This window comes from Nocardioides sp. YIM 152315, from assembly GCF_029210375.1.
GTDB lineage: Bacteria > Actinomycetota > Actinomycetes > Propionibacteriales > Nocardioidaceae > Nocardioides.
The window spans coordinates 340,432-398,102 of sequence record NZ_JARGER010000043.1 but is presented as its reverse complement, the minus strand read 5'-3'; the positions used below and the strand labels follow the sequence as shown (position 1 = coordinate 398,102).

Genomic DNA, 57,671 nt, shown 5'->3' with positions numbered 1-57,671 from the left:
GGTCGACTACAACACCGGGTCCGACAGGTGTGATCTCGGATGACCCAGCCGACGCAGGGCCGGAAGCCGACCTCCTTCCGCGAGCGCAACCCGGTGGTGATCGGGGCGGTCAGCCTCGCCGTCGTCGCCCTCCTGGTGCTGGCGGCGTTCCGGGCGCAGGACCTGCCGGTGATCGGCGGGGGAGACACCTACTACGCCGCGTTCGCCGAGTCGGGTGGCCTGAAGCCGAACGACGAGGTGCGGATCGCGGGCGTGCGGGTCGGCAAGGTCGAGTCCGTCGAGCTCGACGGCGACCACGTGCAGGTGCAGTTCCGCGTCGACACCGACTCGGGCTTCGGTCCCGACACGCGCGCCGCGATCAAGGTGAAGACCCTGCTGGGTGCGATGTACCTCGCGCTCGAGCCCGCCGGGTCCGGACAGCTCGACACCGGGAGCGAGATCCCGGTCGAGCACACCACCTCGCCGTACGACGTGGTCGACGCGTTCTCGGGCCTGGCGTCCACCTCGGAGCGCATCGACACCGACCAGCTCGCGAAGTCGCTCACGACGCTGGCCGACCTGACCCGCAACACCCCCGAGGAGTTCCGGCGGGCGCTCGACGGCGTCTCCGCGCTCTCGTCCAACATCGCCGCGCGGGACCAGCAGATCAACACCCTGCTGAAGAACCTCGACCGCGTCTCCGGCGTGCTCGACGAGCGAGACCAGGACATCGTCGGGCTGATGAAGGACTCCGACGTCCTCTTCCGCGCGCTGGTCGCGCGGCGCAACGCCGTCCACGACCTGCTGGTCTCGACGGCCAGCCTCTCGAAGGAGCTCACCACGCTGGTCCGGCAGAGCCGCGAGGACCTGAAGCCGGCGCTCGACCACCTGGAGAACGTCGTCGCCGTCCTGAACAAGAACGAGGACAACCTCGACAACAGCCTGCGCCTGATGAAGCCCTTCTACCGGGTCTTCGCCAGCACGCTCGGCAACGGCCCGTGGTTCGACACCTACATCCAGAACCTCCCTCCGGTCCCGCAGGTGGGTGGCTGACATGGCGATGCTGAAGCGGGTGGTCGTCCCGGCCGTGCTGGTGCTCCTCCTCCTGGTGGCGGCCCTCACGATGTTCCGCAGCGACGACACCAAGACGCTGACCGCGCACTTCCCGCGCACGATCTCGATCTACGAGGGCAGTGACGTGCGCGTGCTCGGTGTGCCCGTCGGGAAGATCGACTCGGTGACGCCGTCGGGCACCGACGTCGTGGTCACCATGCACTACGACGCCGACGTCCAGGTGCCGGCCGACGCCAAGGCGGCGATCGTCGCACCCTCGATCGTGGGCGACCGGTTCGTCCAGCTGACCCCCGTCTACACGGGCGGACAGGAGCTGGCGGACGGTGCGACGCTCGACGAGGACCGCACGGCCGTCCCCCTCGAGCTCGACCAGATCTACACGAGCATCGACGACCTGACCGTCGCGCTCGGCCCCAACGGGGCCAACAAGGAGGGCGCACTCACCGACCTGCTCGAGACGACGGCGAAGAACTTCGGCGGCCAGGGAGAGAGGTTCCACCAGACCATCAAGGACTTCGGCCGGCTCAGCACGACCCTCGACGACAACAAGGAGGAGCTCTTCGGCTCGGCCCGCAAGCTCGAGGGCTTCCTCGGCACGCTCGCCGACAACGACAAGACCCTACGCCGGTTCAACGACTCCCTCGCCGACGTCTCGTCGATGCTGTCGGGCGAGCGCCAGGAGCTCTCGGAGGCGCTGGAGAACCTGTCGACCGCCCTCGGGCAGGTCACGACCTTCGTCAAGGACAACCGCGACGCCCTGGGCACGAACATCATCGGTCTCAACCGCGTCTCGAAGGTGCTGGTCAAGCGCCGGGCGGAGCTCGACAGCATCCTCGACTCCGCCCCGCTCGCCCTCAACAACCTCGCGCTGACCTACAACCCCGAGGCCGGCACGCTCGACACCAACGCCAATCTCGGCGAGCTCGTCAACCAGATCACCGGGGACCCGAGCACCTTCCTGTGCGGGATCGTGGGCCAGGCCGACAAGTCGGGTGCGTTGTGCGGCCTCGTCAAGCAGGCGCTGGGTCGCGCCGCGCCCGGCGGTCGCTCGTCCGCCGACAGGTTCGACCCGACCCTCGGCGGACTCGTGGAGGAGGAGAAGTGAGCCACCACCACCCCACCAAGTTGCGCGCTCCGCTCGCTGTGCTCGCTCCGCGCACAACTTGTCGGGGACCCCGGATGAGCAGCCCCGCGACGATCCTGCGCACCCTGGCCGGCGTGCTCGCCGGTGCGCTCCTGCTCACCGGCTGCGACTTCGACGTCTACGAGCTGCCCCTGCCCGGTGGCGCCGACGTCGGCGACGACGCCATCACGGTCACCGCCGACTTCCGCGACGTTCTCGACCTGGTGCCGAAGTCGACGGTGAAGGTCAACGACGTCAGCGTCGGCAAGGTGACCGACATCGACCTCGAGGGCGACCACGCCGTGGTGACCATGCAGCTGCCGCGTGACACCGACCTGCCCGCCAACGCGATCGCCGAGATCCGGCAGACCAGCCTGCTCGGCGAGAAGTTCGTGTCGCTGGCCCCACCGACCGGCGAGGAGGCCGAGGGCAGCCTCGGCGACGGGGCGGAGATCCCGCTCGAGCAGACCGGCCGCAACCCCGAGGTCGAGGAGGTGCTCGGCGCGCTGAGCCTGGTGCTCAACGGCGGCGGCGTCGCCCAGCTGAAGACCATCGCGACCGAGATCAACCACGCCCTCGACGGACGCGAGGGCGCCGCGCGCTCCGTGCTCGGACAGATCCGGCAGTTCATGTCGCAGCTCGACGAGAACAAGGACGACATCGTCACCGCGATCGACTCGGTCAACCACCTCGCGAAGGAGGTCCGCGAGCAGGAGGGCTCCATCGACGCCGCGCTCGAGGAGCTCCCGAGCGCCCTGACGTCGCTCGACAAGCAGCGCGGTGACCTGGTGAAGATGCTGCGGGCGCTCGACGACCTCAGCTCGGTCGGCGTCCAGGTCATCCGGGCCTCCAAGGAGGGCACGATCGACGCCCTCGAGCAGCTCACGCCGGTGGTCGAGGAGCTCGCGAACTCCGGTGACGCGTTCGTGAAGTCCTTCAACGTGTTCCTGACCTACCCCTTCGTCGACGAGGTCGTCGGTCGCGATCCGCAGGTCGCCCGCAACCTGCACATGGGCGACTACACCAACCTCTCCATCGAGCTGGACGTCGACCTCTCCGGTGGCATCACCGGCGTCCCGACGCAGCTGCCCACGCTCCTGCCCGGTGACCTGGAGCCGACCCGCCTGGTCCCGCTGCTCACGCAGTGCCTGACGAGCGGCGCGTTGACCAGCGCGTCCTGCCAGCAGCTGATGAGCACGGTCCAGGGCCTCAACCGCCTCAAGTCGGCGTGCCTCGAGCCGGAGAACGCGAACGTCGTGCTCTGCACCGCTCTCAAGCAGCTGCCCGGCCTGCCGCACCTGCCCGGCACCGAGAACCTCCCGTCGGTCCCGGTGCTGGGCGACCTGCTCGGCCTCGGCAGGGCCCCCGCCGGGCCGACGGCACGGGCGACGAAACGGGGACCGACGATGGGCCAGCTCAGCAAGGCCTTCGATCCGGCGCTGGTCCGGCTCCTCGTCCCGGGGATGGTGAGCGCGCGATGATCACCCGCCGCACCCGCATCCAGCTGCTCGTCTTCGTGGCGATCACCCTGCTCGGCGTCAGCTACGTCGGCGCCCGCTACGCCCAGCTCGACCGGGCCTTCTTCGACGACGACTACACCGTGGTCGCCCACTTCGAGCGCTCCGGCGGCATCTACGAGGGCGCCGAGGTCTCCTACCGCGGCGTCCGGATCGGCAAGGTCGGCGACATGACGCTCACCGACGGCGGCGTCGACGTCCATCTCGACATCGACAACGGTGTCGACGACATCCCGGCCGACACGCTCGCCGTGGTCGGCAACCGGTCGGCCGTGGGTGAGCAGTACGTCGAGCTGCAGCCGCGCAGGAACGACTCGCCGTACCTCGAGGACGGCTCCGAGATCGCGAGGGCGGACACCCAGACCCCGATCGCGACCGAGAAGTTCCTGGCCGACATCTCCGAGACCGTGCAGTCGGTCGACCGGGACGCCCTCGCGACGACGGTCGACGAGCTCGGCCGCGCGTTCGCGGGCACCGGCAAGGACCTCCAGCGGATCATCGACACCGGCAACTCCTTCATCGAGGAGGCCGACGCCAACTTCGACCTGACCACGGCGCTGATCCGCGACAGCAACACGGTGCTGCAGACCCAGGCGGACAAGGCGAGCGCGATCCGCACGTTCGCCGACCAGCTGAGCCTGTTCAGCGGCACGCTCGCGGGGTCAGACAAGGCGCTGCGCCAGGTGATCGACAGCGGCTCGGCGACGGCCGACCAGCTGCGCACCTTCCTCGAGGAGTACGGCGTCGACCTGGGCGAGCTCATCAACAACCTGGTGACCACCGGCGAGGTGATCGTCGAGCACCTCCCCGGCATCCGGCAGATCCTCGTCATCTACCCGTACGTCGTGGAGGGCGGCTTCACCGTCGTGTCCAAGTCGCCCGACACCGGCCTCTACGACGCCCACTTCGGCCTGATCCTGACGACCAACCCGGTGTGTCATGCCGGCTACGAGGGCACCGACACCCGTCCGCCGCAGGACGGCGGCAACCGCCCGGTGAACGAGCAGGCGGGCTGCACCGAGCCCGCGTCGAAGAGCAACGCCCGCGGCGTGCAGAACCTGCAGCGGGCGGCGCCGCACTACCGGGCACCGGTCGTCGCGTCGTACGACCCCGAGACCGAGCGGCTGCGCTGGAGCGACCGGGTCGACGGCGCCGACGCCCAGCCCGGGACCGCTGCCCCGACGAGCTTCGGAGAGGAGAGTTGGAAGTGGCTGTTTCTCCAGCCCTTGACCAGGAGCCCGAGGTGAGCGCGACCGAGCCGACCCCCGACCGGCAGGACCGGCGCCCCCACGGCACGGCCCGACTCGTCGTGCTCGGGGTGCTCGTGCTCGCGCTGCTCGCGTCGGCCGGCTGCCTCGTGTGGCTGCTCGCCGAGCGCCGCGGTGCCGCCGACAGCGCCCAGTCGGAGCGCGAGGCCGTGCTGCGCCAGACCGAGCAGTTCGTGCTGCGGCTCAACACCTACGGCCCCGACCAGCTCGACGACCAGGGCCGCCTGCCGGACTACCTGCAGCAGGTCAGCGAGGTGATCACGCCGAAGTTCGCGGCCGACTTCGAGAAGTCCGGGCTGCCGATCGCCGAGAAGACCGTCGCCCAGGCCGGCTACGGGCGGACGGCGGAGGTCTACGGCACCGGCGTCGAGTCGATCGGCGAGGACGACGCCAGCGTCGTCGTGGCCGCCGGCATCACCGGCAGCTACCCCGACCCGCAGCACCCCGACGACGACGCCAAGCGGGTCGAGGCCGACCCCGACGTGCTGCGCTGGGAGGTCGACCTGGTCCGCTCCGACGGTGAGTGGCTGGTCGACGACTACTCGACGGTGAGCGCCGAGGGGAGCGGGCAGTGAGCACCCCGAGCTGGTATGACCTCCTCGGCGTCGAGGCCGGCGCGAGCGAGGACGAGATCCGGGTCGCGTGGCGCGCCGCGATCGCCGACCTCGACCCGACCGACCGCCGGTTCGGGTCGCTCAACCGCGCCGCCGAGGTGCTGCTCGACGCCGACCGGCGCGCGGCGTACGACGCCGAGCTCGCCGCGCAGGCCCCCGGACCGGAGCCTGAGCCCGAGCCCGAGCCCGCACCGGCGCCGGCAGCGCCGACGGGCCGCCGGGTGGTGCCGGGCTGGCTGCTGGTCGGCGTGGCGGTCGTGACGCTGCTGGTCGCCGGCGCCGCGGCGGTGGTCGCGGCCACGGTGCCCTCCGACCGCGCGGTCGAGGACGCCTCCGCCGAGGCCCGGGCCGCGGCCGAGCGAGCGATCGTCCCGATCCTGTCCTACGACGCCAGGCACCTCGACGAGTCGCGGGCGGCCGCGCAGGCACACCTCACCGGCGACTACCGCGAGGAGTACGACAAGCTCTTCGACGGCGTGATCCAGCAGAACGCGCCGTCGACCGGCACGGTCGTGGAGGCCGAGCTGGTGCGGTCGGGCCTGGTGCGCGCCGACGACGACCGGGCGCAGGTCTTCCTGCTGGTCGACCAGACCCGCACCAACAAGGCCGAGAAGAGGCCGGTCGTCTACAAAAACTGGGTCACGGTGACCATGGAGAAGGTGGACGGCGACTGGCTGGTCGCGGGACTGGACACCTGAGCCCGGACGGCCGCGCTGCTTGACCTGGCCGCCCCGGGCGTTCATGATCGTCGCCAACGCCGCACCCGGCGCTCAGTCCGGGGTTTGTGGCGCGTGTCCGCGTGCGGTAGGCTTTTCCTTTGCGTCTGCCCTCAAATGCTCTCCAGCCTGCCCGGTGGTTGGTTCTGTGGTGGGCCGACGCCGATCTCACAGCGTTTCGTCGAAGGACACCTCTTGGCCGCGCGCACCACTTCTGCCCCCGCCAATTCGAATGGCTCCCGCCGCATCTCGTTCGCGAAGATCACCGAACCCCTCGAAGTACCGCAGCTCCTCTCCCTCCAGACCGACAGCTTCGACTGGCTGATCGGCAACGATGCCTGGCAGGCCGTCGTGCAGCGCCGGCTCGAGGCCGGGGAGGACGTCTCCCAGAAGTCCGGACTCACCGAGATCTTCGAGGAGATCTCGCCGATCGAGGACTTCTCCGAGACGATGTCGCTCTCGTTCGAGAACCCGGTCTTCTACGACCCGAAGTACTCCGTCGACGAGTGCAAGGAGAAGGACTTCACCTACTCCGCGCCGCTCTACGTGTCGGCCGAGTTCACCAACAACGACACCGGCGAGATCAAGGGCCAGACGGTCTTCATGGGCGACTTCCCGCTCATGACCGACAAGGGCACCTTCATCATCAACGGCACCGAGCGCGTCGTCGTCTCGCAGCTCGTCCGGTCCCCGGGTGTCTACTTCGAGCGCACCGCCGACAAGACGTCCGACAAGGACATCTACACGGCCAAGCTGATCCCCTCGCGCGGTGCCTGGCTCGAGTTCGAGATCGACAAGCGCGACCTGGTCGGCGTCCGGCTCGACCGCAAGCGCAAGCAGAACGTCACCGTCCTGCTCAAGGCGCTCGGCATGTCCGTCGAGGACATCCGCCGCGAGTTCGCCGACCCCAACAGCACCCCTGATCCCGAGACGGGGGAGCGCCGCGCCTACGAGTCGATCGAGCTCACCCTCGAGAAGGACCACACCCTGGGCGAGGACGACGCGCTCCTCGACATCTACCGCAAGCTCCGTCCGGGCGAGCCGCCGACGCGCGAGGCGGCCCAGACGCTGCTGAACAACTACTACTTCAACCCCAAGCGCTACGACCTCGCGAAGGTCGGCCGCTACAAGATCAACAAGAAGCTGGGCCTGGTCGAGGCCTTCGACCAGCAGACGCTGACCGTGAGCGACATCGTCAACGCGATCAAGTACATCGTCGCGCTGCACGACGGCCAGACCGAGGTCGAGTCGCCCCAAGGCGCCCTCGAGATCACCGCCGACGACATCGACCACTTCGGCAACCGCCGCATGCGGACCGTCGGCGAGCTGATCCAGAACCAGCTGCGCACCGGCCTCGCCCGCATGGAGCGCGTGGTCCGGGAGCGGATGACGACCCAGGACGTCGAGGCCATCACGCCGCAGTCCCTGATCAACATCCGCCCGGTCGTCGCGGCGCTGAAGGAGTTCTTCGGCACCTCGCAGCTGTCGCAGTTCATGGACCAGACCAACCCGATCGCCGGCCTGACGCACAAGCGTCGCCTCTCGGCGCTCGGCCCCGGCGGTCTCTCGCGTGACCGCGCCGGCATGGAGGTCCGCGACGTCCACCCGTCGCACTACGGCCGCATGTGCCCGATCGAGACCCCGGAAGGCCCGAACATCGGCCTGATCGGCTCGCTCGCGTCGTACGGACGGATCAACCCGTTCGGCTTCGTGGAGACGCCCTACCGGAAGGTCGAGAAGGGCAAGGTCACCGACAAGGTCGACTACCTCACCGCGGACGACGAGGACCGCTACGTCATCGCGCAGGCGAACGCCGTGCTCGACGACAAGGGTCGCTTCGTCGAGGAGCGCGTGCTCGTGCGTCAGCGCGACGGCGAGGTCTCCGAGATCCTGGCCGACGAGGTCGACTACATGGACGTCTCGCCGCGCCAGATGGTGTCGGTCGCGACCGCGCTGATCCCGTTCCTCGAGCACGACGACGCCAACCGCGCGCTCATGGGCGCCAACATGCAGCGCCAGGCCGTGCCGCTCATCCGCAGCGACGCGCCGCTGGTCGGCACCGGCATCGAGTACCGCGCCGCGGTCGACGCCGGTGACGTCGTCACCGCCACGGCCGCCGGTGTGGTCAAGGAGGTCTCCGCCGAGGTCGTCGAGACCATGAACGACGACGGGACCTACTCGACCTACAAGCTGTCGAAGTTCCGGCGCTCCAACCAGGGCACCTGCATCAACCAGCGGCCCCTGGTCTCCGAGGGTGACCGGGTCGAGGTCGGCTCGCCGATCGCGGACGGCCCGTGCACCGACGACGCGGAGATGGCGCTCGGCACCAACCTGCTGGTGGCGTTCATGCCGTGGCAGGGCCACAACTACGAGGACGCCATCATCCTCAGCCAGCGGCTGGTGCAGGAGGACATCCTCACCTCGATCCACATCGAGGAGCACGAGGTCGACGCCCGCGACACCAAGCTGGGCCCCGAGGAGATCACCCGGGACATCCCCAACGTCTCCGAGGAGATGCTGGCCGACCTCGACGAGCGCGGCATCATCCGCATCGGCGCCGAGGTGTCGACCGGTGACGTCCTGGTCGGCAAGGTCACCCCGAAGGGCGAGACCGAGCTGACCCCCGAGGAGCGCCTGCTCCGCGCGATCTTCGGTGAGAAGGCGCGCGAGGTCCGCGACACCTCGATGAAGGTGCCGCACGGTGAGTCCGGCACGGTCATCGGCGTCCGGGTCTTCGACCGCGAGGAGGGCGACGAGCTCCCGCCGGGCGTCAACCAGCTGGTCCGCGTCTACGTGGCGCAGAAGCGCAAGATCTCCGTCGGTGACAAGCTCGCCGGCCGCCACGGCAACAAGGGCGTCATCGCGAAGATCCTGCCGGTCGAGGACATGCCGTTCATGGAGGACGGCACCCCGGTCGATGTGATCCTCAACCCGCTGGGTGTCCCGCGTCGGATGAACATCGGCCAGATCCTCGAGCTCCACCTGGGGTGGCTGGCCAAGCAGGGCTGGGACCTCAACCTGTCCGACGACGCCAAGGACTCGGACTGGAAGCAGCGCCTGATCAAGATCCACGCGGACAAGGCCGACCCGAACACCCGGGTCGCGACCCCGGTCTTCGACGGCGCCCGCGAGGACGAGATCACCGGCCTGCTCGGTGCGACGATCCCCAACCGCGACGGCGTGCGGATGATCGACGAGACCGGCAAGGCGGACCTGTTCGACGGTCGCTCCGGCGAGCCGTTCCCGGACCCGGTCTCTGTCGGCTACATGTACATCCTCAAGCTGCACCACCTCGTGGACGACAAGATCCACGCCCGCAGCACCGGCCCCTACTCGATGATCACGCAGCAGCCGCTGGGCGGTAAGGCCCAGTTCGGTGGCCAGCGGTTCGGCGAGATGGAGGTCTGGGCGATGGAGGCGTACGGCGCCGCCTACGCCCTCCAGGAGCTGCTGACGATCAAGTCCGACGACGTGCCCGGTCGCGTCAAGGTCTACGAGGCCATCGTGAAGGGCGAGAACATCCCCGACTCCGGCATCCCGGAGTCGTTCAAGGTGCTCGTCAAGGAGATGCAGTCGCTCTGCCTCAACGTGGAGGTGCTGAGCCAAGACGGCACGGCCATCGAGATGCGCGACGCGGAGGAGGACGTCTTCCGCGCCGCCGAGGAGCTCGGCATCGACCTGTCCCGTCGCGAGCCCAGCTCGGTCGAAGAGGTGTGAGATGCGGCCCGGCGGTGGTGTCGAGACAGGACTTCGTCCTTCCTCAACCACCGCCGGGGCCCGCCTCCGCCCCCACTACTTCATCTTTCCTAGAACTACCGAAGGGTTGCAGCCACAGTGCTCGACGTGAACTTCTTCGACCAGCTTCGGATCGGCCTGGCCACCGCGGACGACATCCGCGCCTGGAGCCACGGCGAGGTCAAGAAGCCGGAGACCATCAACTACCGCACGCTCAAGCCCGAGCGTGACGGCCTCTTCTGCGAGAAGATCTTCGGTCCCACCCGGGACTGGGAGTGCTACTGCGGCAAGTACAAGCGCGTGCGCTTCAAGGGCATCATCTGCGAGCGATGCGGCGTCGAGGTCACCCGCTCCAAGGTCCGCCGCGAGCGGATGGGCCACATCGAGCTCGCCGCGCCGGTGACGCACATCTGGTACTTCAAGGGCGTCCCGAGCCGCCTGGGCTACCTGCTCGACCTGGCGCCGAAGGACCTCGAGAAGGTCATCTACTTCGCGGCGTACATGATCACCTCCGTCGACGAGGACGCGCGGCACCGCGACCTGGCCTCGCTCGAGGGCAAGATCGGCCTCGAGCGCGAGCGCCTCGAGAGCCGCATGGAGAACGCGCTGTCCGACCGGGCCAAGAAGCTCGAGGAGGACCTCGCCGCCCTCGAGGCCGAGGGTGCCAAGGCCGACCAGCGCCGCAAGGTCAAGGACGGCGCGGAGCGCGAGATGGCCCAGATCCGCAAGCGCGGTGAGGCCGAGGTCGCGCGCCTCACCGAGGTCTGGGACACCTTCAAGAACCTCAAGGTCCAGGACCTCATGGGCGACGAGATGCTGTACCGGGAGATGAAGAACTGGTTCGGCAAGTACTTCGAGGGCCACATGGGCGCCACGGCGATCCAGAAGCGCCTCGAGAACTTCGACGTCGAGGCGGAGGTGGAGTCGCTGCGCGACACCATCGCCAACGGCAAGGGCCAGCGCAAGGTCCGCGCCCTCAAGCGCCTCAAGGTCGTCGACGCCTTCCGCAAGACCGGCAACAAGCCGCAGGGCATGGTGCTCGACGCCGTCCCGGTCATCCCGCCGGACCTGCGGCCGATGGTGCAGCTCGACGGTGGCCGCTTCGCGACCTCCGACCTCAACGACCTGTACCGCCGCGTCATCAACCGCAACAACCGCCTCAAGCGACTGCTCGACCTCGGTGCGCCCGAGATCATCGTCAACAACGAGAAGCGGATGCTGCAGGAGGCCGTCGACTCGCTGTTCGACAACGGCCGCCGTGGCCGCCCCGTCACGGGGCCGGGCAACCGCCCGCTGAAGTCGCTGTCCGACATGCTCAAGGGCAAGCAGGGCCGGTTCCGCCAGAACCTGCTCGGCAAGCGCGTCGACTACTCGGGCCGTTCGGTCATCGTGTCGGGTCCCCAGCTGAAGCTGCACCAGTGCGGCCTGCCCAAGCAGATGGCGCTGGAGCTCTTCAAGCCGTTCGTGATGAAGCGCCTCGTCGACCTGTCGCACGCGCAGAACATCAAGTCCGCCAAGCGGATGGTCGAGCGGGCCACCTCCGGCGCGCGGTACGCCGTGGTGTGGGACGTCCTCGAGGAGGTCATCACCGAGCACCCCGTGCTGCTCAACCGTGCGCCTACGCTGCACCGCCTCGGCATCCAGGCCTTCGAGCCGCAGCTGATCGAGGGCAAGGCGATCCAGATCCACCCGCTCGTCTGCTCGGCGTTCAACGCCGACTTCGACGGCGACCAGATGGCGGTGCACCTGCCGCTGTCCGCCGAGGCCCAGGCCGAGGCGCGGATCCTGATGCTGTCGACCAACAACATCCTCAAGCCGTCGGACGGCCGTCCGGTGACCATGCCGACCCAGGACATGATCATCGGCCTGTTCTTCCTGACGACCGAGCGGCCGAGCCAGCCCGGCGAGGGCCGGGCGTTCGCGAGCCAGGCCGAGGCGATCATGGCCTTCGACCATGGCGAGATCACCCTGCAGAGCCCGATCAAGATCCGGTTCACCGACGTCGTGCCGCCGCTCGAGGCGGGTGCCGACGAGGCGGAGCCGGGTCAGACGATCACGCTCGAGACCACGCTGGGTCGCGCGATCTTCAACGAGACCCTGCCGGCCGACTACCCGTACGTGAACTACGAGGTCGGCAAGAAGGCCCTCGGCGCGATCGTCAACGACCTCGCCGAGCGCTACACCAAGGTCGAGGTCGCCGCCTCGCTCGACGCGCTCAAGGACACCGGCTTCCACTGGGCCACCCGCTCCGGCGTCACCGTCTCCATCGACGACGTGACGACCCCGGGCCAGAAGGTCGAGATCCTCTCGGGCTACGAGGCGCAGGCCGCCAAGGTCCAGAAGCAGTTCGAGCGTGGTCTGGTCACCGACGAGGAGCGCCGCCAGGAGCTCATCGAGATCTGGACCCAGGCGGCCAACGAGGTCGGCAAGGCGATGGAGACGACGTTCGACCGCGCCAACCCGATCTTCATGATGGTCGAGTCGGGTGCCTCCGGAAACATGAACCAGATCCGGCAGGTGGCCGCCATGCGTGGCCTGGTGGCCAACCCGAAGGGCGAGATCATCCCGCGCCCGATCAAGTCGAACTTCCGTGAGGGCCTGACCGTCCTCGAGTACTTCATCGCGACGCACGGCGCCCGCAAGGGCCTGGCGGACACCGCGCTGCGGACCGCCGACTCGGGCTACCTGACCCGTCGCCTGGTGGACGTCTCGCAGGACGTCATCATCCGCGAGGACGACTGCGGCACCGAGCGTGGTCTGCCGAAGCGGATCGGTGAGCGTCGCGAGGACGGAAGCGTGGTCAAGGCCGAGAACGCCGAGACCGCGGCGTACGCCCGCTCGGCCGCCACCGAGGTCGTCCACCCGGAGACCGGCGAGGTCCTCGCCGGCGCCGGTGAGGACCTCGGCGACGTCAAGATCGGCGAGCTCGTGGCCGCCGGCATCGAGGAGGTCAAGGTCCGCTCCGTGCTGACCTGTGACGCCAAGACCGGTACCTGCGCCAAGTGCTACGGCCGCTCGCTCGCGACCGGCAAGCTCGTGGACATCGGCGAGGCCGTCGGCATCATCGCGGCCCAGTCGATCGGCGAGCCCGGCACGCAGCTGACGATGCGTACCTTCCACACCGGTGGTGTGGCGTCGGCCGACGACATCACGCAGGGCCTCCCGCGTGTGGTCGAGCTCTTCGAGGCGCGCTCCCCGAAGGGCCGCTCCCCGATCGCCGAGGCCACCGGCCGCGTGGAGATCGAGGAGACCGACAAGGCCCGCAAGGTCCTCATCACGCCGGACGACGGCTCCGAGGTCCAGGAGTACCCCGTCTCGAAGCGCTCGCGTCTGCTCGTCGCGGACGGCGACAACGTCGAGGTCGGCCAGATGCTCACCGTCGGTACGCCGGACCCGCAGGACGTGCTGCGAATCCTCGGTGTGCGTCGGGCGCAGGAGCACCTGGTGGACGAGGTCCAGGCCGTGTACCGCTCGCAGGGTGTGTCGATCCACGACAAGCACATCGAGATCATCGTCCGGCAGATGCTGCGCCGGATCACGGTGATCGAGTCCGGTGACACCCACCTGCTCCCGTCGGACCTGGTCGACCGGGTGCGGTTCGAGGAGGAGAACCGGCGCGTGGTCTCCGAGGGCGGCAAGCCGGCCTCGGGTCGTCCGGTCCTCATGGGCATCACCAAGGCCTCGCTGGCGACCGAGTCGTGGCTCTCGGCGGCCTCCTTCCAGGAGACCACCCGCGTGCTCACCGACGCGGCGATCCACGGTCGCTCGGACTCGCTGCGCGGTCTGAAGGAGAACGTGATCATCGGCAAGCTGATCCCGGCGGGCACCGGCCTCGAGCGGTACCGCAACATCCGGGTGGAGCCCACCGAGGAGGCCCGCGCCGCGGCGTACTCCGTCACCGGCTACGACTCCTACGACTACGAGTTCGGTGGCGGCCAGGCCGTCGCCCTGGACGACTTCGACTTCGGGTCGTACCAGAACTGAGCGCCCCTGCCCGGAGCTTGCTCCGGGCAGGACCAGGCGCGAAGGTTGAGGAGCGTCGACACGGACCGCGCGTCAGCGCGGGACGTGTGACGCGTCTCGAAACCCAGTCCGTCGCACAGAGGCCCCATCGCCCGGTCGGGTGGTGGGGCCTCTGTCATCTCCGGGACGCCGATTCGGCGCACGCGCGGCTCGGGCCGGGCGCCTGATCGACCCGGACTTCTCGGGCGCTTCCCGCGCTTCTCGGGTGTTGCAGTGGCCGAGAGGTCCAGGAATACCCGGTGCACCGGGTATTCCCGCGACAAACGTGACCGATGACGCGCGACCCGAGATGACGGGGCGGCCGCCGGATGCAGGAGAGGGCCGCGTCGGGGCAACCGGCGGCCCCGTGTCGGCGTCCCACTGGCATGACCAAGCGACTGATCGCATCCCTGGTCCTCGGCCTCCTCGCCGCGGGCCTGACAATTCTGACCGCGCACGCGGCCGGCCCGCCGGAGTGCACCAACGCCCACCTGAAGGCGTCCTACCGCGGCGGTGACGCGGGGATGAGCCACCGCTACGGGTGGATCGTGCTCCGCAACGTCTCCGACCGCGCGTGCCGGATCGAGGGGTACGGCGGGCTGTCGTACGTCGGCGGCGGCGACGGCACGCAGGTCGGGGCGGCCGCGACCCGCGCGAAGGGGCGGACGCCGAGCACCGTGGTGCGGCCGGGACACCGGGTGAGCAGCCCGGTCGCCGAGACGCTGGCCGCGCCGTACCCGAAGCGCAGGTGCCGCCCGGCGCATGTCGACGGGCTCCGGGTCTACCTGCCGGACGAGACCCGGTCGCAGTTCGTCCGACACCCCGGCACGGGGTGCCGCAACGAGCGGGTGCACCTCCTCGAGCACGGCCCCTACCGCGCCCGGCGCTGACCACTAGCATCGGCGGGTGACTCGGGTCCTCCTCGTCGCCCTCGTGATCGCCGGTCTGGTCGGCCTCACCCCTGCCTCGCACGCCGACGGCGTGCGGCCGGTGGCGGTGCCCCCGGCGGGGCGGGCCGCGGACACCTCGCACCCGGACCACGTGATCGGTCGCGGGACCCCGGCGAGCTGCACGTCCGCGGCCGTGGTGCGGGCGGTGCGCCGGGGCGGCGTGATCAGGTTCGACTGCGGACCGGAGCCGGTGACGATCCGGATGCGCCGGACGGCGAAGGTCGTCAACGACTCCCGTCGCGTGGTCATCGACGGCGGCGGGCTGGTCACCCTCGACGGCGGTGGCGAGCGCCGGATCCTCTACCAGAACACCTGCGACCCGAAGCAGCACTGGACGACGTCGCACTGCAACGACCAGGCGTCGCCGCGACTCACCGTGCAGCACCTCACCCTCGCGCACGGGAGCTCGGTCGGCGAGACCTACGACGGTGGCGGCGGCGGCGCGATCTTCGTGCGGGGTGGCCGACTGCGGATCGTCGACTCGACGTTCGTCGGCAACCGCTGCGAGCGCAGGGGGCCGGACCTGGGTGGCGCGGCGGTGCGGGTGCTCGATCAGCACCGCGACCGGCCGGTGTACGTCGTGGGCAGCACGTTCCGCGGCGGGCGGTGCAGCAACGGTGGCGCGCTGAGCAGCATCGGCGTCTCCTGGCGGGTGCTGAACAGCACGTTCGTCGGCAATCGGGCCGTGGGCCACGGCGCCAACCCGGCCCGCGCCGGGACGCCGGGCGGCGGCAGTGGAGGGGCGATCTACCTCGACGGCAACCGGTTCACCCTCGACCTCGGCGGCACCCTGGTCCGGGACAACGTCGCGCGGGAGGGCGGCGGCGCGGTCTTCTTCGTGAGCAACGACCGCACCGGCACGATGCGGATCCGGCACTCGACGCTCGCGCGGAACCCCAGTCGCGGGTTCGAGACGCGGGGACTGCCCGGCATCTTCTTCCTCGGCGCGCGGCGCCCCGGAATCACGGATTCGACGCTGCGCTGAGACAATCGGAGCGTGAGCATACCGACCCAGACCGACGTCCTCGTCGTGGGCGCCGGCCCCGCGGGGTCGGCGGCCGCCGCGTGGGCGGCCCGGTCGGGGGCCGAGGTGGTGCTCGCCGACGCGGCGGTCTTCCCCCGTGACAAGACCTGCGGCGACGGGCTGACCCCACGCGCGATCGGCGAGCTCGAGCGGCTCGGGCTCGGGGACTGGCTGCGCGCCCACACGGTCAACCGGGGGCTGCGCGCCCACGGCTTCGGGCAGACCCTGCTGCTGCCCTGGCCCGGCGGCACTCTCCCCGACTGGGGGTCGGCGGTGGCGCGCACCGAGCTCGACGACCACCTGCGCACGACGGCGATCAAGGCGGGCGCGACCGCGGTCGACGGGCACCGCGCGGTCGACGTACGTCGCGACCGGGGCCGGGTGACCGCGGTCGTCTTCCGGACCGACGCCGGACCGGTCGAGATCGCCTGCCGCCGCCTGGTCGTGGCCGACGGGGTGCGCTCCCCGCTGGGCAAGGTCCTCGGCCGGGAGTGGCACCGCGAGACCGTCTACGGCGTCGCCGGTCGGTCCTACGTCGCCTCCGGCATGTCCGACGACCCGTGGATCAGCTCCCACCTCGAGCTGCGCGGCGAGGACGGCGCCGTGCTCTCCGGCTACGGCTGGATCTTCCCGCTCGGCACCGGCGAGGTGAACCTCGGCGTCGGCACGCTCGCCACCGCCAAGCGTCCCGCCGACCTGGCGATCAAGCCGCTGATGGCGCACTACGCCGCCCAGCGGCGCGACGACTTCCAGCTCACCGGCGAGCTGCGGATGCCGACCTCGGCGCTGCTGCCGATGGGCGGCGCGGTGTCCAACGTGGCCGGTCCCAACTGGGCGCTGATCGGCGACGCCGCCGGGTGCGTGAACCCGCTGAACGGCGAGGGCATCGACTACGGGCTCGAGACCGGCCGCCTGGTCGCGGAGATCCTGGCGGAGACGGCGTCGTCGGACCGGGGCGACCTCGGCACCGTCTGGCCGGCGCTGCTGCGCGACCACTACGGCGAGGCGTTCTCGATCGCCCGCCGGCTCGCCGGCCTCGTGACCGTGCCGCGCCTGCTGCCGGCGCTCGGCCCGGTCGGGATGCGCTCGGACTGGCTGATGACCCTGGCCCTGCGCTGGATGGGCAACCTGGTCACCGACGACGACCGCGACCGCGCCGCCCGCGTCTGGCGCTGGGCCGGCCGGCGCTCGCTGACCCGCGACCACCGGCCGCCGTTCAGCTGAGACGGGTCACCAGGATGAGCGGGCTCCCGAAGCGACAGCGAGTGGCGGCGTACGCCGTCATCCTGCGTGGCGGCAGCATCCTGCTCAGCCGGCTGTCGCCGTCGGTGACGGCCGAGGAGCTCTGGACGCTGCCCGGCGGCGGCCTCGACCACGGCGAGGACCCGCGGGACGCGGTGGTCCGCGAGGTCCTCGAGGAGACCGGCCTGCACGCAACGGTCGGGGAGACCGCACGCGTCTACTCCGCCCACCTCCCGGGAGTCTGGCGCGAGGGCCGGCGCGTCGACGCGCACGCACTGCGGATCGTCTACGAGGGCTGGGTGCCGACCGACTCACCGGACCCCCACGTCGTCGAGGTCGGCGGGTCCACGATGGCCGCCGCCTGGCACCCGGTCGGGTCCGTGCTCGACGGCACGGTGCCGGCCGTGCCGATGGTGCTCGAGGCGCTCGCCGACCACCGGCCGTTCCGGCACCAGCGCCTGGGTGCCTACGCCCTGGTCCGCCGCGACGACACGGTCCTGCTCGTCCGGATCTCCGCCCGCGGCTTCCACACCGGCTCGTGGACGCTGCCCGGCGGCGGCGTCGACCACGGCGAGTCGCCGCGCGCCGCCGTCCTGCGAGAGCTGCGCGAGGAGTGCGGCGTCGACGGCAGCGTGGGGGAGCTGGTCGCCATCCACGACGAGCACTTCAGCGGCACGGCGCCCTCGGGCCGCTACGAGGACTTCCACGCGGTCGCGCTGGCCTTCGAGGCGACCGTCGCCGACGGGGCCGAGCCGGCGGTCGCCGAGACCGACGGCACCACCGACGCCGTCGCCTGGGTGCCGCTCGCGGACATCGAGTCGGGCGCGGTGCCCGTGCTCGACCTGGTGCGGGAGGCGCTGGCATGAACGAGACCGTCTTCACCTACGCAGCGCCCGCCCTGAAGTTCGGGCCCGGCGCCTCCGACGAGGTCGGGCACGACCTCGCGCAGCGCGGAGTGCGGCGGGCCCTGCTGGTCACCGACCCGGGCGTCGCCGCGACCGGCCATCCCGCGCGGATCGCCGAGCACATGTCGGCCTACGGCCTCAGCGTCACCACGTACGACGCGGCGCACGTCGAGCCGACCGACGAGTCGCTCCGGGAGGCGATCGACTTCGCCCGCGACGCCGGCCCGTTCGACGCGATCGTCGCGGTCGGCGGCGGGTCCGCGATCGACACGGCCAAGGCCGTCAACCTGCTGACGACCAACCCCGGCGAGCTCATGGACTACGTCAACGCCCCGGTCGGGAGGGCGCTGGCGCCGTCGCGACCGCTGCTCCCGCTGGTCGCGGTGCCGACCACGACCGGCACCGGCTCGGAGAGCACCACGATCTGCGTCCTCGACGTGCTCTCGCTGCACGTGAAGACCGGGATCAGCCACCCGGCGCTGCGCCCGACGCTGGCCGTCGTCGACCCCCGGCTCACGATGAGCCAGCCCGCGATGGTCACCGCGGCCGCCGGCATGGACATCCTCTGCCACGCGCTGGAGAGCTGGACGGCCCGCTGGTACGCCGCCTTCGACGCCAAGCGCCCCGAGGAGCGGGTGCCCTACTGCGGCGCCAACCCGATCGCGGACCTGTGGTCGGAGAAGGCGATGACCCTGCTCGCGGGGTCCTTCCGCGACGCCGTGCGCGACGGGCACGACGAGTCCGCGCGGGAGCAGATGGCGCTGGCCGCGACGTTCGCCGGCCTCGGGTTCGGCAACGCCGGCGTCCACATCCCGCACGCCAACGCCTACCCGATCGCCGGCCGCGTCCGCGACTACTCGCCCGCGGGCTATCCCGACGAGCCGATCGTGCCGCACGGCATGGCGGTGGCGCTGACCGCGCCCGAGGCCTTCCGCTTCACCTACGACGCCGCCCCCGAGCGGCACGACCGGGCGGCGCGGCTGCTCGACCCGGGTGCCGGGGAGGGACCGGACGCCCTGCCGGCCGTGCTCGCGACGCTGATACGCGACGTCGGCATCCCCAACGGGCTCGCCGCCGTCGGGTACGACGAGGGCGACGTCGACGACCTCGTCGAGGGCGCGCTGCGGCAGCAGAGACTGCTCGCGACCGCGCCGAAGAGTCCCACGGACGCGGACCTCGCCGGGATCATCCGGCGGTCGATGGAACACTGGTGACGTGACGAACCCCGCCCCGGACCTGGTCGCTGCGCTGCGCCGCCGGGGCGTCTCCGACGTCGACGACTCGACGCTGACCCGGGCTCTCTACTCCTCCGACGCCTCGCTGTACCGGGTGGTGCCGCAGGCCGTCGTCCGCCCGCGGCACCCCGACGAGCTGCACGCGGTCCTCGACGTCGCGCGCGAGACCGGGGCGCCCGTCACGATGCGCGGCGCCGGCACCTCGATCGCCGGCAACGCGGTCGGCAGCGGCATCGTCGTCGACACCCTCAAGCACCTCAACCAGGTCGTCTCCATCGACCGCGAGGCCCGCACCGCGGTCGTGCAGCCCGGCGTCGTCCACGCCGACCTGCAGCGCGCGGCCGCGCCCCACGGGCTGCGCTTCGGCCCGGACCCGTCGACCCACACCCGCTGCACGATCGGCGGGATGATCGGCAACAACGCCTGCGGCTCGCGTGCCCTCGGCTACGGCCGCACCGTCGACAACGTCGTGGACCTCGACGTCGCCTGGGCGCCCGGGGCGACCGACGTCCCGGCGCGGCTCGGCGCGCTCGTCGACCAGCACCTGGGGCACGTGCGCACGTCGTTCGGCAGGTTCTCGCGCCAGGTCAGCGGCTACTCGCTCGAGCACCTGCTGCCGGAGAACGGCCGCTCCCTCGAGCGCTTCCTGGTCGGCTCCGAGGGCACGCTCGGCGTGGTCACCGGGGCGACGGTGCGGCTGGTGGAGGAGGAGCAGCAGCGCCGCCTGGTCGTGCTCGGCTACCCGTCGATGATCGACGCTGCCGACGCCGTCCCCGCCCTGGTCGCGGCCACCGGCGGCCGGATGATCGCCTGCGAGGGACTCGACGCCCGGATCGTCGACCTGGTCCGGGCCCGCGGCGGCGCCGTGCCCGAGCTGCCGACGGGCGCCGGCTGGCTCTTCGTCGAGGTCGTCGACCCCGACCTGGTGACGCCGGTCGTCGGCGCGGCCGGCGCGCTCGGCCACCGCGTCGTGCCCGACGCCGCCCAGGCCGCGGCGCTGTGGCGGATCCGCGAGGACGGCGCCGGGCTGGCGGCGCAGAGCCTGTCGCGGCCGGCCTACTCCGGCTGGGAGGACGCCGCGGTCCCGCCCGAGCGGCTCGGCGCGTGGCTGCGCGACTTCGACCGGCTGCTGCGCGACCACGACCTCGACGGCGTGCCCTACGGCCACTTCGGCGACGGCTGCGTGCACGTGCGGATCGACTTCCCCTTCAGCGACGGCGCGAAGGTCTTCCGCGACTTCCTCACCGCCTGCGCGCTGGAGCTCCGCGACCACGGCGGCTCGCTGTCGGGCGAGCACGGCGACGGGCGGGCGCGCTCGGAGCTGCTGCCGCTGATGTACGACGCCGAGTCGCTGCGCCTCTTCTCCGCGGTCAAGGCCATCTGCGACCCGCAGAACCTGCTCAACCCGGGCAACATCGTCGACCCGGCGCCTCTCGACGCCGACCTGCGTCCCACGCGTCCCCGCGTCGACCTAGGGCTGGCCGACCAGGTGCACCGCTGCACCGGCGTGGGCAAGTGCGTGGCGCCGAAGACCGCGGGTGTGATGTGCCCGTCCTACCTCGCCACCCGCGACGAGAAGGACTCCACCCGCGGCCGCTCGCGCGTGCTGCAGGAGGCGGTCGACGGCTCGATGGTGCGGGGCTTCGCCGACCCCGCGGTGCACGACGCCCTCGACCTCTGCCTGGCCTGCAAGGGCTGCGCATCCGACTGCCCGACCGGCGTCGACATGGCGACGTACAAGGCCGAGGCCCTGCACCAGAAGCACGACGTGCTGGGCATCCGGCGGCCGCGCAGCCACCTCCTCCTCGGGCAGCTGCCGAGGTGGGCCGCCCTGACCGCGCCGGTGGCGCCGCTCGCCAACCGGATGCTGCGGCTGAAGCCGGTGCAACGGATCGCGAAGGCGACCGCGGGCATCGACCAGCGCCGGTCCGTCCCGCGCTTCGCCGAGCGCACGCTGCGACGCTCCGCGCCGCGAGACGCCGCGACCCCGGACGTGTGGATCTGGGCCGACTCCTTCAGCGACCACTTCTTCCCCGGCAACGGCCACGCCGCGATCGCGTGGCTGGCGTCCGTGGGCGTCACCGCACGAGTCATCGGCGACGACGCCTGCTGCGCGCTGACCTGGGTGACGACCGGGCAGCTCGACAAGGCCAGGGCGATCATGGAGCGGACGGTCCGCACGCTCACGCCGTACGTCGAGTCGGGCGTGCCGGTGGTCGGCCTCGAGCCGTCGTGCCTGGCGACCCTGCGCAGCGACGTGCCGGAGCTCACCGGCGAGCACCTGGAGGTGCTGAGCGTCGCCGAGCTCGTCGAGCGGCTCGACCTGCCGCTGCCCTCGCTGGAGGGTCTCACCGTCGTGGCGCAGCCGCACTGCCACCACGCCTCGATCCTCGGCTGGGCTGCCGACAGGCGACTGCTGGAGAAGGCCGGCGCGACCGTCACGCAGGTGGCCGGGTGCTGCGGACTGGCCGGCAACTTCGGGATGGAGAAGGGGCACTACGACGTGTCCGTGGCCGTCGCCGAGACCCACCTGCTGCCGGCCGTGCGGGCCAACCCGGACGCGGTCGTGCTCGCCGACGGGATGTCCTGCCGGGTGCAGCTCGACGACCTCGCGGGCACCCCCACGATGCACCTGGCCGAGCTGCTCGCTTCCAAGGTGCCCTGACCGGTCCGGCGCCTGCGGGTCGCCGCCCATGACGCACGCTGGCGGCGTTGTCGGCGACTCGCCGGGACTCCGTCCCGCCTTCGCGCCTCCGCCTTGCCATCGCACGCCTTGGACGACGCCCCTCGACGACGCCGGCCCGATCAGCACACCTCTAGACTCGAGACGTGAATCCCCGCCACCGCCGTCTCGTGATCCCGATCGCGCTGGTGGCGCTGCTCGTCATCGTCGTGGTCGCGGCGGTGATCTAGCCGTGGCCGAGCCGCTGCTGCGCGAGCTCAACCGGCTCCGCGGGCTGGTCCTCGACCCCGAGGTGCTGGTCAAGGCCGTCGCGTCGGGACACCAGAGGGGCGAGGAGCCGAGCTGGCGGCGCGCCGAGCTGCGCTACGTCGACCTCAAGGCCGGGCGGCACCTGCAGGTCACGACGTACGACCGGACGCAGGCGTTCACCCGCAACCACTCGGTCGGCGACGACGCACGCGACGCGGTCGACGCCCTGCTCGACGAGCCGTTCGGCAGCTGGCACGTCGACACCACGACGCAGAGCCACCAGCTGCGGGTCACCAAGAAGCTCGAGGCGGTCGTGCACACCACCGATCGGGCGGAGCCGGTCGAGGCGGAGCGCGAGCACGACCGCGACAAGCAGCGGCTGCTGCCCGAGGACGACCCGGTCTTCGTCGCGCTCGGCATCTCCGACGCGGAGGGCCGGCTCAAGCCGAGCCGCCAGGCGAAGTACCGCCAGGTCGAGGAGTTCCTGCGGCTGCTCGACTCCTCGATCACCGACGCGCTCGAGAAGGGCCACCTCCGTCGACCCACCGACGACGACCCGCTGCGCATCGTCGACCTCGGCTGCGGCAACGCCTACCTGACGTTCGCCGCCGAGCGCTACCTCACCGGCGTCCGCGGCCTGCCCGTCCGGCTGACCGGTGTCGACGTCAAGGAGCAGTCGCGCGAGCACAACGCGCAGGTCGCGGGCGAGCTCGGTGTCTCGGCCGGCCAGAACACGCACTTCGTCGTCGGCACCATCGGCGGCGTCGCGCTCGACCCGGCCCCCGAGGTCGTGCTCGCCCTGCACGCCTGCGACACGGCCACCGACGAGGCGCTCGCCCAGGCGGTCGGTTGGGACGCCCAGCTCGTGCTCGCCGCACCGTGCTGCCACCACGACATCGCCGCCCAGCTGCGCAAGGCGCCCACGCCCGCGCCGTACGCCGTGCTCACCCGCCACGGCATCCTCCGGGAGCGGCTCGCGGACACGCTCACCGACGGGCTGCGCGCGTCGCTGATGCGGCAGCAGGGCTACCGCGTCGACGTCGTGCAGTTCGTCGAGAGCCAGCACACCCCGCGCAACACGATGCTGCGCGCCGTGCGCACCGGCGGTCCGGTGAAGGGTGGCTCGGTGCGCAAGGAGTACGACGAGCTCGTGACGACGTGGGGGATCCGGCCGAGGCTCGCCGAGCTGCTCGACCGGGCCTGATGCTCGACCGCGTCCTGGGCCTGGCCTCCGCCCTGTCGATCGCGGTCGGCGCGGTCTCGGCGCCGGCCGGCCCGTCCGGACACGTCGAGCTGACCTTCCAGGACCCCGACATCGTCGAGTCGAGCGGCCTGGTCGCCACGGACGACGGGCTCTTCCTCACCACCAACGACTCCGGCGACGGCGGTCGGGTGTTCGTCGTCGACCGCACCGGCGCGACCGTCGGCACCACGTCGTGGTCGCCGGACCCCGTGGACGTGGAGTCGCTCGCGCCCGCCGGGCCCGGCGAGGTCTGGGTGGGCGACACCGGCGACAACCCCAGGTCGCGGGACTCCATCACCGTGCTGCGGGTGCCCTACGGGCGCACGGACCGGGTGGTCGACCCCACGGCGTACGAGCTGGTCTACCCGGACCGCGCCCACGACGCCGAGACGCTGCTGGCCGACCCGGGGACCGGCCGGCTCTTCGTCGTGTCCAAGGACGTCTTCGGCGGTCGGGTGTACGCCGCGCCGAGGAGGCTGTCGGCCGATCATCCCAACCGGCTCGAGGACGTGGCCCCGGGGTTCAGCTTCGCGACCGACGGGTCGTTCTTCCCCGACGGACGCCACTACGTCGTCCGCGGCTACACCGGCGCCGCGGTCTACACGTTCCCCGGCCACGAGCGGATCGGCTCGTTCCCGCTCCCGGCGCAGCAGCAGGGCGAGGGCATCTCGGTGGGCGCCGACGCAGAGCTCTACCTGAGCACCGAGGGACAGCACACCGATCTGCTGCGGATCCAGGTCCCGCGGCAGGTCGCGCGGGCGATGGCGCCCGCATCCGACGCGACGGTCGCGGAGCCGGTCGAGTTGTCCACCGAGTCCGGGACGTCGTGGGCGTGGTTCGCCGGGGGCGGCCTGGTGGTCGCGTTTGTGGCGGTGGTCGGATGGCTACTCCTGCGACGTGGTCAGGCTCCGTAGAACGGCTCCCGACCAGCCAGGTTGGACACGCCGGCGGGCTGGTCGCGGCTTCGTCTACCTCGACCAGGAGGGCGCGCGGCTCCCGGACGAGGACGCACAGCGCGTCCGCGACCTGGTGATCCCGCCGGCGTGGACCGACGTCTGGGTCACGCCGTACGACAACGGCCACCTGCAGGCGGTCGGCACGGACGACGCGGGCCGGCGGCAGTACCTCTACCACCCCGACTGGCGCGCCCGGCGGGACGCGGCGAAGTTCGACCGGGTCCTCGACTTCGGCAAGGCGCTCACCAAGGCCCGCGACCTCGTCGTCGTCGACCTCGGGCGCGAGGGAATGCCGCTCGAGCGGGCGTGCGCCGTCGCCGTGCGGCTGCTCGACCTGGGCTACTTCCGGATCGGCAACGACGTGTACGCCGACGCGCACGGCAGCTACGGACTGACCACGCTCGAGCGTCGGCACGTGCGTCGGCGCCAGGACCGGCTCGTGTTCACGTTCGTCGGGAAGTCCGGCGTCGAGCACCGGATCGAGATCGACGACGCCGACGTCATCGCGGCCCTCGACGTGATGCGGCGCCGGCGTGGTGAGGACGCGCGGCTGCTCGCCTACAAGGACGGTCGGTCGTGGCGGTCGGTGCTTCCCGAGCTCGTCAACGAGTACGTCCGCTCGAGCACCGGCATCGAGGCGACCGCGAAGGACTTCCGCACTGGCACGCGACCGTGCTCGCCGCCGCGGCCCTCGCCGAGACACCGGAACCCGGCGAGACGAAGGCCTCGCGCAAGCGGGCGATCTCCGCCGCGATGAACGAGGTCGCGTCGTTCCTCGGCAACACCGCGACGCTGGCGCGCTCGTCGTACGTCGACCCGCGTGTGATCGACGCCTACGAGGAGGGCCGCACGATCGCGGGGGCGACGTCGAAGGGGTACGAGACCGTCGACGAGCGGCAGGCCGCGCTGGAGCGTGCGACGCTGAGGCTGATCAGGGAGGCCTCGTGAAGATCACGGCCGTGCACGGCGACATCACCCGGCAACAGGTCGATGCGATCGTCAATGCCGCCAACAACGCGATGCGTGGCGGTGGCGGCGTCGACGGCGCGATCCACGCCGGCGGCGGGCCGGCGATCCTCGCCGACTGCGTGCGACGCTTCCCCGACGGTCTGGCCACCGGCGACGCCGGCTGGACGACCGCGGGGGAGCTGCCCGCCCGCTGGGTGATCCACGTCGTCGGCCCCAACCGCCGCGCGGGGCAGACCGATCGCGGCCTGTTGCTCTCCTGCTACTCGCGCGCGCTGGAGGTCGCCGACGAGCTCGGCGCCAGCACCGTCGCCTTCCCGCTCGTGTCCGCCGGCGTCTACGGCTGGCCGAAGGACGACGCGATCGCGGCGCCGCTCGAGGTCCTCCGCTCGGCGTCGACGGAGGTCGAGGAGGCCCGACTGGTGGCGTACGACGCCGCGACCTACGACCTCATCCGCGGGGCTCTCTAGTGATCATCGACGGAACCAACGGAGATGGCCACCAGTGAGGCTTCGCTAGCCGAGGGCGCCACGCCTCGCGGCGTAGTCCGCCAGCGCCAGGTCGAGGTCGCCCTCGGTGAACGCCGGCCACATCCGCGGGCTGACGTGGATCTCCGCGTGCTGCGCCTGCCACGGGAAGAACCCCGAGATCCGCTGCTCACCGCTCGTCCTGATCACGAGGTCGATCTCCTTGACCGGGCCGCCCGGGAGGCCCTCGGTGATCGCCGCCACCAGGCGGTCGCCGTCGACGTCCTCGGCGCCGGACGCCAGGGCGGCCCGGACCCCGGCGACGATGTCGCCGCGCGGGTCGTAGCCGATCGCCAGCGTGAGGTGGCGCGGCCGGTCGGCGGTCGCCGCGACCGCGCTGTCCAGGGCCGCGCGCGCCGGCACCGGCAGCAGCCGGCGGTCGCCGCTCACGTGCAACCGCCAGCAGCCGGCCTCCCGCACCTGCTGCGGCAGGACGGTCTCGACGAGGTGGAAGAGGTGGTCGATCTCGGCGCCCGCGCGCTTGCGGATGTTGTCGGCCGACAGCACGTAGACGGTCGCGTGCTCGATCGCACGCGCCTCCAGCCAGCCGAGGAACTCGCCAAGGTGCTCCGCGCCCGCGCGGTGACCGCGCAGCACGTCGTACCCCGCCGCGCGCGCCCAGCGGCGGTTGCCGTCCATGATCAGGCCGAGATGGCGCGGGCGGCGGTCGTCGAGCACCCGTCGATTCTGGCACTCGCCGGACCGGTGGTGCGATGCGGTGTCGATCGGGCCGGATGTGCAAGCGGACGGACAGGACAGCGGCGATGATGGAGCGATGACGACCTATTCGGGCACGAAGGAGTTCGAAGGCGCGACCTTCGTCGAGGCGAGCTTCAAGGGCGCCACCGTGCGATTCTCCGATGTCAGGGGCGTGACGATGCGCAGCGTCGACGTGGACGGACTCGACATCGACAGCCATGACCTCTTCCTCGGCAGCCTCGTCGTCAACGGTGTCGACGTGGTGCCCCTCGTGGACGCCGAGCTCGACCGGCAGTTCCCCGGCCGCGAGCTGCAGAGGGCCCGGACGCCTGAGGGCCTGCGCGAGGGTTGGGTCGCCGCGCAGGCCGCGTGGCAGGAGACGGTGGCCGGCACCCCGCGGGACCTGGTGGACGTCCACGTCGAGGACGAATGGTCCCTGGCCCAGACCCTGCGGCACCTCATCCTGGCGACCGACGCCTGGCTCCGCGGCGGCATCCTGCGAGTGCAGCAGCCGTTCCACGAGATCGGCCAGATCTTCACCGGTGCCGACGAGATGGGCTTCGACATGTCGATCTTCCGTGTCGACCCGCCGGACTACGACGAGATCCTCGAGGTGCGAGCCGACCGACAGCGACAGGTGAGCGACTTCCTCGCCACGACGACGGCGGTGCTGCTCGTGGAGGAGCGCGAGGACCCGTGGGGCGGAGGCGACTGGCGTCCGACCGTCGGCGACTGCATGCGTGTGATCCTGGAGGAGGAGTGGGCGCACCTGCGCTACATCAGGCGGGATCTCGCGCGCTTGCGCTGACCCGGACCGAGCCAGGAAGGAGCGGGTCGGGCTAGCGTGTGGCACGTGTCAGCATCCGGCTCGCCTTCGACCAAAGACCGAGCCGTGCCCGACCGGCCTGAGATCGTCTGCATCTGTGGCTCTGCCCGGTTCGTGGACGAGTTGCGCGCGGCGAACCGTGATCTGACCCTCGCGGGCGTCATCGTCGTCGCACCGGGCGAAGCGGACGAGCCGATCACCGACGAGCAGAAGATCGCGCTGGACGCCCTCCACCTGCGCAAGATCGACCTGGCCGACCGGGTTCTGGTCGTGAACCCTGGCGGGTATGTCGGCGAGTCCACGAGCAGGGATATCGCACATGCCCACGCCACCGGCAAGCCGATCTCCTTCACCGATCCCGTCTGAGGACGCGCCCCGGCGGGGTCAGCCGGCCGGCGGCGGACACCAGACCATCGTCTGCTGATGAACTGACTGCCGCTGAAACCGGACTCCCGGCACCAGCGGTGTCGAACCGTGAACGACGAATCCACACCTCTCGAAGAACCGCGTGGCACGGGTGTTCGTGTAGGTCCTGATCACGCTGCGCCCAGTGCGGGCAGAGGTCTGGATCCGGGGGCCTTCGGGCCCCGACCACCGTGAGCCCGGCGGGGGACCACGTACCTACGGCCTCTCCCCACAATCGGGTAAACGGCAGATCCTGGTGATCGACGGTCCCGCTACCGGGGTACGTCTGTGCGCGGGGGGCAAATCATGGGACCACGTCGACTCTGCTTGACCGTCGTTTCGGCCGTCGTGCTCGTCGCTCTGCCCGCCGTCGTGTCGACCGCGAGCAGCCCGCCGTCAGCTCCGGGGCGGCTGGTCGTCGTGCAGGCGGTGCCCGGAGCGTCGTACGACGTGTTGGTCGACGGCGACGTCAAGCAGCGCGACGTCGAAGTCGGCTCCGTGCTCGGCCCGTTCGTCCTGGACCCGGGGAAGCACGACGTCGCGTTTGCCGCCGACGGTGGTGAGCCGGTCACCGCCAGCGTGGAGGTGCGAGCGGGTGTCGACAGCGACCTCGTGCTGCATCTCCCGGCGCAGGCCGGTGGCGAGCCGGTCGCCGACGTCTACCGCGTGCCGGAGGGACCGCTTTCGCCAGGGATGGCCCGGGTGCTGATCGCGCACACGGCCACCGTGCCGCCGGCCGACGTGCGCGTGGATGGGCAGACGGTCTTCGAGGACGTCGCCAACGGCGAGTTCGCCGTCGCGGACCTCCCCGCGGGCCCACACACCGCCGAGATCCTTCCGGCCGGATCGACCCGCGACCCGATTCTCGGTCCCGTGAAGGTCGACCTCGCTGCGGGCACCGTCACGATGGTCTACGCGGTCGGCACCCCGACCGACGGCTCGATGAACGTGATCACCCACGTGGAGTCCGTGCCGACGACCCGAGAGCCGCGGCCCGGGCGCATCCCCACGGGGTCCGCGGGTCTGCTCCGCCAAGCCATCGTCGTCGACTTCGGCCCGTCCTGAGTCGGCCCCGTGGCGACGCGCGCGACTCGGACGCGGACCTTGCTGGCGGGAGCAACGGGGCTCGTCGCGGCCGCAGCCTGCGGTTGCGTGAGCGTCGACCAGGGCGGAGCGACGGCGAACCCCGAGGAGGTCGGGCGATCGCTCGAGGCAGGACCGGCCCGACGTGTGGGTCCGCCAGACGCCCAAGCGCCGCGGCAGCTGGTGCTGCCGAGCGGCCGTTCGGTACGTGTCCGGCCGGCGTCGACGCTGAAGCGCGGCGTGCTCGACGTGCCCGACGACGTCGGCGAGGCAGGGTGGTGGCGAGGGAGCGCGCGCCTCGGCGACGCCTTCGGGTCGACGCTCGTCGCCGGTCACGTGGACGGGATCGACGTCGGCCTCGGGGCCTTCGCCGAACTGCTGGAAGTCCGACCTGGACAGCGGGTCAGGCTCCGGTCGAGGACCCTCGAGCAGCCGTTCCTGATCCGCTCCCGCAGGCTCCTGCCCCGCGAGGCCACCAGCGGGGCGACGTACCTCTACTCCGTCCGCGGGCCGCGCCGGCTCACCCTGGTGACCTGTGCCCCGCCGTACCTGCCCGACCGTGGGGGGTACCAGAGGCTCGCCGTCGTGACCGCAGTTCCGGATGGTCCCCCCGACACCGAGGGGCGCTCGTGAAGCCGACGTCTCGTGCGACCCCGGCCGGCCCCAGGCCGCGCATCGTCGGCCCGGTCGCCGACCGGGCCGGACGCAGGCGCCCGCGGCGCAGGCCGCCCCAGCGACTTGCCACGAGGGCGCCCGACGAGCTCGCCACCGAGGTTGAGACGCCGGACGGGTCGGCAACCGCGTCGGCAACCGGGTCGGCCCCCGGGTCGCCGGACACCCGTGATCATCGACGGCGGCGCAGGCGCGTGCTGACCTGGTCCTTCGCCTTCGCTGCTGCCGCGGCGCTGCTGGTCGAAGGCGTCCTCCTGGTCGGTGCGGTCCGATCGGGCGACGAGACCGGTCCCGCTGAGCTACGAGGGGATGGCCTCCTGCCCCCGAGCGCCCTCCCGAGCCAGGGCATGCTGGTGGTCGGCCAGATCCGCGCTGACGGCAGCGTCGAGGTGACCCAGTGGATCCGTAGCTTCGACGCGATCACCGGCCTGCGGTTGTCCGAGTGGTCCGCTCCCGGCGCGCCACGCCCCACCGACCTGCGGCTGGTGGCCGCCGACGGCACGATCCTCGCCGACGAGGGCAGCGGCGAGGTCGAGCCGCGAGGGGTCCGGCTCGACCGCCCGACATCGCTCGTGCGCGCCACCTACGTGCTCAACGGGACGACCGACGAGAGCAGCACGAAACCCGGTCGTCGGCTGGTCCCGGCCGTGTCCGTCGGGCTCGAGTCGACTCCTCAGGCCGGACCGACGTTCGTCCAGGTGCGCGCACCGGTCGGCGGTGAGGTGCTCAGCCTGGCCTGCGATGACGCCCGCTCGCCCGTGGACCTGCTCCGACCCTGCGGGCAGCCCGTCGGCACCGGGTGGCAGGTCCGGCTGTCCGCCGACGCCCGCGCGGACCGGGTTGCGGCGCTGGTCGACCTCCCCTGACCACTCGAGAAATTTCCCGGCGGGTGTCGATCCGGCGCTCCCGCCGTTCGTCTGTCGGGTGAGAGGGTCGGAGGGCGACCCCACCGAGAAGGGCAGAGCGATGAAGTACATGCTGATCATGCGGGCCACCGACGAGGCGTTCGCCGAGTTCGCGAACATCGAGTTCGACGAGATCCTCGAGACGATGGGCCGCTTCAACGACGAGCTGATCAACGCGGGGGTCCTGGTCGCCGCGGAGGGCCTCGACGAGGCCGCGCAGGGCGTCATCGTCGACTTCTCGTCGACGCCGCCGGTGGTGACCGACGGGCCGTACGGCGAGACCAAGGAGCTGTTCGGCGGCTACTACATCCTCGACGTGGCGTCGCAGGAGGAGGCGGTCGAGTGGGCCAAGCGCGCACCGATGACCGGCCCCGGCATGAAGACCGAGATCCGCCGGGTGACGAGCATCGACGAGTTCCCGCAGGACAACCCGTGGATCCAGAAGGAGCGGGCATGGCGGGAGGCGACCGGCCAGCTGTGAGCGGGTCCGGGGCGACGCGGTCAGCGGTCGAGGCGGTGTGGCGGATGGAGTCCGCCCACATCGTCGGCACGCTGGCCCGCTACACCGGCGACTTCACGCTCGCGGAGGACGTAGCGCAGGAGGCGCTCGCCGTCGCGTTGGTCACCTGGCCCCGCGACGGCGTGCCCGCCAACCCCGCAGGGTGGCTGCTGACGACCGCCCGCCGGCGCGCGATCGACGCGTTCCGGCGGCGGTCGGCCCTCGACGAGAGGTACGCCGCGATCGCGCACGAGACCACGGAGGCCGAGGAGCCGGACTGGGATCCCGACCGCATCGAGGACGACGTGCTCGCGCTGATCTTCATCTCGTGCCACCCGGCGCTGTCCAGGGAGGCGCAGGTCGCGCTGACCCTGCGGGTGCTCGGCGGTCTGACGAGCGACGAGATCGCCCGCGCCTTCCTGGTCCCCACGGCGACGGTGCAGGCGCGGATCACCCGGGCGAAGAAGACGCTCGCGGCGGCCCGGGTGCCGTTCGAGGTGCCTGCGCCCGACGAGCGCCGCGAGCGGCTGCCGTCGGTGCTCAGCGTGGTCTACCTGATCTTCACCGAGGGCTCGACCGCGTCGGCCGGAGCAGCCCTCATCCGCGTCGACCTGGCGCGCGAGGCCGTCAGGCTGGCCCGGATGCTCGCCCGTCTCGTCCCCGACGACGCGGAGACCCACGGGCTCCTGGCGCTGCTGGAGCTGACCGCGTCACGGTTCCCGGCCCGGCTGGACGGCGAGGGAGAGCCGGTGCTGCTCGAGGACCAGGACCGCCGCCGCTGGGACCGCTCGGCCGTACGCCGCGGACGGGCCGCGCTCGCGGTCGCGGGCCGCACCGGCGGCGGCCTCGGCGCGTACGGCGTACAGGCGGCCATCGCGGAGTGCCACGCGGTGGCGCCGTCGGTCGCGGACACCGCCTGGGCGAAGATCGTCGTGCTCTACGACGCCCTAGGCCGGCTCGCGCCGTCGCCGATCGTCTCGCTCAACCACGCCGTCGCGGTATCGATGGCCGACGGCCCCGCCGCCGCCCTGTCGCTCGTCGACGCGCTCGTCGCCGAGGGGTCGCTGGCCGGCACGCACCTGCTGCCGACCGTCCGGGGCGAGGTGCTGACCCGGCTCGGTCGCACCGACGAGGCGCGCGAGGAGCTCGCCGCCGCGCTGGCCCTGTGTCGCAACGACGGCGAGCGCCGGGTGCTCCAGCGGAAGATCGTCGCGTCGGGCCCGGCCGAGGACATCCACTAGCAGACTCTCAGGTTCGCCGCGGAGCGGCCGATCAACCTACGTGCCGTTCTCATCGTGGTGGCGACGTCGGCGGTGGCCCTCGTGGCTGCCGCGCGGTGGCTCGCTGCCCGATGCGGCCTGGCAGGCCCGGCACCGCGCGGTGATGGTGCTGTTGTGGGGACACGTCGTCGCGATCCCGATCTACGCGGTCTACAAGGGCAACTCGCTGGGGCACGCCTGGGTGGAGACGGCACCGGTCCTGATGGCGGCGCTGCTCGCCGGCTACGTGCGGATGAGTCGGGCCCTGCAGGCCTCGATCGCCGCCGGCGGCCTGATGATCTGCTCGGGTGTGATGGTGCACCTGTCCGAGGGCCTGATCGAGGCTCACTTCCACTTCTTCGTGATGATCCCGGTGATCGCGCTCTACGAGGCGTGGGCGCCGTTCACCCTCGGTGTGGTCTACGTGCTGGTCCACCACGGGGTGATGGGCACCGCGGCACCGCGGGAGGTCTACAACCACCCGGCCGCCTGGGAACGACCGTGGCTCTTCGCGGCGGTGCACGCGGGCTTCTTCGCCTGCGCGTCCATCGCCTGCGTCGTCAACTGGTGGCTGCACGAGCGTGCGCGCGGCGCCGCGCTGGCGCAGACACAGCTGCTCGGCACCATCGTGGACTCGCTGCGGGAGGGCCTGGTGGTCCTCGACCCGCAGGGAGGGATCCGGCTGCGCAACCCCGCCGCCGTCGCCCTGATGGGCGGGGCCGACAACGAGGCGCGCGGCCTGGGACCGGACGACGGGTTCGGCCTGTTCCACCCCGACGGCACGGCCGTGGCCGTGCACGAGCTGCCCCACGTCCAGGCCCTGGCCGGCGACCGCACGAGCGACGTCGACCTGGTGGTCCGCAACGCTGCTGTCCCGGAGGGGAGGGTGCTCAACTTCTCGGCTGTCCCGCTGCCGTCGCCCGACGGCGGCGGGACGCGCGAGGTCGTGGTCGTCTATCGCGACGTCACCGAGCAGCACCAGACCGAGCAGGCGCTGACGGCCGCCCTGGCCACCGAGCAGGAGGCGGTCGAACGCCTGCGGGAGCTCGAGCGGGTCAAGTCCGACTTCGTCTCGACGGTCAGCCACGAGCTGCGTACGCCGCTCACCAGCATCATCGGCTACCTCGAGGTGCTGGAGGACGGCGCGGTCGGCGACCTCGGCAAGGCGCAGGTGACGCTGGTGGACCGCGTCAACCGCAACAGCCGCCGGCTGCTGGTCCTGGTCGAGGACCTCCTCACGCTCTCGCAGATCGAGTCGTCCAGGCTCACCATCAACGCCGTCCCCACCGACCTGCGCGACGTCGTCTCGACCGCCTTCGACGCGGTTGCCTGGACGCTCGAGAACCGATCGCTGGAGGTCGTCGTCGACGTGCCGGACGACCCGGTCCGCCAGGAGGTGGACCCGGCAGAGCTGGAGCGGATGCTGGTCAACCTGCTCACCAACGCCGTGAAGTTCACCCCGGACGGCGGTCGGATCGCGCTGCGCCTGGCCGGCGACGACCTGGGGTCGACGCTGGTCGTGACCGACACCGGACTGGGGATCCCGGACGCCGAGCAGGGTCAGCTGTTCACCCGCTTCTTCCGGTCCTCGATCGCCACCGAGCGGGCGGTCCAGGGGACCGGGCTGGGTCTCACGATCGTCCAGGCCATCGTCGCGCTGCACGGTGGGTCCATCGACGTCGAGTCCAGCACCGATCGTGGGACCACGGTCACCGTGCGCCTGCCCCGCCGTGCCCACGGTGCGGACCTCGCTGAGGCGCCGGTCGCAGACCGCGAGGTCTCTCTCGCCGGCAGCTGATCCTCAGCGAGGCCCTCTCGCGGGGTGGGAGGGTGCCCCGGGGGCGCGGGAACCTCCGGCGGCGGATCCCTCGGACTCGTCGACGCCGATGCGACCCAGCACGAAGATGCCCATCAGCACGACGCCGAGCCCCACGCACTCCAGCGCCAGCGACAGCGGCGAGCCGCTCGGGCGCTCGGCGAACACGGCGATGCCGAAGGTCAGCGCCACCAGCGGGTTCACCAGGTTCAGCATCGGCAACGACTCGGTCACCCTGGTCCGGTTGTAGATGTGCTGGTTGAGCAGGAAGCCGCTCAGGCCGACGCACACCATCACGTAGAGCGGCCACGACGTGAAGAGATCGCCCGTGCTCCAGGCGCTCGTCGTGGACTTGATCGCGCCCGCCATCAGACCGAACACGATGCCGCCGGCCGTCCCCAGCAGCAGGCCCGCGTGCCTCGGGAACCGCCCCGACGCGCGCAGCGCCACCAGCACGCCGAGCACGCCGAGCCCGGTGAGCCACGCCGCGGCCCGGCCGTCCGGCGCGTCGTCGCCGCCGGTCGGCCCGGCGGCAGTGAGGAACAGTCCCAGGCCGACGGCCGTGATGGCGCCCCAGGCGACGGTCCGCGGCGGGGGTGGCCGGTGGTCGAGCAGGTCGCGGAACACCATCGAGAAGAACAGCGCCGTGACCGCCAGCGGCTGGACGATGGTCAACGAGCCCAGGTGCAGGGCGGTGGCGTGGAGGGCCAGACCCACCAGCGAGGCCACCACACCGAGCCGCCACCGCCACTCGGACAGCACGTGCCGTGCCAGCTCGGCCGCGCCCACGCCATGACCGGCGCTCGACGCGCCGTAGTGCATCAGCGCGGTCGACCACCCCGCGGCCACCGCCGACGCCAGGGCGATCGCTGCTGCCATCCAGCTCACTCGGGCACTCCCGTCAGAGCCGCTCGACGACCCAGTCGATGCAGTGGGTGAGGGCCTCGATGTCGGTGGGGTCGACGGCCGGGTACATCGCGATGCGGAGCTGGTTGCGACCGAGCTTGCGGTAGGGCTCGGTGTCGACGACGCCGTTGGCGCGGAGCACGGCGGCGATGCGGGCGGCGTCGATGCCCTCCTCGAAGTCGATCGTGCCGATCACCAGAGACCGGTGCGCGGGGTCGGCGACGTACGGGAAGGCGTGCGGCGACTTCTCGGCCCAGGTGTAGAGGATCTCCGACGACTCGGTGGTGCGCGCGACCATGCCGGGCAGCCCGCCCGAGCCGTTCATCCAGTCCAGCTGCTCGGCCATCAGGAAGAGCGTCGCGACCGCGGGCGTGTTGTAGGTCTGGTTCTTCAGCGAGTTGTCGATCGCCGTCGGCAGGTCGAAGAACGCCGGGACGTGCCGGTCGGTGGCCGCGATCGAGGCGGCGCGCTCGAGGGCCGCGGGGGAGAAGAGTGCGAGCCAGAGGCCCCCGTCGGAGGCGAAGGACTTCTGCGGGGCGAAGTAGTAGACGTCGGTCTCGCGTACGTCGACGGGCAGACCCCCCGCGCCGGAGGTCGCGTCGACGAGCACCAGCGCGTCTGCCGCGACGCCGTCGGGCCGGACGACCGGGGCCATCACCGCGGTCGAGGTCTCGTTGTGCGCCCAGGCGTAGACGTCGACGTCGTGCTCGGCGACCGGGTCGGGCAGCGAGCCGGGCTCCGACACGCGGACCGAGGGCGCCGAGAGCCACGGCGCTGCCGAGGCCGCTGCGGCGAACTTCGACGTGAACTCGCCGAACGACAGGTGCTGCGACTTCTCCCGGATCAGCCCGAAGGTCGCGACGTCCCAGAACGCCGTCGCGCCGCCGTTGCCCAGCACGACCTCGTAGCCGTCGGGCAGCGAGAACAGCTCGGACAGACCGGCGCGGACCCGACCGACGAGCGAGCGCACCGGCGCCTGGCGGTGCGACGTACCCATCAGCGACGAGCCGGTCGCCGCGAGCGCTTCGACGTGGGACGTCTGGATCTTCGACGGACCGGCCCCGAACCGGCCGTCGGCGGGGAGGAGGTCACGGGGGATCTGCAGGGCGTCGCTCACGCTTCCCTATTCTGTCAGCCGTACCGGCGAGCCCACGGGGGATGACAGATCATGAACAACCGCACCCTGCTCCAGACCCTGCTGCTGTTGGTCGGCGGGGTGGTCCTCCTCGGCGGACTGGTGTGCGTCGTGTCCGGCTTCGCCGGCTTCGCGAGCTCCGACCCCGGCTCCGACGGCGACTCCTCGATGATGCTCTTCGCCGCGGGGGGATTCGCCGCCGTCATCGGGTTCGGCCTGATCGCCTTCACCCGCGCCGCGATCCTGACCCGCAACGGCGCCTACGCCCGCGTGACGATCGAGCAGGCGACGGCCCCGCGAGGTGGTCGCTTCTGCTCGTCCTGCGGTACGGCGACGTCGCCCACCGCGCGGTTCTGCGAGTCCTGTGGTGCCGCGGTCGGCTGACCTCGTGCTCCGGCTGGTCGGGTACGGCCATCCGGACGCGATGCGGCTGATCGAGGAGGTGCAGGCGGAGTACGTCGTCCGCCACGGCGGCCCGGACGAGACGCCCCTCGACCCGCTGATGTTCGAGCCTCCTGAGGGCAGCTTCTTCGTGGGCTACGCCCGCGACGCGCCGGTCGCGACCGGCGCCTGGCGGCGCTCTGGGGTCGTCGCGCTCGGCACGACCGTCACCGCCGAGATCAAGCGGATGTACGTCGCTCCCGCCGCCCGCGGGCGCGGCCTCGCGCGCCGGATGCTCGCCGGGCTCGAGGCCAGCGCCGCCGCCCACGGCTTCGAGGTCGTCGTGCTCGAGACCGGCCTCAACCAGCCCGAGGCGATCGCCCTCTACGAGACCAGCGGCTACGTCCCGGTGCCGCCCTTCGGCCACTACCGGGACTCGCCGCTGTCCCGCTGCTACGCGAAGCGTCTGCCCACGACCGGGGCCGTCAGCTGACGTCCCGCCGGCGCACGAGCACCAGGGACAGCACCGGCAGCGCGACGACGTACGCGAGGACCGTCCACGTCGCCTGGGTGCCGGAGATCGCGTCGACGACCCCGGGGGTGCCGCCGCCCGCGTCGACGCCGATCAGCGAGCCCACCAGCGATCCGGCCGCGGTGCCGGGGAGCACGTGCGTGAGCGCCTCGATCGCGCCGAGCAGGTTGCCGACGCCGCGCAGGAGGTTCTCCACGACCAGCGCCCACACCAGTCCAAGACCGACCGAGAGGGCGGGTCCGCGGGAGAGCGTGCCGAGCGCGAACCCGGCCAGCGCCCACATCTCCAGCACCAGCAGCCCGGCGAGCACCGACTCGAGCACCGAGCCGGCCGACGGCCACACCACGTCCTGACCCTCGCTGAGCGCGATCGCCAGCGAGACCCCGACGTACAGCACCAGCGTGAAGAGCACCGTGCCGACGACGTAGACCGTGGTGGCGACCAGGGAGCCGAGCACCGACGCCGTCCTCGACGGGCCCTGGGTGAACACCGTCTTCCAGGTGCCCCAGCCGTAGCCGCTGCCGGCGACCATCGCGCCCAGCACCATCATCAGCGCGCCGCCGAACATCGGCATGCCCTGCAGCAGCACGTCCGGCACGGACACCGGCAGCAGCTCCTGCAGCACCGAGCTCATCGACTCACCCTCGTTGGCGAAGCTGTTGTCGCCGGTCTTGTAGGCGAGATAGCCGAACACGTAGCCGAACATCAGCGCCAGCGCCACCCAAGCACCCAGGGTCACCCACACGGCCGGCCACCGGCGCAGCCGCAGCAGCTCGGCCCGGCTGCTCCTCATGATGGCGTTCATCGCACTGCCTCCTCGTGCTCGTCGTTCTCGTGGTTCCGGTTCGAGCCGGTCATCTCGAAGAAGACCTCCTCGAGGGTCCGCTCGCGGCTGGTGACCTCGTGGACGTCGATGCCGTCGGCCACCAGTTGCCGCACCAGGTCCGGCGCCGCGGACGCGGGGAGCTCCAGCGCCAGCCGGTCGTCGAGCACGTGCACGCCGTCGTCGCCGGCGATCCGCATCGCGACCGCCAGCGCGAGGTCGAGCGGCTCGGCCCGCACCGCCAGGGAGGCGCTGCCACGGAGGTCGGCGACCGTCGACTCGCGCAGCAGCCGACCTTCGCTGATCACGCCGACGCGATCGCAGATCTCCTGCACCTCGGCCAGCAGGTGGCTCGAGAGCAGGACCGTCTGACCGCCCCGCGCCAGGGCGACGATCAGCGCGCGCATGTCCGCCATGCCGGCGGGGTCCAGCCCGTTGGTCGGCTCGTCCAGCACGATCAGGTCGGGGTCGCCCATCAACGCGGACGCGACCCCGAGCCGCTGCTTCATGCCCAGGGAGTAACTCTTGAACCGGTCGCCGCCCCGGTCGGCCAGGTCGACCCGCTCCAGCGCGGCGTCGACCGTCCGCTCCGACAGCCCCCGGTAGCGGGCCATCACCATCAGGTTGTCGCGCCCGGTCAGGTACGGGTAGAAGCCGGGCCCCTCGACCAGCGCGCCGACGCGCTCCGTCACCTCGGGTCGGCCCGCCGGCTCGCCCAGGACGCTCACGCTGCCGGCCGTCGGCCGGACCAGCCCGAGCATCATGCGCAGCGTGGTGGTCTTCCCGGCCCCGTTGGGGCCGAGGAAGCCGTACACCTCACCGCGTCGCACGGTCATGCTGACCGAGTCGACGGCGAGCCGGACGTGGTCGCCCCTGCCGTAGCGCTTGGTCAGCCCTCGGGTCTGCACCATGAGTTCCGTCATGGCATCCACCGTCGTCGAGGGACCGTCCCGGCGCGTCCGCTCGTCAGCGGCACCGGAGTACGCAGATCCGCGTACGCCGATGCCTCGCGTCGTCGTACGCCGCGACGCGCGGCGCGGCCTAGCCTCGGACGATGCTCAGATCTCCCCTGCCGTGGCTGGTGCCGGCCGCGCTGCTGGTCGTCGGGTCGCTCGGCACCAACCGCGGCTCCGACTCCTACCCGGCCGTGGCCGTCTGCTCGATCGCCGCGGGGGCCGCCCTGGTGCTGGCCTGCCATCGCGGGCGCGCGGCGGTGCTGCTGTCGGGAGTCGCGGTCGGTGGCTACTTCGCCGCGGGTCTCGAGAACGGGCCGATGTTCCTCGCGCTGCCGCTGGCCCTCCTCGCCGCGTCGCTTCGGCACCGGCCGCGGGTGCTGCTGCCCGCCGGCGTCGCCGCGGTCGTGCTGGCCGTGACCGGACTCGTCGTCCGCGCCGCGAACGGCGACGGCGGGCCGCAGGTGTTCTGGCAGTCCGTCGGGGTGGCCGCGATGTCGTCGGTGGCGGCGTTCGGCGGCTGGTGGCTGGTCGACCGGGGCCGGATGCGCGCCGAGCTGGCCGGGCGGGCCGCGACCGAGGAGCGACTGCGGATGGCGCAGGACCTCCACGACGGCGTCGGCCACGGACTCGCCGTGATCGCCATGCAGGCCGGCGTCGCGCTGCACGTGCTGGAGAAGGACCCGACCGCCGCCCGGCGCAGCCTCGAGGCGATCCGCGACACCAGCCGCGAGTCGCTGGAGTCGCTGCGCGCCGAGCTCGCCCGGATGTCGGGCAGCGAGGCGCCCCGTCGGGCGACGCCGGGTCTCGCCGATCTCGATCCTCTCCTCGAACGCGTCCGCGCGGGCGGGCTGGCGGTCGAGCGCCGCGGCGACCCCGGCGCGCTGGAGGGCGCGGCCGACCACACGGCGTACGTCGTCGTGCAGGAGTCCCTGACCAACGTGCTGCGCCATGCCCGGGCTACGCGGGCGGCCGTCGTGCTCGAGCGGACGGACGTCGGGCTCACCGTCATCGTCTCCGACGACGGCGTCGGTGCGGCGGCCGCCGTCGGGCAGGATGGCGGCATGGGCATCGCGGGCATGCGGTCGCGGGTGGAGGCTCTTGGCGGCACGCTCCAGGCAGGGCCGGACGCGACGGGCTTCCGGGTCCGGGCGCAGATCCCGGTGGCCCGGTGACCTCGATGACCTCGATGACCTCCATGACCTCTGTCCGCGTCGCCCTCGTCGACGACCAGCCACTGGTGCTGATGGGCCTGTCCACGCTGATCGGCTCGGAGGACGACCTCACGGTGGTCGGCGAGGCCCACGACGGGCGCGCCGGCCTGTCGATGATCCGCAGGCTCCACCCCGACGTCGTGCTCTGCGACATCCGGATGCCGGTGCTCGACGGGCTCGGTCTGCTCGCCGAGGTCGCCGCCGATCCCGACCTGAGCGGGGTCAAGGTCGTCGTGCTGACGACCTTCGAGCTCGACGAGTACGTCTTCGAGGCGCTGCGCGCCGGCGCCAGCGGGTTCCTGCTCAAGGACACCGAGCCGGAGCGCCTCCTGGACGCGATCCGGGTGGTCGCCGACGGCGGGTCGCTCCTCGCGCCGTCGGTGACGCGTCGGGTGATCGAGCAGTTCGGCCGGGTCGGTCCACGCGCGCGGGTCCACCCTCGCCTCGGCGACCTCACCGACCGCGAGCGCGAGGTCCTCTCCTGGGTGGCCACGGGGCGGTCGAACGCGGAGATCGCCGAGCAGCTCGTCGTCAGCCCCGACACCGTCCGCACCCACGTCAGCCGCGCGATGGTCAAGCTGCACGCGCGCGACCGCGCCCAGCTGGTCGTCTTCGCCCTCGAGTCGGGCCTCGGCGATCGCCCCTGACCCATCACGGTCGTTGAGGAAGGCGCGCAGACGCACGGTGGTTGAGGAAGGCGCGCTGGCGCCTGTCTCGAAACCACCGCAGGGGTGGTCGGGTACGTCGTGCCGGGCGCGGCGCTCCAGGGGTAGCGACTGTCGGCGTCCTCCCGGCGGCGCCAGGATGGACGCGCGTCCCCCGCCGTCAAGGATTCCCTGCGGCGGCTTCGCCGTCCTTGACGGCTCCTCCCGCGCGTCCGTCGGCGCCTACAGGGAGGACGCCGACCTGCGGTCGGGACACCCGGTGGTTGAGGAAGGCGCCCTGGCGCCTGTCTCGAAACCACCCCTGCACAGGACACCGATCCGGGTGTGGAGTGGCGCTTTGGATCGTGATCTGTTCGTGACCCAGACCCCTGTGAATTAGCGGGTTCTGAGCCTCGCAGTGTCGGTGGTCGGTGCTTGAGTGGACCCATGACAGCGATCGCGACACCCCGACACCGGGTCAGTGCCGCGGTCGCGCACGTCCACGCCGAGCTCGATGCCGTCACCGACGCCTCGGTGTGGTCCATGGACGCCGCCGAGACCGGCCAGACCCTGACCGCGCTCACCCGCGCAAGGGCCAGACTGGCCGAGCTCGAGGCCAGGGTCGCCGCGCACGCCGACGACCTGCACGTCGGCTCCGAGGTCGGCGCGTCGTCGGCGGCGAACTGGCTCGCCCACCAGACCAGGGCGACCCGCGCGGAGGCGCACCGTGCCGTCCGGTTCGGTCACGACCTCGAACAGCACACCCTGACCCGCGACGCCCTCGCCACCGGCGACGTGCTGGCCGAGCAGGCGCGGGTGATCCTCCGCTGGGTCGACCGCCTCCCCACCGACCTCGGCGCCGACACGCGGGGGAAGGCCGAGCAGCATCTTCTCGCCCAGGCGAAGGATCACGACGCGAAGGCGCTGAATCACCTCGGCCGGCACCTCTACGAGGTCGTCGCGCCCGAGGAGGCCGACGCCCACGAGGCCGCGCAGCTCGAAGCCGAGGAGAACGCCGCGGCGAAGGCGTGTCGGTTCACCATCTACGACGACGGGCACGGCCAGGCGCACGGGACCTTCGCCATCCCCACCTACCACGCCGCGGCACTGAAGAAGGCGCTGAGCGCGATCACCGCACCCAAGCACCAGGCCGCCACCCACGGCGCCGGTGCGGGTGTGGAGCGCCGGCCGACCCCGGAGGCCATGGGGGAGGCGTTGTGCGAGCTCATCGAGCGCTACCCCACCGACCAGCTGCCCCACACCGGCGGCGTCAACGCCACCGTCACCGTGCTGATCGACCTCGACACCCTCCTCGACCGCCTGGAGAAGGCATGTGTCCTCGACACCGGGGAGAAGATCAGCCCCGGTCTGGCGCGGCGGTTGGCGTGCGAGGCCGGGATCATCCCCGCCGTCCTCGGCGGCCACTCCATCCCGCTGGACCTCGGCAGGAAGCGGCGGTACTTCACCGAGCACCAGCGGGTCGCGATGCTCCTCCGCGACCACGGCTGCACCGCCGAGGGCTGCGACCACACCACCGGACTCCACGCCCACCACCGCACCCGCTGGGTCGACGGAGGCCAGACCGACCTCGACAACGGGGTGTCCCTGTGTCACTGGCACCACAACCGAGCCCACGATTCGAGCTACGACACGACGTACCTGCCCACCGGCAAGGTCCAGTTCCACCGACGCACGTGACAGGCAGCCGGCGCGACGGCACCGACCGGATCGCCTATCTTGAGCGCATGCTGCTCCCGCCCAAGGTCGCCCATGGGGTCGCCGACGGATCGGTGACGCTCGCATACCGTCGCTGGCGCAAGCAGGACGTGCGGGTCGGGTCGGAGTTCCGCACCGTCGCCGGCGTCGTGCGGGTGGACGAGGTCGAGGTGGTCGACGCCGACGCCATCACCGACGAGGACGCGGTCGCCGCCGGGTGGCCGGACGCCGACCGGCTGCGACGGCAGCTGGACAAGGTGGTCGACGTGCCGACGACGTACCGCGTCCGGCTGAGCTGGGCGGGGCCCGACCCGCGCGTCGCGCTGCGCGAGAGCGCCGACCTGACCGACGAGGACGTCGCCGCGATCGACGCGAAGCTCGATCGGCTCGACCGCGCCAGCAGCCACGGCCCATGGACGATGGCGACGCTCGACCTCATCCGCCGCCGTCCGCACACGCGGGCGCCCGACCTCGCCGCGGAGATGGGTCGCGAGCGCGACCCCTTCAAGATCGACGTGCGCAAGCTGAAGAACCTCGGCCTCACCCGGAGCTTCGACGTCGGCTACGAGGTCTCGCCGCGCGGGCTGGCCTACCTGGAGCGCACCACGCGCAAGTGATCAGGTGCGCCGGCGGCCGGCCGATGAACCGCTCGTGCGTCTCGGTGTCCCGGCCCTGCTCGGCCTGCTGCTCTGCCTCGGTCTGCTGGCGCCCGGCCACGCCGCCGAGCCGATCGAGGACTACTCGTCCTACCAGCCCGCGCACAAGTGCCACCCCGCGCCGAAGACGGGCACGGCGGTGCTCGGCCGGTGGGTCGTGCGGAAGTTCGGTGGTCGCCCGGTCGGGGGCGCCCGGCCCTGCGGCCGCAAGCAGGGCGTGACCTCCGAGCACCAGGCGGGACGCGCCTTCGACTGGTCCGCGGACGTACGCCGCGCCGCCGACCGCCGCCGGGTGAAGGCCCTCCTGCGCGCGTTGTTCGAGCCCGACCGGCGGGGCAACGAGGACGCCAGGGCACGCCGGATGGGCGTGATGTACGTGATCTGGGCGGACCGGATCTATCCGGCGTGGAACGGGTTCCGGCCCGAGCCGTACCTCAACTCGGCGTGCGAGCAACGCTCGAAGTGCTCGCGCACCCTGCGCCACCGCGACCACGTGCACGTCTCCCTCGACCGGGACGGCGCACGCGGGCGCACCAGCTGGTACGCCGACCGTCAGGCGCCCCACTCCGCGCGCCAGCCCTCGACGTCCGAGGCCGGTCGCGCGGACGGCCCGGCGTAGATCGCCGACGGCCGGATCAGCCGCCCGGTCGTCTTCTGCTCGAGGATGTGCGCCGACCAGCCGCCGGTGCGGGCACAGGTGAACATCGACGTGAACATGTGGGCCGGGACCTCCGCGAAGTCGAGCACGATCGCGGCCCAGAACTCGACGTTGGTCTCGAGCACCCGGTCGGGCCGGCGCTCGCGCAGCTCGGCGAGCGCGGCCTGCTCCAGCGCCTCGGCGACCTCGTAGCGCGGGGCGGCCAGCTCGCGCGCCGTACGCCGCAGCACCCGCGCCCGCGGGTCCTCCGCGCGGTAGACGCGGTGGCCGAAGCCCATCAGGCGCTCGCCCTGGTCGAGCAGCTCCTTGACGTACGCGCGGGCGTCGCCGCGCCGCTCGACCTCCTCGATCATGCCGAGCACCCGTGACGGAGCACCGCCGTGCAGCGGGCCGCTCATCGCGCCGATCGCACCCGAGAACGCCGCCGCGACGTCGGCGCCGGTGGACGTGATCACCCGGGCGGTGAAGGTCGAGGCGTTCATCCCGTGCTCGGCGGCGGAGCTCCAGTAGGCGTCGATCGCCTTCACGTGCCTGGGGTCGGCCTCGCCCTTCCAGCGGATCAGGAACTTCTCCGCCAGGGTGTCGCCCCGGTCGACCTCGGTCTGCGGCACCACCGGCCGGTGCAGGCCGCGAGCCGACTGGGCGGCGTACGACAGCACCATCACCGCCACCCGCGACAGGTCGGCGCGGGCCTGCTCGTCGCTGATGTCGTAGGTCTGCCGGAAGCCGAAGGCCGGCGCCAGCATCGCGATCGCCGCCTGCACGTCGACGCGCACGTCGCCGGTGTGGACGGGGATGTTGTAGGCCTCCGCCGGCGGCAGGCCGGGGGCGTAGCTGCCGTCGATCAGTAGGCCCCACACGTTCTCGAACGGGACGCGCCCGACGATCTCCTCGATGTCGACGCCGCGGTAGCGCAGCGCCGACCCCTCCTTGTCGGGCTCCGCGATCTGCGTCTCGAACGCGACCACGCCCTCCAGTCCATGGTGTACGTCAGTCACGGTCGGCAGTCTAGGGTCGACGGCATGGATCTGGCGGCGCTGCGCGAGGAGTACGGCAGAGCGGGACTCGACGAGGCCGACCTGGCGCCGGACCCGGTGACGATGTTCGAGCGGTGGCTGGGCGACGCCGTCGACGCCGGCCTGCACGAGCCCAACGCGATGGTGGTCGCGACCGTCGGCCCCGACCTGGCCCCCTCGTCGCGGATGGTGCTCCTCAAGGGCCTGTCCGCCGACGGCTTCGTCTTCTACACCAACACCGGCTCCCGCAAGGGACTGGAACTGGCCGACAACCCGCGCTGCGCACTGCTCTTCCCGTGGCACCCGCTGGAGCGCCAGGTGCGGGTCGACGGTGTCGCGACGCCGGTCTCGCGCGAGGTGGTCGCGGCGTACTTCTCCGTGCGCCCGCGCGGCTCCCAGCTCGGCGCGTGGGCGTCCCACCAGTCGCAGGTGACCACGCGGGAGGCGCTCGCGCGTGCGTACGCCGAGGCCGAGGAGCGGTATCCCGTGGACGTGCCGGTGCCCGACGAGTGGGGAGGGTACGTCGTGCGCCCCGAGGCCGTGGAGTTCTGGCAGGGCCGACCCGGCCGGATGCACGACCGGCTGCGCTTCCGGCGAGCGGGCGCGGGGTGGCTCACGGAGCGGCTGGCGCCCTGAGCCGTCGGCGCGGCAGCCCGAACGCCAGCGCGCCCAGCAGCAGGACCGCGCCCGCGCCGAGCAGCCACCACGGCAGCGCCTCGGGGATGCCCAGGAACGTCGTGATGCCCAGGATCCGCGCCATGCCCCACGGCAGCAGCGCGAGCTGGTCGTTCCAGACGGCGAGGGCGTCCTCGAGCCCGACCGCGGCGGTGAGGGCGCCGACGCCGAGCAGGGTGGCGCCGACGACACCGAGGACGGTCGCCCCGGCGCGGCGCCGCCCCGTGGCGCCGGCCAGCGCCCATGCCAGGCATGCCAGGACCCAGCCGAAGAGCACGAACGAGACCACGACGTACGCCGTCCGCCACCCGGGCTCGGTCCAGAAGACGAACCAGTAGCCGCCCGGGCCGCGCACCGACAGCACCGCCAGGAGCAGCAGGGTGCGCAGCGTGACCGCGCCGCCGACGGCCGTCGCCACCCACCACGACCGCGTCGCGAGGACGACGCCCGCCAGCACGGCCCAGCCGATGCCGACCAGCAGCAGGTGCGCCGGCGCCAGGAACCACGTGAGCACCAGCCTGCTCCACACGACGGCCAGCAGCGGGATCGCCGCGACGAGCCACCAGCTGACCGGCCCGGGCTCGCGCCACGGGGCCAGCGCGGAGCGCACCATCGTGCGGCCGGTGCGGGTCAGGCCGAGCGCGAGCAGCAGCGCCAGCAGCCCACCCCGGGCGAGCCACGCCATCTCGACGTCCCGGTCCGCGCGCTCCTCGCCGATCCGCGCGGCGGTCAGGTTGTACGCCGGCAGCTCGAGGTCGTCGCCGTACACCTGCTCGTGCAGGTCGGCCGTCGCGTCGAAGCGGCTCCGCGCCTGGGCCCACTCCTCGCGGCCCTCGCCGGTGTCGAGCCAGTGCGCGTGCCGCAGCACCATCGCGCGGTAGGCGGCGAGCATCTGGAAGAGGTCGACCTGGTAGTCGAGGGCGTCGAGGAACTCCTGTCGCAGAGCCGGGTCGCGCCAGGTCGCCGGGTCGGTGTCCGCGACGAGCCCGAACATCTCGTCGGCGGTGTCGACGGCCCGGTCGCCTGCCGCGATCGCGTCGTCGACGCCCGTCGGGCCGGAGTCGCGGACGATCGAGTAGATGACGTCCAGGACGGCGCTGTCGCCGGTGAGGATGTCCCACTCGAAGATCCACATCTGCGGCGGTGGCTCGAGGCCCAGCGCGAAGGCACGCACCTGGGCGAACGGCTCGATGTAGAGCCCCTGGGTCACGGCCTCGCGTGACGACGCCATCGCCGTGGTGATTGCGGCGACGGTCGCGGGGTCGGTGGAGAACCACCGGCGTGCCCAGTCGGCGGTGAGCTCGGCCGGATCTGCGTCCGGGTCGCGGGCCAGGCGGGCGGCGACCTCGGTGTTGAGGTCGTAGAGCTGCCAGAAGCCATGGGTCAGCTGGAGCGTCATCGGGCCGGCGCGCCACGGCCCACCGTCCTGGGTCCACGTCCAGATGCCCTCGACGTGCGGGTTGGCGGCGAGGAACCGCTGGAGCGCCTGCCGCGTCAGCGTGCCGAGGTCGTTGGGGATCGCGCCGAACGCCTCGAACTCCCTCCGGCTCTGCAGCTCGACGATGCGGCGCTGGTCGCCGGTCTCGAGCGTGTCGTTGAGCGGCAGCCAGCTGTAGAAGTCGCCGAGGCTGTACTTGGTCGAGACGACGAGGTTCGGTGAGTCGAGGCCGTCGAGCACCTCGTGGTAGCTGTCGGGGTTCGTGTGCATGTCGCCGACGGCGCCGACGCCGACGCTCCAGGTGCGGAAGACGACGGTCGTGTCGCTCCGCTCGGCCTCGTCGGTGAACGCGGTGAGCATCGCGCGGACCGCCGGTGCCGTCGTCACCGTGATCTCGGAGTAGTAGTCCCAGCCCGGCAGGTTGTAGATGCTGCCGCCCTCGCCGATCCGCAGGACCACCCCCGCCAGGTAGGGCATCTCGCGGTAGAGCTCGTCGAGGCCCTTCTCGTAGACGTCCCACAACGCGTCGTCGGTCGTGTCGAGGTCGAACTCGTCGCGCAGGTGCTGCTCGAGCGGCCCGCTCAGGACGAGCATGTCGGTGCGCAGGTAGACCTGCATCCCGAGGTCGTGGACCTCCCGCCAGATCGGCCCGAACGCCGCCCGCATGGCCTCGGCGCGCGCGACGTACTCCGGGTCGTCCGCGTAGACCTCCGGCACGTCGGCGAAGGTGAGGTACTCGAGGAAGCCGGGGACCGCGATCGCGTTGTAGCCCTCGGCCAGCTCGTGCCTCACGAACGAGAGGACGCTCGCGCGGGCCTCGGGGAGGGCCGCACGGTCGACGTACGGCGCCTCCGGCAGGATCGCGTCCTCGAACGCCCGCGAGTAGTGGGAGTAGTCCTCGCCGCCGCGCCACTGCTCGGGGTCGGCGTCGACGCCCGCGGCGCCGAGGTCGACCATCCGGAACGGCAGCCGGCTCGTGACCGTCTGCCCGAGGCGCTCGGTGAGGGGCCGCCGCTCGCGTGCGGCGAGCGCCAGGTCGTAGACGCCGCGCACGGCCCCGGTCTCGCTGGCCGCGGTGATCCGCAGGGCCCGCCGGGTGCCGCCGAGCCGGTAGGTGTCGTCGTCGGGGTCGCCGTGCCCGTGGCGTACGACGAGCGTGGCGCTGCCCCTCGTCCCCTCGGCGTCCGACACGGCGTCGCGCAGCTCGGCGACCGCGGTCCGGGTGCGCAGCGTGTCGGGCGCGGCGATCCGCGTGAACACGAGTGGGGGCGTGGCGTCCCGCGGTGGCGCGACCCGCAGGTCCTCGACCGGCACGTCCTTGGCCTCGGTGCGGATCCCCAGGGAGGCGGAGATCCCGGCCGCCATCGCCGCGCCCACCAGGCCCAGCACCACCACCACGAGGACGACCTGAACGGTCCGACGTACGCGCACGAGGTCGCACTGTAGGCGGCTCGCCGGGATACTCCCTGACGGTTTCGGGCTGTGGGAGCGTGCCCAACCCCGAAACCGGCAGGGACTATCCCGAAAATCCAGTTGTGAGTGAGTGCTCACTCATTTAGTGTTGCCGACCGTGGACACGAGACGGGAGCGGGCCAGGCCGCTGGCCCCGGAGGAGCGGCGGGAGGCGATCGTCGCCGCGACCCGGCCGCTGCTCTACGAGCACGGGCGGGCCACGACGACCAGGCTGATCGCCGAGGCGGCAGGGATCGCGGAGGGCACGGTCTTCCGGGCGTTCGCGACCAAGGAGGAGCTCTTCGACGCGGTGCTCCGGGCGGAGTTCGATCCGGCGCCGTTCCTCGAGCAGGTCGCGAAGGTCGACCCGGAGCTCGAGCTGCGCGACCGGCTGGTGGCGTACACGACGCTGCTCCAGCGGCGCTTCGTCGGCATCTTCACGCTGATGGCCGCGATGGGGCTGCGCAAGCCGCCCGATGCGGTGCGCAACGTGGACATCCGGCAGCAGATCGCCGAGGGCGGGCTGGCCAAGCTCCTCGAGCGCGACGCCGACCGCTTCACGCTGCCCGTCGACCGGGTCGTCCACATGGTGCGCTTGCTGACGTTCTCCGGCAGCCATCCGCACATCTCCGACCAGCAACCCCTGGCCCCCGAGGAGATCGTCGACGTGATCCTCCACGGGGTCCTCCGAGAGGAGACCGACTCCTGATGCTGCTCCGACTGCTGCGCACCCAGCTGGCGCCCTACCGCGCCTGGCTCGGGGTGGTCGTGCTCTTCCAGTTCATCGGCGTGCTCGCGATGCTCTACCTGCCGACGCTCAACGCCGACATCATCGACACCGGTGTCGTGTCGGGCGACACCGACTACATCCTGCGGACCGGCGCCGTGATGCTCGCCGTCTCCTTCGGCCAGATCATCTGCTCGGTCGTGGCCGTTCGGTTCGGCTCGCGCACCGCGATGAGCTTCGGCCGCGACATCCGGGCGGCGCTCTTCCACCGCGTCGGCACGTTCTCGACGCGGGAGGTGCAGGACTTCGGCGCCCCATCGCTGATCACCCGGACCACCAACGACGTCCAGCAGGTGCAGATGCTGGTGCTGATGTCGTGCACGATCGCGGTGTCGTCGCCGATCATGATGGTCGGCGGCGTGATCATGGCGCTGCGAGTGGACACGGGCCTCGGCTGGATCCTCGCCGTCGCCGTCCCGGCGCTCTTCGTGTGCGTCGGCTTCGTGGTCAGCCGAATGGTGCCCAACTTCCGGGCCATGCAGGAGCGCATCGACGAGGTCAACCGGGTGCTGCGCGAGCAGATCACTGGCATCCGGGTGGTGCGCGCCTTCGTGCGCGAGCCCCACGAGTCGCAGCGCTTCGCCCACGCCAACGACGACCTGACTGAGGTCGCGGTCGCCGCCGGCCGGTGGATGGCGACGATGTTCCCGCTGGTGATCCTGGTCGTGAACGTCTCGAGCGTCGGGGTCATCTGGTTCGGCGGCCACCGCATCGACAGCGGCGAGATGGAGGTGGGCGCGCTGACGGCGTTCCTCTCCTACCTGATGCAGATCCTGATGTCGGTCATGATGGCGACCTTCATGCTGATGATGATCCCGCGGGCATCGGTGTGCGCCGACCGGATCGTGGAGGTGCTCGACACGCACACGTCGGTCCCGACGAGCGACGACGTCGTCGCGCCCGAGGCGGACCGGCGCGGGCACCTCACGCTCGACCACGTCACCTTCGCCTACCCCGGTGCGGAGGAGCCGGTGCTCGCGGACGTCTCCTTCGCGGCGCGGCCCGGCCAGACCGTCGCCGTGATCGGCTCGACCGGGGCGGGCAAGAGCACGCTGGTCAACCTCGTGCCGCGGCTCTTCGACGTCACCGAGGGCGAGGTCCGCGTGGCGGGCCACGACGTACGCCGTCTCGACCCGGACCTGCTCTGGCAGCAGATCGGGCTGGTGCCGCAGAAGGCCTACCTCTTCAGCGGCACGATCCGCAGCAACCTCCAGCACGGCAAGCCCGACGCCACCGACGAGGAGATGTGGGCGGCCCTCGAGGTCGCGCAGGGCCGCGACTTCGTCGAGGCGCTGCCCGACGGCCTCGACGCCACCGTCACCCAGGGCGGCACGAACTTCTCCGGCGGGCAGCGCCAGCGGCTCGCGATCGCACGGGCGCTGGTGCGCAAGCCGGGCATCTACCTCTTCGACGACTCCTTCTCGGCGCTCGACCTGGCCACCGACGCGAGGCTGCGGGCGGCCCTTCGGCCGGAGACTCGGGACGCCACCGTGGTGATCGTCGCGCAGCGGGTCTCCACGATCCGCGACGCCGACCTGATCCTGGTGCTGGAGGACGGCAGGGTCGTCGGCCGCGGGACGCACCACGAGCTGCTGGCCGACTGCGAGACCTACCAGGAGATCGTCCAGTCCCAGCTGAGCGCGGAGGAGGCGGCCTGATGTCCGAGACCGGCACCAAGAAGCAGGAGTTCAAGGCCACCGAGCGCATCGAGGCACCTCAGGGTGGGCCGGGGCGCGGCCCGATGGGCGGCATGGTCGGCCAGAAGGCGATGGACTTCGGGCCGTCCGCGCGACGGCTCGTGAGCCTGATGCGCCCCGACCGCGGCAAGGCCGTCGCCGTGGTCGTCCTGGGCATCGCCAGCGTGATCCTGATGTCGATCGCACCGCGCATCCTCGGCCACGCCACCGACCTCGTCTTCAACGGATTCATCGGCTCCAAGTTCCCGCCGGGCACCCCCGACTCGGCGCTGCCCGACGCGGTGCAGGGCATGGACGTCGTGCCCGGCCAGGGCGTCGACTTCGGTGCCGTCGCGGACGTGCTGATGACCGTGCTCGCGCTCTACGTCGGCGCCTCGCTGCTGGCGTGGCTGCAGGGCTTCATCCTCAACACCGTCGTGCAGAACACCATCCGGCAGATGCGCGAGGACGTCGAGACGAAGATCAACCGGCTGCCGCTGAACTACTTCGACCGCTCACCCCGCGGCGAGCTGCTGAGCCGCGTCACCAACGACATCGACAACGTCAGCCAGACGCTGCAGCAGACGATGAGCCAGCTGCTCACCTCGCTGATGACGGTGCTCGCGGTGCTCGCGATGATGGTCTGGATCTCACCGCTGCTGGCGCTGGTCGCGCTCGTCACCGTGCCGCTGTCGCTGATCGTGACCGCGCGGATCATGAAGCGGTCGCAGGGTCAGTTCGTCGCGCAGTGGCGTCGTACGGGCGCGCTCAACGCCCAGATCGAGGAGGCCTTCTCCGGGCACGCGCTCGTCAAGGTCTTCGGTCGCCAGGAGGAGGTCGAGCGCACCTTCGCCGAGGAGAACGACGAGCTCTTCAAGGTCAGCTTCGGCGCGCAGTTCGTGAGCGGGCTGATCATGCCGTCGATGATGTTCATCGGGAACCTGAACTACGTCCTCGTCGCCGTGGTCGGCGGCCTGCGCGTGGCCAGCGGCTCGCTGTCGCTGGGCGAGGTGCAGGCGTTCATCCAGTACTCGCGCCAGTTCACCCAGCCACTCACGACCGTCGCCTCGATGACCAACCTGCTGCAGTCCGGCGTCGCCTCGGCCGAGCGCGTCTTCGAGCTGCTCGACGCCGACGAGGAGCCGGTCGACGCCCCCGCGCCGACGGCTCCTGCGGTACGCCGCGGCGAGGTCGCCTTCGAGCACGTGTCGTTCCGCTACGAGGAGGACCGCCCGCTCATCACGGACCTGTCGCTGGTCGCGCGGCCGGGGGAGACCGTGGCGATCGTCGGACCGACCGGCGCCGGCAAGACGACGCTGGTCAACCTGGTGATGCGCTTCTACGACCTCGACGCCGGGCGGATCACCCTCGACGGCGTCGACGTCGCCGGCATGCCGCGCGCCGCGCTGCGCGGCCAGATCGGGATGGTGCTGCAGGACACCTGGCTCTTCGAGGGCACGATCCGCGACAACATCGCCTACGGACGCCCGGACGCGACCGAGGAGGAGATCCTGGAGGCCGCGCGGGCGACGTTCGTGGACCGCTTCGTGCACTCGCTGCCCGACGGCTACGACACGGTCATCGACGAGGAGGGCTCGAACCTGTCCGCCGGCGAGCGCCAGCTCGTCACCATCGCCCGGGCGTTCCTCACCAACCCGGCGCTGCTGATCCTCGACGAGGCGACCAGCTCGGTCGACACCCGCACCGAGCTGCTCGTCCAGCACGCGATGGCGGCGCTGCGCACCGACCGGACGTCGTTCGTGATCGCCCACCGGCTCTCCACCATCCGCGACGCCGACCTGATCCTGGTGATGGAGGACGGCGCGATCGTCGAGCAGGGCGACCACGAGTCGCTGCTGGCGGCCGACGGTGCCTACGCCCGCCTATACAACGCGCAGTTCACCGCGCCGGCGGCCGAGGAGGTCGTGGGGTGATGGGCTGATGCGGGGATACCCGGTGCACCGGGTATTCCGGCGCTTCTCGGCCGTTGCAACACCCGAGAAGCGCCAGGAGTGCCCGAACGGTGGGGCTCGTGGGGCTCCCGTTAATCCCTTGAACAGGCTTCCGCGACGGCCTAGCGTGAAGCCACACGGGAAAGGAGGTGGTCCGAAGAATGAATTCTTTCAGGACGCGTGAGGTGGCTGCCCGCTAGCAGCCCATCGGCAACACCCGGGGTGGAGTCACTCCGGGACGGCTGCTGGTGAATCCCAAGCAGTCACCCGACCCGCAGGCGATCCGGTCATCACGTCCACCGGAGACGGGCTCCCTCAGGAGCTCGACGCCTGCGGGTCGCTGCATTTCCGGCCCCCGACCTCGATCAGGCGGCGCCCTCGGTGGGGACGGTCGGCATCTCGGCCGTCGGCGCCGGCTCGGCCGCGCGGGCGGCGGCCTCCGCCTCCGCCTTGGCCTGGGCCTCGGCGAGCTTGTTGGTGGCGACCGCGCTCTCGGTCAGCGAGGCGACGGCCGTGAGGGCGAGCCACACGCCGGCCATGCAGATGAGCAGCCGGACGACGGCGACGTCGAAGGAGAGCGTGCCGCTGACCTGAGCGGCGTACAGCGCCGGCGAACCGACGAGCAAGGTGCCGATCAGGACCGGCCACGACAACGGACTCATGCGGGAACCTCCCTGGTGCGACGATGACGGGTCATGCGCTCACGGCGAGGGTCTGGTTGGCGGTGACGACGCCCTCGGAGCGGATCTGGTCGGCGCCGGTCAGCTCCTGGTAGGAGAGGACCGCGAGCCGCGGGATGATCGGGCCGACGAGCCGGCGCAGGGCCGGCCGCAGCTGCGGGGCACACACGAGCACGGGCCGCAGGTTCCGGTTCTCGATCTCCTGGCTGAGGTGGTTGAGGCTCGCGATCAGGCCCTGGCTGGTCTCGGGGTCCAGCGCGATCGTCTGGCCGTGGTCGCCCGGGCGGAGCGACTCGAGGATCCGCTGCTCGAGCTGCGGCTCGAGCGTGAGCACGTGGAGCGTCTTGTCGACGAGGTACGGCGCGGCGATGGCCGGGCCGAGCGCGGCGCGGGCTGCCTCCACGAGGGGGTCGAGCTCCTTGGTGCGGGTGGCGCGCAGCGACAGGGCCTCGAAGATCCTGACCAGGTCGCGGATGGAGACGCCCTCGTCGAGCAGCTCCTGCAGCACCCGCTGGATCTCGCCCAGGCTGAGCTGGGTCGGGGTGAGCTCCTCCACCACGACCGGGTGGGTGCGCTTGACGACGTCGGTGAGCATCCGGACGTCCTCGCGCCCGAGCAGGCGACCGGCGTACTGGGTGACGACCTCGGCGAGGTGCGTGGTGATGACGGAGGCTCGGTCGACGACGGTCGCGCCGCTGAGCTCGGCCTGGCTGCGCAGCTCGGCGGGGATCCACTTCGCCTCGAGGCCGAACACCGGCTCCCGGGTGGGCTGGCCGGGCAGCGAGCCGAGGTAGTCGCCGATGGCGAGGACCGTGCCCGAGGGCGCCTCGCCGCGGGCCACCTCGATGCCGAACAGCATGATCGCGTAGGTCTGGCTCGGCAGCTGGAGGTTGTCGCGGGTGCGGACCGGTGGGGCGACGATGCCCAGGTCGGTCGCGATCTTCCGGCGCAGCGCCTTGACCCGGTCGAGCAGGTCGCCGCCGTTGCTCGCGTCGACGAGGTCGATCATGTCGGCGGAGAGCTCCAGCCCCAGCGGGTCGACCTGGATCTCCGCGGCGAGCAGCTCCGGCGTGTCCGCCGCGGCCAGCGCCGGCGCCGCCTGCTGTGCGGCCTGCTCGGCGACCTCGGCCTCCTTGACGGCAGCGGCGGAGCGGGACGAGGCGATCAGCATGGCGCCGCCCGCCACGATGAACGGCAGCTTGGGCAGGCCGGGGATCAGGCACAGGCCCAGGGCGCCGAAGCCGGCCACCCGCAGGGGGAGCGGGTTGGCCATCACCTGGCGGACGATGTCGGAGCCCATGTCGGCGTCGTTGACCGAGCGGGTCACGATCAGGCCGGTCGCCACGGAGAGCAGCAGCGCGGGGATCTGCGAGACGAGCCCGTCGCCGACCGACAGCAGGCTGTACGTCGTGATCGCCTCGCCGAACGGCATGCCGAGCTGACCGACGCCGACCGCGAAGCCACCGATCAGGTTGACCAGCGTGATGATGATCGCGGCGATCGCGTCGCCCTTCACGAACTTCGAGGCACCGTCCATCGAGCCGTAGAAGTCGGCCTCGGCGTGCACCTCCTTGCGGCGGCGGCGCGCCTCGTCCTCGTCGATGAGGCCGGAGTTCAGGTCGGCGTCGATCGCCATCTGCTTGCCCGGCATCGCGTCCAGGGTGAAGCGCGCACCGACCTCGGCGACGCGGCCCGCACCGTTGGTGATGACGACGAACTGGATGACGAGCAGGATCGCGAAGACGATGAGGCCGACGATGAGCGATCCGCCGACCACGAAGTGGCCGAAGGTGTCGATCACCTTCCCGGCGAAGCCGTCGAGGAGCACCAACCGGGTCGCGCTCACGTTGAGCGCGAGCCGGAAGAGCGTCATCACCAGCAGCACGGCGGGGAAGGCCGCGAAGTCCAGCGGACGGTGCACGAACATCGCCACCATCAGCACGAGGAGCGCGGCGGTGATGTTGAGCGCGATCAGCAGGTCGAGGACGGCCGCCGGGAGCGGCACGACGAGCATCACGACGATCAGCACGATGCCGACCGGCACGCCGAGCTGGTTGATCCGCTTCACGACGGGGGTCCTCCAGGAGTTACGAACGGGGTGGGGCAAGGGCTGCGCGCGCCGTCCGTGGCACCGGTGGTGTGACTCCGTCCTGGGGTCCGGGGGTTCTATCGGTCGGCGAGCGCCGGACCTGAGGCCTCCGCGAGGTCCCGTCTGGGACGTCGTCCGCCCGGGCTCACCGGCGGCAGGTCCGACTCGACCCGCGGGGTCCGGTGCTCGCCGCCGCGCGCTCCCTGGTTGCGCCGGGTGATGACGAAGGCGAGCACCTGGGCGACCGCGGCGAAGAGCTCGGTCGGGATCTCCTGACCGACGGTGGTGGAGCCGTAGAGCGCTCGGGCGAGCGGTACGTCGCGGACAAGTGGCACGCGCGCCTCGCTGGCCTTCTCGCGGATCGCGGCGGCGATGGCGCCGGCCCCTCGCGCGACGACCCGGGGGGCGCCGCGGTCGGGCTCGTAGCGCAGGGCGACGGCGACGTGGGTCGGGTTGACCAGGACCACGTCCGCCGTCGGCACGTCGGCCATCATCCGGTTGCGGGCGGCGGCCAGCTGGCGGGAGCGGATGGCGCCCTTGAGCAGCGGGTCACCCTCGGAGTTCTTGTGCTCCTGCTTGACCTCTTCCTTGGTCATGCGGGTCTGCTTGCCCATCTTCTTGCGCTGCACGAGGTAGTCGGCGGCGGCCAGCACCACGCCCACGATGGCGACGTTGCGGATCAGCCCCAGCGCGTCCTCGGCGGTGTGGCCGATCACGACCTGCACCGGCACGAGGCCCCCGATCATCGGCATCGAGGCCTTGACGACACCCCACACGAGGAAGACCACGATCGCGCTGCGGAGCAGCATCTTCGCGCCCTCCCACAGCGTGTGCATGCCGAACATGCGCTTGAAGCCCTGGAGCGGGTTGAGCTTCGAGAGCTTCGGCTTCACCGCGCCGCTGGCGATGTAGAAGCCGCCCTGCGCGAGCGCGCCGGCCACGCCGACGAGCAGGACGCCGATCCCCAGGACCAGGCTGGCCACCAGCACGTGCCAGAGTCCGTCGCCGAGGAGCGCGAGCGCCCGGTCGACGTCGGCCTGCCCGCTCGTGCTCAGCGCGGTCGTCATGATCTCCTGCAGGGCGGTGATCTCGTGGCCGAGCAGCTTCGGCAGGGCCAGCGCGAAGAGCGCCAGGGCCGACCACTGACCCAGCTCCTGGGTCCGCGGGACCTTGCCCTCCTTGCGGTTCTCCTTGTTCTTCTTCGGAGTCGCCTTCTCGGTCTTCTCCTCGCTCATGCACGTCCTCGCTTCGCGTGCATCAGCCCGCCCCGGACATCGTGGAGAGGGCCTGCGTCGACAGGTCGACCATCCGGTCGATCGCGTGCGGCAGGACCGGGAAGGACAGGCCGACCAGCAGCAGGGTGAGGCCGATCTTGACCGGGAACATCACCGACATCGCCTGCATCTGCGGCGCGACCTTGGTGAGGAGCGCGAGGCCCAGGTCGGAGAGGAAGAGCACGGCGATCAGCGGCAGCGCGATCTGCACGGCGGTGGTGAAGAACAGGCCGAACGCCGTGAGGACCACGTCGGGGAAGCTGTCCCACTGCGGCGCGGTGCCGAGCGGCAGGAACTCGAAGGTCTTCAGCAGCCCGCCGACCACGATCAGGTGGCCGCCGGTCACGAAGAGGAGCACGGTGGCGAGCATCTGGTGGAACTTGCCGAAGACCGTGTTGGCGTTCATCGACAGCGGGTCGAAGCCCTGCGCGAGCGAGAAGCCGCCGAAGACGTCGACGAGCGAGCCGGCCGCGGCGATCGCGGCGAGCAGCAGGTGGCACACGAAGCCCATCGAGACGCCGACGGCGACCTGGGTCGCGACGTTCAGCAGCAGGCCGAACGTGTCGAGCGGGATCTGGTCGCCGTTCGGGACGGCGGCGAAGGCCAGGCCGAGGCCGAGGACGACCTTCGCCATCGTCGGAATGGTGCGCCCGGTGAACGGCGGCACCACGGCCAGCCACGCGAGGATCCGCACGGAGGCGAGGAGGAACGCCACGAGTGGCTCTCCCGCGACGGTGAGGGTCATGGTGGTCTCCGGTCTCCCGGCGTCAGCCGAGCATGGCCGGGAGGCTCTCGAAGATGTCGTTGGTGAAGGCGACGAGGGTGTGCATCATCCAGTTGCC

General features: G+C 71.6%; 51 protein-coding genes (2 of these 51 only partly in view). 39 read left to right on the top strand and 12 right to left on the bottom strand.

Annotated features, from left to right (window positions below):
* The 20 genes from PZ894_RS20825 to PZ894_RS20730 all read left to right on the top strand — a co-directional run.
* On the top strand, positions 1-43 hold the final stretch of the coding sequence (locus tag PZ894_RS20825; protein WP_275747752.1) for an MlaD family protein. The gene continues 992 nt to the left of window position 1, outside the view; the window shows 43 of its 1,035 coding nt (coding positions 993-1,035); its start codon lies beyond the left edge, outside the window; its stop codon occupies positions 41-43.
* Positions 40-1,032: an MCE family protein gene (locus PZ894_RS20820; RefSeq protein WP_275747751.1), complete on the top strand. Its 993-nt coding sequence runs from the start codon at positions 40-42 to the stop codon at positions 1,030-1,032. The genes PZ894_RS20825 and PZ894_RS20820 overlap by 4 nt, the downstream gene beginning before the upstream one ends.
* Position 1,033: 1 nt before the next feature.
* Complete coding sequence (locus PZ894_RS20815; protein WP_275747750.1) at positions 1,034-2,158, top strand: MCE family protein; 1,125 nt, start codon at positions 1,034-1,036, stop codon at positions 2,156-2,158.
* Positions 2,159-2,232: 74 nt separating this feature from the next.
* On the top strand, positions 2,233-3,657 hold the full coding sequence (locus tag PZ894_RS20810) for an MCE family protein (protein ID WP_275747749.1): 1,425 nt from the start codon (positions 2,233-2,235) through the stop codon (positions 3,655-3,657).
* The gene (locus tag PZ894_RS20805; protein ID WP_275747748.1) at positions 3,654-4,940 is read left to right on the top strand and encodes an MlaD family protein; all 1,287 of its coding nucleotides are present in this window, start codon (positions 3,654-3,656) and stop codon (positions 4,938-4,940) included. Before PZ894_RS20810 ends, PZ894_RS20805 begins: the two co-directional genes overlap by 4 nt.
* Positions 4,937-5,536: a hypothetical protein gene (locus PZ894_RS20800; RefSeq protein WP_275747747.1), complete on the top strand. Its 600-nt coding sequence runs from the start codon at positions 4,937-4,939 to the stop codon at positions 5,534-5,536. Before PZ894_RS20805 ends, PZ894_RS20800 begins: the two co-directional genes overlap by 4 nt.
* Complete coding sequence (locus tag PZ894_RS20795) at positions 5,533-6,273, top strand: DnaJ domain-containing protein (protein WP_275747746.1); 741 nt, start codon at positions 5,533-5,535, stop codon at positions 6,271-6,273. Before PZ894_RS20800 ends, PZ894_RS20795 begins: the two co-directional genes overlap by 4 nt.
* A 213-nt stretch (positions 6,274-6,486) precedes the next feature.
* Complete coding sequence (locus PZ894_RS20790) at positions 6,487-10,008, top strand: DNA-directed RNA polymerase subunit beta (protein ID WP_275747745.1); 3,522 nt, start codon at positions 6,487-6,489, stop codon at positions 10,006-10,008.
* Positions 10,009-10,125: 117 nt separating this feature from the next.
* Positions 10,126-14,010 carry a DNA-directed RNA polymerase subunit beta' gene (locus PZ894_RS20785; protein ID WP_275747744.1) on the top strand — a complete coding sequence of 1,295 codons (3,885 nt, stop codon included), beginning with the start codon at positions 10,126-10,128 and terminating at the stop codon, positions 14,008-14,010.
* Between the two features lie 404 nt (positions 14,011-14,414).
* Complete coding sequence (locus tag PZ894_RS20780) at positions 14,415-14,918, top strand: DUF4232 domain-containing protein (RefSeq protein ID WP_275747742.1); 504 nt, start codon at positions 14,415-14,417, stop codon at positions 14,916-14,918.
* Between the two features lie 16 nt (positions 14,919-14,934).
* Positions 14,935-15,963, top strand: coding sequence for a hypothetical protein (locus PZ894_RS20775; RefSeq protein WP_275747741.1), 1,029 nt, complete (start codon positions 14,935-14,937; stop codon positions 15,961-15,963).
* 12 nt (positions 15,964-15,975) lie between these two features.
* Positions 15,976-17,226 (top strand): geranylgeranyl reductase family protein, encoded by a 1,251-nt coding sequence (locus tag PZ894_RS20770; protein WP_275747740.1) that lies wholly within the window; start codon positions 15,976-15,978, stop codon positions 17,224-17,226.
* Between the two features lie 14 nt (positions 17,227-17,240).
* Complete coding sequence (locus PZ894_RS20765) at positions 17,241-18,110, top strand: NUDIX domain-containing protein (protein WP_275747739.1); 870 nt, start codon at positions 17,241-17,243, stop codon at positions 18,108-18,110.
* A complete protein-coding gene (locus tag PZ894_RS20760; RefSeq protein ID WP_275747738.1) occupies positions 18,107-19,363 on the top strand; it encodes a hydroxyacid-oxoacid transhydrogenase in 1,257 nt (418 codons plus the stop codon). The genes PZ894_RS20765 and PZ894_RS20760 overlap by 4 nt, the downstream gene beginning before the upstream one ends.
* A gap of 1 nt (position 19,364) precedes the next feature.
* A complete protein-coding gene (locus tag PZ894_RS20755) occupies positions 19,365-22,049 on the top strand; it encodes an FAD-binding and (Fe-S)-binding domain-containing protein (protein WP_275747736.1) in 2,685 nt (894 codons plus the stop codon).
* 250 nt (positions 22,050-22,299) lie between these two features.
* Complete coding sequence (locus tag PZ894_RS20750) at positions 22,300-23,520, top strand: SAM-dependent methyltransferase (protein ID WP_275747735.1); 1,221 nt, start codon at positions 22,300-22,302, stop codon at positions 23,518-23,520.
* Positions 23,520-24,473 (top strand): hypothetical protein, encoded by a 954-nt coding sequence (locus tag PZ894_RS20745; protein WP_275747733.1) that lies wholly within the window; start codon positions 23,520-23,522, stop codon positions 24,471-24,473. The genes PZ894_RS20750 and PZ894_RS20745 overlap by 1 nt, the downstream gene beginning before the upstream one ends.
* Positions 24,457-25,272 (top strand): DNA topoisomerase IB, encoded by an 816-nt coding sequence (locus tag PZ894_RS20740; protein WP_275747732.1) that lies wholly within the window; start codon positions 24,457-24,459, stop codon positions 25,270-25,272. Before PZ894_RS20745 ends, PZ894_RS20740 begins: the two co-directional genes overlap by 17 nt.
* Positions 25,269-25,463 (top strand): hypothetical protein, encoded by a 195-nt coding sequence (locus tag PZ894_RS20735; protein ID WP_275747731.1) that lies wholly within the window; start codon positions 25,269-25,271, stop codon positions 25,461-25,463. The genes PZ894_RS20740 and PZ894_RS20735 overlap by 4 nt, the downstream gene beginning before the upstream one ends.
* Positions 25,460-25,951: a macro domain-containing protein gene (locus tag PZ894_RS20730; protein WP_275747730.1), complete on the top strand. Its 492-nt coding sequence runs from the start codon at positions 25,460-25,462 to the stop codon at positions 25,949-25,951. The genes PZ894_RS20735 and PZ894_RS20730 overlap by 4 nt, the downstream gene beginning before the upstream one ends.
* Positions 25,952-25,996: 45 nt before the next feature.
* Here the strand turns inward: PZ894_RS20730 and uppS are convergent, their stop codons facing one another.
* Entirely contained in the window at positions 25,997-26,686 is a 690-nt protein-coding gene (gene uppS / locus PZ894_RS20725; RefSeq protein WP_275747729.1) for a polyprenyl diphosphate synthase, read from the bottom strand.
* 97 nt (positions 26,687-26,783) lie between these two features.
* Here uppS and PZ894_RS20720 point away from each other — a divergent pair, with 97 nt between their 5' ends.
* The 8 genes from PZ894_RS20720 (at position 26,784) to PZ894_RS20685 (ending at position 34,154) form a co-directional block, all read left to right on the top strand.
* The gene (locus PZ894_RS20720; RefSeq protein WP_275747727.1) at positions 26,784-27,515 is read left to right on the top strand and encodes a DinB family protein; all 732 of its coding nucleotides are present in this window, start codon (positions 26,784-26,786) and stop codon (positions 27,513-27,515) included.
* Positions 27,516-27,560: 45 nt separating this feature from the next.
* Entirely contained in the window at positions 27,561-27,899 is a 339-nt protein-coding gene (locus PZ894_RS20715) for a hypothetical protein (RefSeq protein ID WP_275747725.1), read from the top strand.
* A 366-nt stretch (positions 27,900-28,265) separates the two neighbouring features.
* On the top strand, positions 28,266-29,003 hold the full coding sequence (locus PZ894_RS20710) for a DUF4397 domain-containing protein (RefSeq protein ID WP_275747724.1): 738 nt from the start codon (positions 28,266-28,268) through the stop codon (positions 29,001-29,003).
* An 87-nt stretch (positions 29,004-29,090) separates the two neighbouring features.
* Entirely contained in the window at positions 29,091-29,654 is a 564-nt protein-coding gene (locus tag PZ894_RS20705; RefSeq protein WP_275747723.1) for a class F sortase, read from the top strand.
* 233 nt (positions 29,655-29,887) lie between these two features.
* The gene (locus PZ894_RS20700; protein WP_275747722.1) at positions 29,888-30,559 is read left to right on the top strand and encodes a hypothetical protein; all 672 of its coding nucleotides are present in this window, start codon (positions 29,888-29,890) and stop codon (positions 30,557-30,559) included.
* A gap of 100 nt (positions 30,560-30,659) precedes the next feature.
* Positions 30,660-31,079 (top strand): YciI family protein, encoded by a 420-nt coding sequence (locus PZ894_RS20695; RefSeq protein ID WP_275747720.1) that lies wholly within the window; start codon positions 30,660-30,662, stop codon positions 31,077-31,079.
* 44 nt (positions 31,080-31,123) lie between these two features.
* The gene (locus PZ894_RS20690; protein WP_275747719.1) at positions 31,124-32,338 is read left to right on the top strand and encodes a sigma-70 family RNA polymerase sigma factor; all 1,215 of its coding nucleotides are present in this window, start codon (positions 31,124-31,126) and stop codon (positions 32,336-32,338) included.
* Positions 32,339-32,378: 40 nt separating this feature from the next.
* A complete protein-coding gene (locus PZ894_RS20685) occupies positions 32,379-34,154 on the top strand; it encodes an ATP-binding protein (protein WP_275747716.1) in 1,776 nt (591 codons plus the stop codon).
* A gap of 3 nt (positions 34,155-34,157) precedes the next feature.
* Here the strand turns inward: PZ894_RS20685 and PZ894_RS20680 are convergent, their stop codons facing one another.
* Together PZ894_RS20680 and serC are read right to left on the bottom strand one after the other, a co-directional pair.
* The gene (locus PZ894_RS20680; protein WP_275747714.1) at positions 34,158-35,051 is read right to left on the bottom strand and encodes a DMT family transporter; all 894 of its coding nucleotides are present in this window, start codon (positions 35,049-35,051) and stop codon (positions 34,158-34,160) included.
* 22 nt (positions 35,052-35,073) lie between these two features.
* Positions 35,074-36,195, bottom strand: a complete 1,122-nt coding sequence (serC, locus tag PZ894_RS20675; RefSeq protein ID WP_275747713.1) for a phosphoserine transaminase — start codon at positions 36,193-36,195, stop codon at positions 35,074-35,076.
* A gap of 51 nt (positions 36,196-36,246) precedes the next feature.
* Between serC and PZ894_RS20670 the strand changes: the two genes are divergently transcribed.
* Both PZ894_RS20670 and PZ894_RS20665 read left to right on the top strand, forming a co-directional pair.
* The gene (locus tag PZ894_RS20670) at positions 36,247-36,597 is read left to right on the top strand and encodes a zinc-ribbon domain-containing protein (protein ID WP_275747711.1); all 351 of its coding nucleotides are present in this window, start codon (positions 36,247-36,249) and stop codon (positions 36,595-36,597) included.
* Positions 36,598-36,601: 4 nt separating this feature from the next.
* Positions 36,602-37,087 (top strand): GNAT family N-acetyltransferase, encoded by a 486-nt coding sequence (locus tag PZ894_RS20665; protein ID WP_275747710.1) that lies wholly within the window; start codon positions 36,602-36,604, stop codon positions 37,085-37,087.
* Here the strand turns inward: PZ894_RS20665 and PZ894_RS20660 are convergent.
* The gene (locus PZ894_RS20660; RefSeq protein ID WP_275747708.1) at positions 37,080-37,931 is read right to left on the bottom strand and encodes an ABC transporter permease; all 852 of its coding nucleotides are present in this window, start codon (positions 37,929-37,931) and stop codon (positions 37,080-37,082) included. The genes PZ894_RS20665 and PZ894_RS20660 overlap by 8 nt on opposite strands.
* Positions 37,928-38,872 carry an ABC transporter ATP-binding protein gene (locus tag PZ894_RS20655; RefSeq protein ID WP_275747706.1) on the bottom strand — a complete coding sequence of 315 codons (945 nt, stop codon included), beginning with the start codon at positions 38,870-38,872 and terminating at the stop codon, positions 37,928-37,930. Before PZ894_RS20655 ends, PZ894_RS20660 begins: the two co-directional genes overlap by 4 nt.
* A gap of 131 nt (positions 38,873-39,003) precedes the next feature.
* Between PZ894_RS20655 and PZ894_RS20650 the strand changes: the two genes are divergently transcribed.
* The 5 genes from PZ894_RS20650 (at position 39,004) to PZ894_RS20630 (ending at position 43,751) form a co-directional block, all read left to right on the top strand.
* The gene (locus tag PZ894_RS20650; RefSeq protein ID WP_275747705.1) at positions 39,004-40,077 is read left to right on the top strand and encodes a sensor histidine kinase; all 1,074 of its coding nucleotides are present in this window, start codon (positions 39,004-39,006) and stop codon (positions 40,075-40,077) included.
* Between the two features lie 23 nt (positions 40,078-40,100).
* Positions 40,101-40,763, top strand: coding sequence for a response regulator transcription factor (locus PZ894_RS20645; RefSeq protein WP_275747703.1), 663 nt, complete (start codon positions 40,101-40,103; stop codon positions 40,761-40,763).
* 444 nt (positions 40,764-41,207) lie between these two features.
* Positions 41,208-42,458 (top strand): HNH endonuclease signature motif containing protein, encoded by a 1,251-nt coding sequence (locus PZ894_RS20640; protein WP_275747702.1) that lies wholly within the window; start codon positions 41,208-41,210, stop codon positions 42,456-42,458.
* A 47-nt stretch (positions 42,459-42,505) separates the two neighbouring features.
* Entirely contained in the window at positions 42,506-43,093 is a 588-nt protein-coding gene (locus PZ894_RS20635) for a hypothetical protein (RefSeq protein ID WP_275747701.1), read from the top strand.
* A 34-nt stretch (positions 43,094-43,127) separates the two neighbouring features.
* A complete protein-coding gene (locus PZ894_RS20630; RefSeq protein WP_275747700.1) occupies positions 43,128-43,751 on the top strand; it encodes a hypothetical protein in 624 nt (207 codons plus the stop codon).
* Here the strand turns inward: PZ894_RS20630 and PZ894_RS20625 are convergent.
* A complete protein-coding gene (locus PZ894_RS20625) occupies positions 43,685-44,788 on the bottom strand; it encodes a citrate synthase 2 (protein ID WP_275747698.1) in 1,104 nt (367 codons plus the stop codon). The genes PZ894_RS20630 and PZ894_RS20625 overlap by 67 nt on opposite strands.
* Positions 44,789-44,812: 24 nt before the next feature.
* Here PZ894_RS20625 and pdxH point away from each other — a divergent pair, with 24 nt between their 5' ends.
* On the top strand, positions 44,813-45,442 hold the full coding sequence (gene pdxH / locus PZ894_RS20620) for a pyridoxamine 5'-phosphate oxidase (protein WP_275747696.1): 630 nt from the start codon (positions 44,813-44,815) through the stop codon (positions 45,440-45,442).
* Here the strand turns inward: pdxH and PZ894_RS20615 are convergent.
* Complete coding sequence (locus PZ894_RS20615) at positions 45,420-48,350, bottom strand: hypothetical protein (RefSeq protein ID WP_275747694.1); 2,931 nt, start codon at positions 48,348-48,350, stop codon at positions 45,420-45,422. The genes pdxH and PZ894_RS20615 overlap by 23 nt on opposite strands.
* Positions 48,351-48,489: 139 nt before the next feature.
* On the opposite strand from PZ894_RS20615, the gene PZ894_RS20610 reads away from it, so the two are divergent.
* Genes PZ894_RS20610 through PZ894_RS20600 form a run of 3 tightly spaced genes read left to right on the top strand, consistent with a single transcriptional unit; the run spans position 48,490 to position 52,768 of the window.
* Positions 48,490-49,080, top strand: coding sequence for a TetR/AcrR family transcriptional regulator (locus PZ894_RS20610; RefSeq protein ID WP_275747692.1), 591 nt, complete (start codon positions 48,490-48,492; stop codon positions 49,078-49,080).
* Positions 49,080-50,816: an ABC transporter ATP-binding protein gene (locus PZ894_RS20605; protein WP_275747691.1), complete on the top strand. Its 1,737-nt coding sequence runs from the start codon at positions 49,080-49,082 to the stop codon at positions 50,814-50,816. The genes PZ894_RS20610 and PZ894_RS20605 overlap by 1 nt, the downstream gene beginning before the upstream one ends.
* A complete protein-coding gene (locus PZ894_RS20600; protein ID WP_275747690.1) occupies positions 50,816-52,768 on the top strand; it encodes an ABC transporter ATP-binding protein in 1,953 nt (650 codons plus the stop codon). The genes PZ894_RS20605 and PZ894_RS20600 overlap by 1 nt, the downstream gene beginning before the upstream one ends.
* A gap of 383 nt (positions 52,769-53,151) precedes the next feature.
* Here the strand turns inward: PZ894_RS20600 and PZ894_RS20595 are convergent, their stop codons facing one another.
* The 5 genes from PZ894_RS20595 to fliQ all read right to left on the bottom strand — a co-directional run.
* Entirely contained in the window at positions 53,152-53,448 is a 297-nt protein-coding gene (locus PZ894_RS20595) for a hypothetical protein (RefSeq protein WP_275747688.1), read from the bottom strand.
* A gap of 31 nt (positions 53,449-53,479) precedes the next feature.
* Complete coding sequence (flhA, locus tag PZ894_RS20590) at positions 53,480-55,534, bottom strand: flagellar biosynthesis protein FlhA (RefSeq protein ID WP_275747686.1); 2,055 nt, start codon at positions 55,532-55,534, stop codon at positions 53,480-53,482.
* Positions 55,535-55,632: 98 nt separating this feature from the next.
* A complete protein-coding gene (locus PZ894_RS20585; protein WP_275747684.1) occupies positions 55,633-56,790 on the bottom strand; it encodes an EscU/YscU/HrcU family type III secretion system export apparatus switch protein in 1,158 nt (385 codons plus the stop codon).
* Between the two features lie 22 nt (positions 56,791-56,812).
* Complete coding sequence (locus PZ894_RS20580; protein WP_275747682.1) at positions 56,813-57,574, bottom strand: flagellar biosynthetic protein FliR; 762 nt, start codon at positions 57,572-57,574, stop codon at positions 56,813-56,815.
* Positions 57,575-57,596: 22 nt separating this feature from the next.
* Positions 57,597-57,671, bottom strand: partial view of a flagellar biosynthesis protein FliQ gene (fliQ, locus tag PZ894_RS20575; RefSeq protein WP_275747681.1) — the end only. The gene runs 195 nt beyond the window's last position; only the last 75 of its 270 coding nucleotides appear in the window; its start codon lies off the right edge, out of view — the gene reads right to left on this strand; the stop codon is at positions 57,597-57,599.

Excerpts from the sequence above, each read along its gene's own strand:
- PZ894_RS20820 (WP_275747751.1), top strand. The coding sequence starts at position 40 with ATGACCCAGCCGACGCAGGGCCGGAAGCCGACCTCCTTCCGCGAGCGC.
- PZ894_RS20815 (WP_275747750.1), top strand. The coding sequence starts at position 1,034 with ATGGCGATGCTGAAGCGGGTGGTCGTCCCGGCCGTGCTGGTGCTCCTC.
- PZ894_RS20810 (WP_275747749.1), top strand. The coding sequence starts at position 2,233 with ATGAGCAGCCCCGCGACGATCCTGCGCACCCTGGCCGGCGTGCTCGCC.
- PZ894_RS20805 (WP_275747748.1), top strand. The coding sequence starts at position 3,654 with ATGATCACCCGCCGCACCCGCATCCAGCTGCTCGTCTTCGTGGCGATC.
- PZ894_RS20780 (WP_275747742.1), top strand. The coding sequence starts at position 14,415 with ATGACCAAGCGACTGATCGCATCCCTGGTCCTCGGCCTCCTCGCCGCG.
- PZ894_RS20765 (WP_275747739.1), top strand. The coding sequence starts at position 17,241 with ATGAGCGGGCTCCCGAAGCGACAGCGAGTGGCGGCGTACGCCGTCATC.
- PZ894_RS20760 (WP_275747738.1), top strand. The coding sequence starts at position 18,107 with ATGAACGAGACCGTCTTCACCTACGCAGCGCCCGCCCTGAAGTTCGGG.
- PZ894_RS20745 (WP_275747733.1), top strand. The coding sequence starts at position 23,520 with ATGCTCGACCGCGTCCTGGGCCTGGCCTCCGCCCTGTCGATCGCGGTC.
- PZ894_RS20735 (WP_275747731.1), top strand. The coding sequence starts at position 25,269 with ATGAACGAGGTCGCGTCGTTCCTCGGCAACACCGCGACGCTGGCGCGC.
- PZ894_RS20720 (WP_275747727.1), top strand. The coding sequence starts at position 26,784 with ATGACGACCTATTCGGGCACGAAGGAGTTCGAAGGCGCGACCTTCGTC.
- PZ894_RS20695 (WP_275747720.1), top strand. The coding sequence starts at position 30,660 with ATGAAGTACATGCTGATCATGCGGGCCACCGACGAGGCGTTCGCCGAG.
- PZ894_RS20690 (WP_275747719.1), top strand. The coding sequence starts at position 31,124 with ATGGAGTCCGCCCACATCGTCGGCACGCTGGCCCGCTACACCGGCGAC.
- PZ894_RS20680 (WP_275747714.1), bottom strand. The coding sequence starts at position 35,051 with ATGGCAGCAGCGATCGCCCTGGCGTCGGCGGTGGCCGCGGGGTGGTCG.
- PZ894_RS20670 (WP_275747711.1), top strand. The coding sequence starts at position 36,247 with ATGAACAACCGCACCCTGCTCCAGACCCTGCTGCTGTTGGTCGGCGGG.
- PZ894_RS20660 (WP_275747708.1), bottom strand. The coding sequence starts at position 37,931 with ATGAACGCCATCATGAGGAGCAGCCGGGCCGAGCTGCTGCGGCTGCGC.
- PZ894_RS20655 (WP_275747706.1), bottom strand. The coding sequence starts at position 38,872 with ATGACGGAACTCATGGTGCAGACCCGAGGGCTGACCAAGCGCTACGGC.
- PZ894_RS20650 (WP_275747705.1), top strand. The coding sequence starts at position 39,004 with ATGCTCAGATCTCCCCTGCCGTGGCTGGTGCCGGCCGCGCTGCTGGTC.
- PZ894_RS20645 (WP_275747703.1), top strand. The coding sequence starts at position 40,101 with ATGACCTCTGTCCGCGTCGCCCTCGTCGACGACCAGCCACTGGTGCTG.
- PZ894_RS20640 (WP_275747702.1), top strand. The coding sequence starts at position 41,208 with ATGACAGCGATCGCGACACCCCGACACCGGGTCAGTGCCGCGGTCGCG.
- PZ894_RS20635 (WP_275747701.1), top strand. The coding sequence starts at position 42,506 with ATGCTGCTCCCGCCCAAGGTCGCCCATGGGGTCGCCGACGGATCGGTG.
- pdxH (WP_275747696.1), top strand. The coding sequence starts at position 44,813 with ATGGATCTGGCGGCGCTGCGCGAGGAGTACGGCAGAGCGGGACTCGAC.
- PZ894_RS20605 (WP_275747691.1), top strand. The coding sequence starts at position 49,080 with ATGCTGCTCCGACTGCTGCGCACCCAGCTGGCGCCCTACCGCGCCTGG.
- PZ894_RS20600 (WP_275747690.1), top strand. The coding sequence starts at position 50,816 with ATGTCCGAGACCGGCACCAAGAAGCAGGAGTTCAAGGCCACCGAGCGC.
- PZ894_RS20595 (WP_275747688.1), bottom strand. The coding sequence starts at position 53,448 with ATGAGTCCGTTGTCGTGGCCGGTCCTGATCGGCACCTTGCTCGTCGGT.
- PZ894_RS20585 (WP_275747684.1), bottom strand. The coding sequence starts at position 56,790 with ATGAGCGAGGAGAAGACCGAGAAGGCGACTCCGAAGAAGAACAAGGAG.
- PZ894_RS20580 (WP_275747682.1), bottom strand. The coding sequence starts at position 57,574 with ATGACCCTCACCGTCGCGGGAGAGCCACTCGTGGCGTTCCTCCTCGCC.